Annotated in this window: 55 protein-coding genes (2 of these 55 only partly in view); 25 read left to right on the top strand and 30 right to left on the bottom strand. The window is 73.0% G+C overall.

Annotated features, from left to right (window positions below):
* The 4 genes from ACFY3U_RS17435 to ACFY3U_RS17420 form a co-directional block, all read right to left on the bottom strand.
* Positions 1–670: the 5' portion of a lytic transglycosylase domain-containing protein gene (locus ACFY3U_RS17435; protein ID WP_387202133.1), read on the bottom strand. 62 nt of this gene lie to the left of the window's left edge; only the first 670 of its 732 coding nucleotides appear in the window; the start codon lies at positions 668–670; its stop codon lies off the left edge, out of view.
* Between the two features lie 288 nt (positions 671–958).
* Entirely contained in the window at positions 959–2,374 is a 1,416-nt protein-coding gene (locus tag ACFY3U_RS17430; protein ID WP_387202130.1) for a PhoH family protein, read from the bottom strand.
* Between the two features lie 360 nt (positions 2,375–2,734).
* Positions 2,735–3,151 carry a hypothetical protein gene (locus ACFY3U_RS17425; protein ID WP_387202127.1) on the bottom strand — a complete coding sequence of 139 codons (417 nt, stop codon included), beginning with the start codon at positions 3,149–3,151 and terminating at the stop codon, positions 2,735–2,737.
* 31 nt (positions 3,152–3,182) lie between these two features.
* Positions 3,183–3,527, bottom strand: coding sequence for a hypothetical protein (locus ACFY3U_RS17420; RefSeq protein WP_387202124.1), 345 nt, complete (start codon positions 3,525–3,527; stop codon positions 3,183–3,185).
* A gap of 264 nt (positions 3,528–3,791) precedes the next feature.
* Here ACFY3U_RS17420 and ACFY3U_RS17415 point away from each other — a divergent pair, with 264 nt between their 5' ends.
* The 3 genes from ACFY3U_RS17415 to otsB all read left to right on the top strand — a co-directional run bounded on the left by ACFY3U_RS17415 (position 3,792) and on the right by otsB (position 5,663).
* Entirely contained in the window at positions 3,792–4,232 is a 441-nt protein-coding gene (locus ACFY3U_RS17415) for a helix-turn-helix domain-containing protein (RefSeq protein ID WP_387202121.1), read from the top strand.
* 161 nt (positions 4,233–4,393) lie between these two features.
* Positions 4,394–4,747, top strand: coding sequence for a hypothetical protein (locus ACFY3U_RS17410; RefSeq protein WP_387202117.1), 354 nt, complete (start codon positions 4,394–4,396; stop codon positions 4,745–4,747).
* Positions 4,748–4,838: 91 nt separating this feature from the next.
* Positions 4,839–5,663, top strand: a complete 825-nt coding sequence (gene otsB, locus ACFY3U_RS17405; RefSeq protein WP_387202114.1) for a trehalose-phosphatase — start codon at positions 4,839–4,841, stop codon at positions 5,661–5,663.
* A gap of 125 nt (positions 5,664–5,788) precedes the next feature.
* Here the strand turns inward: otsB and ACFY3U_RS17400 are convergent, their stop codons facing one another.
* The 4 genes from ACFY3U_RS17400 to ACFY3U_RS17385 form a co-directional block, all read right to left on the bottom strand.
* Positions 5,789–6,559, bottom strand: a complete 771-nt coding sequence (locus tag ACFY3U_RS17400) for an isoprenyl transferase (RefSeq protein WP_387202111.1) — start codon at positions 6,557–6,559, stop codon at positions 5,789–5,791.
* 31 nt (positions 6,560–6,590) lie between these two features.
* Positions 6,591–7,730 carry a geranylgeranyl reductase family protein gene (locus tag ACFY3U_RS17395; protein WP_387202108.1) on the bottom strand — a complete coding sequence of 380 codons (1,140 nt, stop codon included), beginning with the start codon at positions 7,728–7,730 and terminating at the stop codon, positions 6,591–6,593.
* 238 nt (positions 7,731–7,968) lie between these two features.
* A complete protein-coding gene (locus ACFY3U_RS17390) occupies positions 7,969–8,811 on the bottom strand; it encodes a hypothetical protein (protein ID WP_387202105.1) in 843 nt (280 codons plus the stop codon).
* A 37-nt stretch (positions 8,812–8,848) separates the two neighbouring features.
* Positions 8,849–10,693, bottom strand: a complete 1,845-nt coding sequence (locus tag ACFY3U_RS17385) for a phosphoenolpyruvate carboxykinase (GTP) (protein ID WP_387202102.1) — start codon at positions 10,691–10,693, stop codon at positions 8,849–8,851.
* A gap of 454 nt (positions 10,694–11,147) precedes the next feature.
* Here ACFY3U_RS17385 and ACFY3U_RS17380 point away from each other — a divergent pair, with 454 nt between their 5' ends.
* Together ACFY3U_RS17380 and ACFY3U_RS17375 are read left to right on the top strand one after the other, a co-directional pair.
* Entirely contained in the window at positions 11,148–11,684 is a 537-nt protein-coding gene (locus ACFY3U_RS17380; protein WP_387202282.1) for a GtrA family protein, read from the top strand.
* A 63-nt stretch (positions 11,685–11,747) separates the two neighbouring features.
* Complete coding sequence (locus ACFY3U_RS17375) at positions 11,748–12,458, top strand: GtrA family protein (protein WP_387202099.1); 711 nt, start codon at positions 11,748–11,750, stop codon at positions 12,456–12,458.
* 57 nt (positions 12,459–12,515) lie between these two features.
* Here ACFY3U_RS17375 and ACFY3U_RS17370 read toward each other — a convergent pair whose 3' ends face one another.
* Both ACFY3U_RS17370 and ACFY3U_RS17365 read right to left on the bottom strand, forming a co-directional pair.
* Positions 12,516–13,085: a PH domain-containing protein gene (locus ACFY3U_RS17370; protein WP_387202096.1), complete on the bottom strand. Its 570-nt coding sequence runs from the start codon at positions 13,083–13,085 to the stop codon at positions 12,516–12,518.
* A gap of 172 nt (positions 13,086–13,257) precedes the next feature.
* Positions 13,258–14,130, bottom strand: coding sequence for a biotin--[acetyl-CoA-carboxylase] ligase (locus tag ACFY3U_RS17365; protein WP_387202093.1), 873 nt, complete (start codon positions 14,128–14,130; stop codon positions 13,258–13,260).
* A 73-nt stretch (positions 14,131–14,203) separates the two neighbouring features.
* Between ACFY3U_RS17365 and ACFY3U_RS17360 the strand changes: the two genes are divergently transcribed.
* Positions 14,204–15,787 carry an acyl-CoA carboxylase subunit beta gene (locus ACFY3U_RS17360; RefSeq protein WP_387202090.1) on the top strand — a complete coding sequence of 528 codons (1,584 nt, stop codon included), beginning with the start codon at positions 14,204–14,206 and terminating at the stop codon, positions 15,785–15,787.
* Positions 15,788–15,838: 51 nt separating this feature from the next.
* Here the strand turns inward: ACFY3U_RS17360 and ACFY3U_RS17355 are convergent, their stop codons facing one another.
* The 5 genes from ACFY3U_RS17355 to ACFY3U_RS17335 all read right to left on the bottom strand — a co-directional run bounded on the left by ACFY3U_RS17355 (position 15,839) and on the right by ACFY3U_RS17335 (position 19,343).
* Positions 15,839–16,708, bottom strand: coding sequence for a hypothetical protein (locus ACFY3U_RS17355; protein WP_387202087.1), 870 nt, complete (start codon positions 16,706–16,708; stop codon positions 15,839–15,841).
* Positions 16,708–17,199: a SigE family RNA polymerase sigma factor gene (locus ACFY3U_RS17350; protein WP_387202084.1), complete on the bottom strand. Its 492-nt coding sequence runs from the start codon at positions 17,197–17,199 to the stop codon at positions 16,708–16,710. Before ACFY3U_RS17350 ends, ACFY3U_RS17355 begins: the two co-directional genes overlap by 1 nt.
* 65 nt (positions 17,200–17,264) lie before the next feature.
* Positions 17,265–18,245, bottom strand: coding sequence for a ketopantoate reductase family protein (locus tag ACFY3U_RS17345; protein WP_387202081.1), 981 nt, complete (start codon positions 18,243–18,245; stop codon positions 17,265–17,267).
* A 52-nt stretch (positions 18,246–18,297) separates the two neighbouring features.
* Positions 18,298–19,041 (bottom strand): M50 family metallopeptidase, encoded by a 744-nt coding sequence (locus tag ACFY3U_RS17340; protein ID WP_387202078.1) that lies wholly within the window; start codon positions 19,039–19,041, stop codon positions 18,298–18,300.
* An 80-nt stretch (positions 19,042–19,121) separates the two neighbouring features.
* Entirely contained in the window at positions 19,122–19,343 is a 222-nt protein-coding gene (locus ACFY3U_RS17335) for a helix-turn-helix transcriptional regulator (RefSeq protein ID WP_387202075.1), read from the bottom strand.
* A 224-nt stretch (positions 19,344–19,567) separates the two neighbouring features.
* Between ACFY3U_RS17335 and ACFY3U_RS17330 the strand changes: the two genes are divergently transcribed.
* The 3 genes from ACFY3U_RS17330 (at position 19,568) to ACFY3U_RS17320 (ending at position 21,195) form a co-directional block, all read left to right on the top strand.
* On the top strand, positions 19,568–19,780 hold the full coding sequence (locus ACFY3U_RS17330) for a hypothetical protein (RefSeq protein WP_387202072.1): 213 nt from the start codon (positions 19,568–19,570) through the stop codon (positions 19,778–19,780).
* Positions 19,777–20,316, top strand: coding sequence for a Uma2 family endonuclease (locus tag ACFY3U_RS17325; protein WP_387202069.1), 540 nt, complete (start codon positions 19,777–19,779; stop codon positions 20,314–20,316). Before ACFY3U_RS17330 ends, ACFY3U_RS17325 begins: the two co-directional genes overlap by 4 nt.
* A 126-nt stretch (positions 20,317–20,442) precedes the next feature.
* Positions 20,443–21,195: a GH25 family lysozyme gene (locus ACFY3U_RS17320; RefSeq protein WP_387202066.1), complete on the top strand. Its 753-nt coding sequence runs from the start codon at positions 20,443–20,445 to the stop codon at positions 21,193–21,195.
* Positions 21,196–21,279: 84 nt separating this feature from the next.
* Here ACFY3U_RS17320 and ACFY3U_RS17315 read toward each other — a convergent pair whose 3' ends face one another.
* Positions 21,280–21,516 carry a hypothetical protein gene (locus tag ACFY3U_RS17315; RefSeq protein WP_387202063.1) on the bottom strand — a complete coding sequence of 79 codons (237 nt, stop codon included), beginning with the start codon at positions 21,514–21,516 and terminating at the stop codon, positions 21,280–21,282.
* An 89-nt stretch (positions 21,517–21,605) separates the two neighbouring features.
* Positions 21,606–23,564 (bottom strand): serine/threonine-protein kinase, encoded by a 1,959-nt coding sequence (locus ACFY3U_RS17310; RefSeq protein WP_387202060.1) that lies wholly within the window; start codon positions 23,562–23,564, stop codon positions 21,606–21,608.
* A 92-nt stretch (positions 23,565–23,656) separates the two neighbouring features.
* Here ACFY3U_RS17310 and ACFY3U_RS17305 point away from each other — a divergent pair, with 92 nt between their 5' ends.
* From ACFY3U_RS17305 to ACFY3U_RS17285, 5 genes are all read left to right on the top strand, one after another.
* Positions 23,657–23,869: an acyl-CoA carboxylase subunit epsilon gene (locus tag ACFY3U_RS17305; RefSeq protein ID WP_387202057.1), complete on the top strand. Its 213-nt coding sequence runs from the start codon at positions 23,657–23,659 to the stop codon at positions 23,867–23,869.
* 87 nt (positions 23,870–23,956) lie between these two features.
* On the top strand, positions 23,957–24,424 hold the full coding sequence (locus ACFY3U_RS17300) for a hypothetical protein (protein ID WP_387202054.1): 468 nt from the start codon (positions 23,957–23,959) through the stop codon (positions 24,422–24,424).
* A 1,555-nt stretch (positions 24,425–25,979) separates the two neighbouring features.
* On the top strand, positions 25,980–27,059 hold the full coding sequence (gene mycP / locus ACFY3U_RS17295; RefSeq protein ID WP_387202279.1) for a type VII secretion-associated serine protease mycosin: 1,080 nt from the start codon (positions 25,980–25,982) through the stop codon (positions 27,057–27,059).
* 10 nt (positions 27,060–27,069) lie between these two features.
* The gene (locus ACFY3U_RS17290; RefSeq protein WP_387202051.1) at positions 27,070–27,726 is read left to right on the top strand and encodes a Maf family protein; all 657 of its coding nucleotides are present in this window, start codon (positions 27,070–27,072) and stop codon (positions 27,724–27,726) included.
* Positions 27,727–27,735: 9 nt separating this feature from the next.
* Positions 27,736–28,389, top strand: a complete 654-nt coding sequence (locus ACFY3U_RS17285; RefSeq protein WP_387202047.1) for an O-methyltransferase — start codon at positions 27,736–27,738, stop codon at positions 28,387–28,389.
* Between the two features lie 110 nt (positions 28,390–28,499).
* Here ACFY3U_RS17285 and ACFY3U_RS17280 read toward each other — a convergent pair whose 3' ends face one another.
* The 4 genes from ACFY3U_RS17280 to ACFY3U_RS17265 form a co-directional block, all read right to left on the bottom strand.
* On the bottom strand, positions 28,500–29,786 hold the full coding sequence (locus tag ACFY3U_RS17280; RefSeq protein WP_387202044.1) for an MFS transporter: 1,287 nt from the start codon (positions 29,784–29,786) through the stop codon (positions 28,500–28,502).
* Positions 29,787–29,851: 65 nt separating this feature from the next.
* On the bottom strand, positions 29,852–30,607 hold the full coding sequence (locus tag ACFY3U_RS17275; protein ID WP_387202041.1) for an ABC transporter permease: 756 nt from the start codon (positions 30,605–30,607) through the stop codon (positions 29,852–29,854).
* Between the two features lie 18 nt (positions 30,608–30,625).
* Positions 30,626–31,585 carry an ATP-binding cassette domain-containing protein gene (locus tag ACFY3U_RS17270; RefSeq protein WP_387202038.1) on the bottom strand — a complete coding sequence of 320 codons (960 nt, stop codon included), beginning with the start codon at positions 31,583–31,585 and terminating at the stop codon, positions 30,626–30,628.
* 75 nt (positions 31,586–31,660) lie between these two features.
* Positions 31,661–32,284: a PadR family transcriptional regulator gene (locus ACFY3U_RS17265; protein WP_387202035.1), complete on the bottom strand. Its 624-nt coding sequence runs from the start codon at positions 32,282–32,284 to the stop codon at positions 31,661–31,663.
* 146 nt (positions 32,285–32,430) lie between these two features.
* On the opposite strand from ACFY3U_RS17265, the gene ACFY3U_RS17260 reads away from it, so the two are divergent.
* Positions 32,431–34,182: an acetyl/propionyl/methylcrotonyl-CoA carboxylase subunit alpha gene (locus tag ACFY3U_RS17260; RefSeq protein ID WP_387202032.1), complete on the top strand. Its 1,752-nt coding sequence runs from the start codon at positions 32,431–32,433 to the stop codon at positions 34,180–34,182.
* Positions 34,183–34,727: 545 nt separating this feature from the next.
* Positions 34,728–36,167: a GuaB1 family IMP dehydrogenase-related protein gene (locus ACFY3U_RS17255; RefSeq protein WP_387202029.1), complete on the top strand. Its 1,440-nt coding sequence runs from the start codon at positions 34,728–34,730 to the stop codon at positions 36,165–36,167.
* 55 nt (positions 36,168–36,222) lie between these two features.
* On the opposite strand, the gene ACFY3U_RS17250 is transcribed toward ACFY3U_RS17255, so the two are convergent.
* The gene (locus tag ACFY3U_RS17250) at positions 36,223–37,842 is read right to left on the bottom strand and encodes an MFS transporter (protein ID WP_387202026.1); all 1,620 of its coding nucleotides are present in this window, start codon (positions 37,840–37,842) and stop codon (positions 36,223–36,225) included.
* Positions 37,843–37,898: 56 nt separating this feature from the next.
* Here ACFY3U_RS17250 and ACFY3U_RS17245 point away from each other — a divergent pair, with 56 nt between their 5' ends.
* The 4 genes from ACFY3U_RS17245 (at position 37,899) to ACFY3U_RS17230 (ending at position 42,896) form a co-directional block, all read left to right on the top strand.
* Positions 37,899–38,420 carry a MarR family winged helix-turn-helix transcriptional regulator gene (locus ACFY3U_RS17245; protein WP_387202023.1) on the top strand — a complete coding sequence of 174 codons (522 nt, stop codon included), beginning with the start codon at positions 37,899–37,901 and terminating at the stop codon, positions 38,418–38,420.
* A 62-nt stretch (positions 38,421–38,482) separates the two neighbouring features.
* On the top strand, positions 38,483–39,007 hold the full coding sequence (locus tag ACFY3U_RS17240) for a MarR family winged helix-turn-helix transcriptional regulator (RefSeq protein ID WP_387202020.1): 525 nt from the start codon (positions 38,483–38,485) through the stop codon (positions 39,005–39,007).
* On the top strand, positions 39,001–40,734 hold the full coding sequence (locus ACFY3U_RS17235; RefSeq protein ID WP_387202017.1) for an ABC transporter ATP-binding protein: 1,734 nt from the start codon (positions 39,001–39,003) through the stop codon (positions 40,732–40,734). The genes ACFY3U_RS17240 and ACFY3U_RS17235 overlap by 7 nt, the downstream gene beginning before the upstream one ends.
* Before the next feature lie 203 nt (positions 40,735–40,937).
* Positions 40,938–42,896, top strand: a complete 1,959-nt coding sequence (locus ACFY3U_RS17230) for an ABC transporter ATP-binding protein (RefSeq protein ID WP_387202276.1) — start codon at positions 40,938–40,940, stop codon at positions 42,894–42,896.
* Between the two features lie 82 nt (positions 42,897–42,978).
* On the opposite strand, the gene thrS is transcribed toward ACFY3U_RS17230, so the two are convergent.
* Positions 42,979–44,196 carry a threonine--tRNA ligase gene (gene thrS / locus ACFY3U_RS17225; protein WP_387202014.1) on the bottom strand — a complete coding sequence of 406 codons (1,218 nt, stop codon included), beginning with the start codon at positions 44,194–44,196 and terminating at the stop codon, positions 42,979–42,981.
* Positions 44,197–44,341: 145 nt separating this feature from the next.
* A complete protein-coding gene (locus tag ACFY3U_RS17220) occupies positions 44,342–45,460 on the bottom strand; it encodes a GlxA family transcriptional regulator (RefSeq protein ID WP_387202011.1) in 1,119 nt (372 codons plus the stop codon).
* An 89-nt stretch (positions 45,461–45,549) separates the two neighbouring features.
* On the opposite strand from ACFY3U_RS17220, the gene ACFY3U_RS17215 reads away from it, so the two are divergent.
* From ACFY3U_RS17215 to ACFY3U_RS17205, 3 genes are all read left to right on the top strand, one after another.
* The gene (locus tag ACFY3U_RS17215) at positions 45,550–46,188 is read left to right on the top strand and encodes an isochorismatase family protein (protein ID WP_387202008.1); all 639 of its coding nucleotides are present in this window, start codon (positions 45,550–45,552) and stop codon (positions 46,186–46,188) included.
* Positions 46,189–46,697: 509 nt separating this feature from the next.
* Positions 46,698–47,306 (top strand): DedA family protein, encoded by a 609-nt coding sequence (locus tag ACFY3U_RS17210; RefSeq protein WP_387202005.1) that lies wholly within the window; start codon positions 46,698–46,700, stop codon positions 47,304–47,306.
* Between the two features lie 96 nt (positions 47,307–47,402).
* On the top strand, positions 47,403–48,239 hold the full coding sequence (locus ACFY3U_RS17205) for an NAD(P)H-binding protein (RefSeq protein ID WP_387202002.1): 837 nt from the start codon (positions 47,403–47,405) through the stop codon (positions 48,237–48,239).
* 63 nt (positions 48,240–48,302) lie between these two features.
* On the opposite strand, the gene ACFY3U_RS17200 is transcribed toward ACFY3U_RS17205, so the two are convergent.
* Positions 48,303–49,706 (bottom strand): NAD(P)H-quinone dehydrogenase, encoded by a 1,404-nt coding sequence (locus ACFY3U_RS17200; RefSeq protein WP_387201999.1) that lies wholly within the window; start codon positions 49,704–49,706, stop codon positions 48,303–48,305.
* Between the two features lie 106 nt (positions 49,707–49,812).
* On the opposite strand from ACFY3U_RS17200, the gene ACFY3U_RS17195 reads away from it, so the two are divergent.
* Entirely contained in the window at positions 49,813–50,268 is a 456-nt protein-coding gene (locus ACFY3U_RS17195) for a gamma-glutamylcyclotransferase (protein WP_387201996.1), read from the top strand.
* Between the two features lie 72 nt (positions 50,269–50,340).
* Here ACFY3U_RS17195 and ACFY3U_RS17190 read toward each other — a convergent pair whose 3' ends face one another.
* The 4 genes from ACFY3U_RS17190 to ACFY3U_RS17175 all read right to left on the bottom strand — a co-directional run bounded on the left by ACFY3U_RS17190 (position 50,341) and on the right by ACFY3U_RS17175 (position 53,793).
* The gene (locus tag ACFY3U_RS17190; RefSeq protein ID WP_387201993.1) at positions 50,341–51,303 is read right to left on the bottom strand and encodes a GNAT family N-acetyltransferase; all 963 of its coding nucleotides are present in this window, start codon (positions 51,301–51,303) and stop codon (positions 50,341–50,343) included.
* Between the two features lie 42 nt (positions 51,304–51,345).
* Positions 51,346–52,095 carry a hypothetical protein gene (locus ACFY3U_RS17185; protein ID WP_387201990.1) on the bottom strand — a complete coding sequence of 250 codons (750 nt, stop codon included), beginning with the start codon at positions 52,093–52,095 and terminating at the stop codon, positions 51,346–51,348.
* Positions 52,096–52,132: 37 nt separating this feature from the next.
* On the bottom strand, positions 52,133–53,092 hold the full coding sequence (locus ACFY3U_RS17180) for a hypothetical protein (RefSeq protein WP_387201987.1): 960 nt from the start codon (positions 53,090–53,092) through the stop codon (positions 52,133–52,135).
* 71 nt (positions 53,093–53,163) lie between these two features.
* The gene (locus ACFY3U_RS17175; protein WP_387201984.1) at positions 53,164–53,793 is read right to left on the bottom strand and encodes an MBL fold metallo-hydrolase; all 630 of its coding nucleotides are present in this window, start codon (positions 53,791–53,793) and stop codon (positions 53,164–53,166) included.
* Positions 53,794–53,878: 85 nt separating this feature from the next.
* On the opposite strand from ACFY3U_RS17175, the gene ACFY3U_RS17170 reads away from it, so the two are divergent.
* Entirely contained in the window at positions 53,879–54,970 is a 1,092-nt protein-coding gene (locus ACFY3U_RS17170; protein WP_387202273.1) for a DUF4349 domain-containing protein, read from the top strand.
* Here the strand turns inward: ACFY3U_RS17170 and ACFY3U_RS17165 are convergent.
* Positions 54,927–55,907: the 3' portion of an amidohydrolase gene (locus ACFY3U_RS17165; RefSeq protein ID WP_387201981.1), read on the bottom strand. It continues 279 nt past the right edge of the window; only the last 981 of its 1,260 coding nucleotides appear in the window; the start codon falls outside the window, past its right edge; its stop codon occupies positions 54,927–54,929. The two genes, ACFY3U_RS17170 and ACFY3U_RS17165, sit on opposite strands and share 44 nt — an antisense overlap.

The raw sequence follows: 55,907 nt of genomic DNA, 5'->3' as shown, positions 1-55,907 counted from the left end.
CGATGTAGCCGAGGCCCCACTTGATCTGGGTCGCCGGGTTGGTCTTCCAGTCGTCCGCCACGCTGCTCATCTTGCTGCCGGGCAGCGCCTGCGGGATGCCGTACGCCCCGGACGAGGAGTTGTAGGCCTTGTGGTTCCAGCCACTCTCCTTGGTCCAGAGCTTGTCCAGGCACGGCATCTGGTCGATCTTGAAGCCCTCGGCGAGCAGCAGCGCGCAGCCGGTCTCCCGGTTGCCGCTGTACTCGTTGCAGGAGGCGGGGATCGGGCCGGCGAACGGCTTGCTCTCGGTGGTCTTCGCCGCCTCGGCCTCCTTGGCGGCCTTGGCCTCCTCGGCGGCCTTCAGCGCCGCCGCCTCGCGGTCCTTCTTACGGGAGGCGGCGGCGGCCTCGGCCTCCTTGGCCCGCTCGGCCGCCTCCCGGGCGGCCTCCGCGGCGCGCTGCTTGGCCTGGTACTCGGCGGCGCGCTGCCTGGCGGACTGGACCCGGTGCGCCGACTGCCGGTCGTGCTGGTAGTCGGCCTCGGCCTGGTCGACCTCGAGGCTGACCTTGGCGGTCAGGCCCTGTTGCTGAGTTTCGCGGTCTTCGCCCAGATAGAAGCCGCCGGCGACGCCCACGGAGAGCAGCGCGACAGCGGCCGTACGGGCACCGAACCGGCTCCACAGCCGACTCACGAAGTGGTCCCTTCGTCGGGGGCAAGGACGCGGCACACCGGCGACCGTCTGGCGGACGCGGTGGTGCCGCGAGCGCCCCGACCTGAGCCGGTCGCGGCCGACGCACCGGCGGCCCGGGAGCCGCCCGCCCGGTAAGGCGAGCGATCCCCGTTGATCCCGCCGGGGCGTGGGCGCTCGTGGGACACCATCGCGCACAGTGAGACAGATGGGAAACCAGCAACGATAATTGTGATCTGCGCCACTACGTGAAAGCGGACGAAGTGGGGCGAAACCACCGAGAAATTCGGCTCAGTGCGGGATGTCCTCCAGCAGGTCGGTCACCATCGCGGCGATCGGCGACCGCTCGGAGCGACTCAGCGTCACGTGCGCGAAGAGCGGGTGACCCTTGAGCGTCTCGATCACCGCCGCGACGCCGTCGTGCCGGCCGACCCGCAGGTTGTCCCGCTGGGCGACGTCGTGGGTGAGCACCACCCGCGACCCCTGGCCGATCCGGGACAGCACGGTGAGCAGCACCCCGCGCTCCAGCGACTGCGCCTCGTCGACGATCACGAACGCGTCGTGCAGGCTCCGCCCCCGGATGTGGGTCAGCGGCAGGACCTCCAGGATGCCGCGCGAGGTGACCTCCTCCAGCACGTTCTCGTGCACCACCGCGCCCAGGGTGTCGAAGACCGCCTGCGCCCAGGGCGACATCTTCTCCGACTCCGAGCCGGGCAGGTAGCCGAGCTCCTGACCGCCGACGGCGTACAGCGGGCGGAAGACGATCACCTTCTTGTGCCGGCGCCGCTCCATCACCGCCTCCAGCCCGGCGCAGAGCGCCAGCGCGGACTTGCCGGTGCCGGCCCGGCCGCCCAGCGACACGATGCCGACCGACTCGTCCAGCAGCAGGTCGAGCGCCACCCGCTGCTCGGCGGAGCGGCCGTGCAGGCCGAACGCCTCGCGGTCGCCGCGCACCAGCCGGACCGTCTTGTCCGGCTGGACCCGGCCCAGCGCCGAGCCGCTGGCCGAGTGCAGCACCAGGCCGGTGTGGCAGGGCAGCCCGGCGGCGGCGTCCAGATCCAGCGCTTCGCCGGCGTACAGCCGGCCGACCTCGTCCGCGCCGAGCTCCAGCTCGGCCATGCCCGTCCAGGTGGGGTCGCTGGCCTGGTCGTGGCGGTACTCGTCGGCGCGCAGCCCGACCGAGGCGGCCTTGACCCGCAGCGGCATGTCCTTGCTGACCAGGGTGACCTCGCGCCCCTCGGCGGCGAGGTTCAGCGCCACGGAGAGGATCCGCGCGTCGTTCGACCCGGAGCGAAAGCCCGGCGGCAGCACGCCGTCGTCGGAGTGGTTCAGCTCGACCCGCAGCGTGCCGCCCTGGTCGTTGGCGGGCACCGGATGGTCCAGCCGACCGTGCTTCACCCGCAGGTCGTCCAGCATCCGCAGGGACTGCCGGGCGAACCAGCCCAGCTCCGGGTGGTGTCGCTTGCCCTCCAGCTCGGAGATCACCACCAACGGCAGGACGACCTCGTGCTCGGCGAACCGGTGGAAGGCCGCCGGGTCGGACAGCAGCACCGAGGTGTCCAGGACGAACGCCTGGCCTGCTGGTCGGGGCTCCTCGGCGCCGGGCGGAGCGGCTGCCGTGGTACGGCGGCTCCGGGTGGCGCGGCGGGTCGTGGCGGTCGCGGCCGGCGGCTGGTCGGCACCGGCGGTCGTACGGCGAGTGGTCACAGGCCTGCTCCGACGGATGGGCACCCGCCACCCGTGTTCCGCCTCCTCCGGTGCCCGGGACACGGGGTCGGATGCGGAACCCCGTGTGCGAGGTCGCAGATCCGGGCGGGCCGGCTGGCCCGGGAGAACCCCTGGCCATGCCTAGACGCTAGCCGGGGCACGCCCCCTCGGCTAGTGGGCGAGGTGGATCCCCCCCGACCGGGACGTGAACGAACCGCGGACCGGCCGGGATGCATGCCCCCTGCGCGCATCCCGGCCGGCGGGACCACCGTCACCTGACGTGGTCCCGTCGGTGCGCGTCCGCCGCGGACGGCGCACCGGCTCAGGTGGCGGTGGCACCGCCGTCGGCGCCACCCGCCGTCAGCCCGACCGCCGGACCAGCGTGCCGGCCGGGTGGGCCGCGGCGCCGGCCGGCGCCGCCGCCACGAAGGACGACCCGGTGTACGTGGTGCCGGACCGCACGGCGGTGGCGGTCACCAGGCCGGCGCCGGTCGACCGGACGACGTCCCCGCCGGGGATCGCGGACCCGGCCGGGGCGTACGCCACCGGGGGACGCGTCGCGGGCGCACCGCCGACGGGGCGGGACAGGGCCGAGGCGATCGCCGCCTGGGCGTCGCGCCGGCGCCGGTTCCACGCTCCCCGGTCGCCGTCGAAGTAGCCCTGCCGGTAACCGAACCGGTAGCCGATCCGGTAGCTGAGCTGTCCGTGCAGCCGACCGGCCGCATAGCTGGTGGCGGCGAGCACCAGGACGAGGAAGACGAGCAGGAAGGGACTCATCCGGCGGCTCCGCCGCGGCGCGCCCGCCCGGTCACCGGTCGTCCGGCTCGGTCGTGGTCGGATCGACCACCAGCAGCCGCTCCAGGTCGTCCGTGCTGACCTCCTCGACCAGCTCGACGCTGATCCGGCAGCCGTCCAGCACCACCTCGGCCATCGAGGACCGGCGGATCTCGCCGCCGGCGTCGTAGACCCGCACGCTCAGCTCCGGGCAGCCCAGGTGGGTACGCCAGGCGTTCCACTCGGCCCGGTCACCGACGCTGAGCGACAGGTAACGGCAGCCCCGGGCGAGGTAGACGCGCCAGGGCGCGCTCAGGCCCGCGGCGACCCCCTCCGCGACCAGGCCGAACGCCTGGGCACGGGTCGCGAGTTCGGTCACCACACCCCCCTCGCGGCGGGGGTGTGGTGCATGTGAGCACTAATCGTCTCATGCACGTGACACACCGTAGATTGTCCCACGGACGTGACAGTATCAGCTTTTCGTCCGGTTACCGCCGTCGCTACGTCGTTCTATTCTACCCAGGTGACACCCGTCAGAAAGGCCGCCGGATCGTTGGTCCGGCACTCCGCGAGACTGTCTCGCACACGTGACAAGCGCCTGTCCGGGCAGCCCGCTGTCGCACCCGGGCCGTACCGTCACGAGGTGACCGAGACCGCCCCCGCACGGAAGATCGCGTTCGCCACGTTCGTCCGCCGCGCCCTGGAGGACGCGCGCGCGACCCGGGCGTGGACCGGCACCGAGGTTTCCCGACGCACCGGGGTCTCCCGGCAGACCGTCAACCGCTGGGTCCGCGGCGACTGGGCCAGCGACCCGGAGGCCGAGCGGGTGGTCGCGTTCTGCGAGGGGCTCGGGCTGAGCCCGGCGGCCGCCTTCACCGCGCTGGGCTGGGACCGGGCCGCCGCCCCACGGGCCGCCGCCGCCCCGCCGCCGATGGACCCGGACGTGGAGGCGCTGCTGCGCCGGTTGGTCGACCCCGCGGTGTCGGACGCGGAGAAGTTCCACATTCGGGAAACCATTCGTTACCTCGCATACCGCCCGACTCTCCCGGTCGGTGACCGAAAGCGAGAAGAGCGCGCCGGGTAGTTCCTCAGATGGCGAAAGAACGGCTGGTCAGGCCCGATCGTTTCGCTCCGGGGCCGGAACGGGCACGCTAGCGTCCGTATTCGTACTGCTTGGGCTCGTCGTCGGCGGGGGACGGGACAAGGCCGAACCCAGCCCTGCGGGACAGAAGGAGGGGTCTGTCAGTGACCCTGAAATGGTGGGCAGTCGTGGTCGCGGCGGTGTCGCTGACAGCGTGCGTGACCGCCAACCTGGTGACCGGCGCGACCGAGGGCGAGCGGATTCCGCTGATCGCCAACCTCTTCGCGCTCACCACCGCCGGCACCGCGGTCGTCCTGGCGGTGGTCGCCGCGCTGCACGAACGGCTCGACGACCGGGTCAGCGCGCTCGCCGACTTCCTGGTCGACCGGCTGAACGACATCGAGTCGCACACCGGCGACCGGAACACCGGCTTCGTCGAGGGATACCTGCTCGGCCAGCGGCCGGACCCGGCCGTGGTGCCGCTGGTCCGCCGGGGCCGGGGGGCCGCCGAGCGCTGACGCGACGCGTACGGAGCCGTACGCCGGGTGCTGTCAAGGCGTCATCTCGCGGCCACGAATGGTCCGCCCGCGCCGGGGTACGCTGTCGCGCGTGCCGCCGTTGAATCTGGGCAACCAGCAGCCGAAGACCCCGTTGGACGCCGAGCACGCCTGGCGTGCCACCGCCGCGCGAGCGGCCGACACCGTGCTCTTCTTCGACTTCGACGGCACCCTGGCGCCGGTCGACGACGACCCGACCGCGGTGCAGCCCGCGCCCAATGTGCTGACCGCGCTGGAGGCGCTCGCGCCGCTGGTGCAGCGGGTGGCCATCGTCTCCGCCCGGCCGGTCGACTTCCTCCGCGACCACCTCGGCGGTCTCGCCGGCATCGACCTCTACGGGCTGTACGGCCTGGAGCACAGCCACTCCGGCGCAGAGACCGTCACCGAGCCGGCCGCGCTGCCCTGGGTGCCGACCATGGCCGAGCTGGCCGACCTGGCCCGGGCCGAGCTGCCGGCCGGCGCGCTGGTCGAGTTCAAGCGGCTGAGCGTGGCGCTGCACTGGCGCACCGCCCCGCAGCTGGGCGCCGAGGTCGAGCGGTGGGGCCGAGCCCAGGCCGAGCGGCTCGGGCTCAAGGTCCAGGCCGGCCGGATGGTGCTGGAGCTCAAGCCGCCGGTCGACCGGGACAAGGGCCTGGTCATCGGCGAGGTGGTACGCGACGCCGGCGGCGCGTGGTACTTCGGCGACGACGTCTCCGACATCAAGGCGTTCGCGGCGCTGCGCGCCCGCGCCGCGGCCGACCCCGACTTCCTCGGCGTCTGCGTCGCGGTGGCCAACCCGGAGACCGGGCACGAGGTGGCCGACGCCGCCGACCTCACCCTCGACTCCCCCGCCGCGCTGGCCACCTTCCTCACCGCCGCCCTACCCCACCTCCGCTAACCCCAGCCCTTCTTCTGCGCGATCTTGCACTTTCTGCCCGGGCCAAAGTCGCATAAGGGGCATAACGCGGGCCGCAAGTGCAAGATCGCGCGTGAGAGCCACGGCGGGGTGCGGGGGCGGCGGGGTCAGGCGCCGTAGCGGCGTTGCCGGGTGGCGTACGAGCGCAGCGCGCGGAGAAAGTCGACGCGGCGGAAGTCGGGCCAGTTGAGCTCGCAGAAGTAGAACTCCGAGTGCGCGCTCTGCCAGAGCATGAAACCGGAGAGCCGCTGCTCGCCGCTGGTCCGAATGATCAGATCCGGGTCGGGCAGGCCGCGGGTGTAGAGGTGCTCGGAGATGTGCTCGACGTCCAGCGAGCCGGCCAGCTCCTCCAGGGTGCCGCCCTTGGCCGCCTGCTCCAGCAGCAGCGACCGCACCGCGTCGGCGATCTCCCGGCGCCCGCCGTACCCGACCGCGATGTTGACCTGGGCGCCGCCGGTGCGCGCCCGGGTGCGCTCCTCGGCCGCCTTGAGGGCCTGCGCGTGGTGCGCCGGCAGCACGTCCAGGGCGCCGACCATCCGCAGCCGCCAGGGGTTGCCCTCCTCGGCCAGCTCGGTGGTCAGGTCCTCGATGATCTGCAGCAGCGGGTCGAGCTCCTCCGCCGGCCGGGACAGGTTGTCGGTGGAGAGCAGCCAGAGGGTCACATGGCCGACCCCGGCCGCGTCGCACCAGCGCAACAGCTCCTTGATCCGCTCGGCGCCCATCCGGTGCCCGTCGTTCGGGTCGACGAAGCCCATCTCCCGTGCCCACCGGCGGTTACCGTCGCACATCACCCCGACGTGCTGGGGCACCGGGCGGCCCGCGAGCCTGGCGGTCAGCCGGCGCTCGTAGACGGAGTAGAGGAGTTTCCGCAGAGTCATCACCATGCAGGGTAGCGACCCGGGCGGCCGATCACCGCTTCGGTGGCCGATCCCACGCCGAGAGACCGATGCCGATCATCGCCAACGTCCGGGCGTCCAGCCGGCCGTCGCCGAGCCCCAGCTCGACCACCCGGGCGTGCACCCGCTCGTCCCGCTGGGCGGCCCGGACGGCCGCGTCGACCACCCGCCGGTGCCGGGCCAGCCGGGCCGCGGCCGAGCTGTGCCGCAGGTGGGTGCCGAGCCGGCGGCGCAGCGCCGCCGCGTACCGGTCGGCCGCCCGGTCGGGGGTGGCCGCGGCGGCAGCGCCGGCCAGCGCCCCGGACAGCAGCGCGTAGAAGATCCCCTCGCCGGTGAACGGGTTGATCAACGAGAGCGCGTCGCCGACCAGCAGCGTCCGGCCCCGGCCGGGTGGTGGCCGGTGGGTGGACAGCGGCAGGTGGTGGGCGCGCAGCCCGTCGACCGTGGCCGGGTCGGTGCCGGGCAGCAGCGCGCCGAGCCGGTCCAGCAGGTGCGCCCGGCTCAGCCGCGCACCGCGCAGCACCTCGCCGTACCCGACGTTCGCCCGGCCGTCGCCGATCGGGAACGACCAGGCGTACGCCGGCCAGCCGGCCGCCGAGGTGACGATGAGCTGTTCCGGCGGGCCGGGCGGCGCGGGAGCGTACCCCCGGATGGCCAGCGCCAGGTGGCGGTCGGGGTTGGGCGGCTGGCCCAGCGCCCGGCGGACCACGGAGCCGGCGCCGTCCGCGCCCACCACGACCCGACCGGACAGCTCGCCGTCGAGCACCACCCGGTCGCCGCGGTCCTCGACCCGGCGGACGGTGTGCCGGCGCAGCTGCGCGCCGGCCGCGACCGCGGCGGCCACCAGCCGGGCGTCGAACACCTTTCGGGGCACCGTGTACGCCGGCCGGGGCAGCGCCCGCGCCACCGTCCGCCCGCCCGGCGCGACCAGCCGCAGCGCCGGCACCGCCGGGTAACCGGCCACCGCGTCGGTCACGCCCAGCGTGGCCAGCACGTCCAGCCCGTGGGCCGCGATCCCGTCCCCACACGCCTTGTCCCGCGGAAAGTCCGCCCGATCCACCAGCAGCACGCGCGCCCCCGCCCGCCGCGCGGACAAGGCGGCCGCAGCCCCCGCCGGCCCGGCCCCGACCACGACCAGATCGAACTCATCCATCACGACCACCTTCCCCACCCGCCCCGCCCATCCTCCCCGTTCCCATCCCCGTTCCCCACCCCCGCCCGCGCCCCCGTCTCTTGTTGATCAAGAGGTTTCGGTCAGAATCCGGCCGATTTCACGCGCAAACTTCTTGATCAACAAGGCCGCCCCCGGGGGCGGGGGCCGGGGGCGGGGGGTGGGGGCGGGGGGTGGGGGGCCGGGGGTGGGGGGTGGGGGGTGGGGGGTGGGGGGTGGGTCAGCGTGGGTGGGTGGCGCGGTGGAGGGAGTAGAGGGTGAGGGTGGCCGCGGCGACCAAGGGGGTGGCGTCGCGGATCAGGCCGTCCAGGCCGAGCAGCCACCAGCAGAGGGGGAGGTCCACGGCGAGGACGGTCAGGGTGACGACCACCAGGGCGCGGCGGGGCCAGTGGCGGCCGCGCATCAGGAAGGCGGTACAGAACAGCACCGCGTAGCTGGCCACGATGCCGGCCAGTAACCACAGCAGCACCGCCGGGACGGCGGACAGCCGGCCGTCCAGCACCGCACCACCCGCGACCAGGGCCGGCACCAGCATCAGCGGGCTGTAGGTGAAGGCGGCGACCCGGGCGGTCAGCAGCCAGCCGGTGACCGGTGGATGCTTCGGGGCGACCTCGCGCCAGGAGATCGTCCCGCCCTCGACGACCAGGCCCTTGCGGTGCCGGATCAGGTGCCCGGCCACCGCGCCGGAGCGGTAGAGCAGCGCGACCACGCTCACGCAGAGGGCGGCGAGCAGGGCGAAGCCGAGCAGGCCGGGCAGCGGGGGCACGCCCTGCCGGGGCACCACCAGCCGGCCCACCGCGAACACGGTGGTGACGGCCAGGATCAACCCGAACGGCTTGGCCACCGTACGACCGCGGTTGACGTGCCCGATCAACAGCAGGAAGCCGAACGACCGCAGCATCGCCCAGCCGGTACGCACCGCCAGCCCGAAGCCCTGCTCCGGGGCGTACCAGTAATTGAGCACCTCGACCACGACGGTGGCCGCCGCCGTCACGGCGAGCAGGGTGGTCAGCGCCCGGACGGCGGACGGCCGCCGGACCTCGGTCTCGGCGGCCGTCCTCATGGGATCCGTTGGTGCCCGGTTCGGGCGCCCGTCACACCTACCGTTGCGGCTGCTCCGCGTCGAGCCGCGCGCGCAGCGCGTCCAGCTCGGCCCAGAGCACGCCGGGCAGCTTGTCGCCGAACTTCTCGAACCACTCGGTGACCAGCGGAAGCTCCTTGCGCCACTCCTCCGGGTCGACCTTCAGCGCGATCCGGACGTCCTCCGGCGTCATGTCCAGGCCGTCGACGTCCAGCGCGTCCTGCGCCGGCACCATGCCGATCGGGGTCTCCACCGCGTCGGCGGTGCCCTCGAGCCGCTCGATGACCCACTTGAGGACGCGGGAGTTCTCGCCGAAGCCCGGCCAGAGGAAGTTGCCCTCGGCGTCCTTACGGAACCAGTTGACGTAGTAGATCTTGGGCAGCTTGGCGGCGTCGCCGTCGGTGCCCTTGCCCATCTCGATCCAGTGGTTGAAGTAGTCACCGGCGTGGTAGCCGATGAACGGCAGCATCGCCATCGGGTCGCGGCGCACCACGCCCACCGCGCCGGAGGCGGCGGCGGTGGTCTCCGAGGAGAGCGTCGCGCCCATGTAGACGCCGTGCACCCAGTCCCGGGCCTCGGTGACCAGCGGGATGGTGTCCCGGCGGCGGCCGCCGAACAGGATCGCGTCGATCGGCACGCCGTTCGGGTCGTAGTACTCGTCGGCCAGGATCGGGCACTGGGTGATCGGGGTGCAGAACCGGCTGTTCGCGTGCGAGGAGGTGTTCTCGCTCTGCGGCGTCCAGTCGTTGCCCTTCCAGTCGATCAGGTGCGCCGGCGGCTCACCCATGCCCTCCCACCAGATGTCGCCGTCGTCGGTGAGGCCGACGTTGGTGAAGATCGAGTTGCCCCGGTCCAGCGTCCGCATGGCGTTCGCGTTGGTCTTCCAGTCGGTGCCGGGCGCGACGCCGAACAGGCCGTACTCCGGGTTGACCGCGTACAGCCGGCCATCGGAGCCGAACCGCATCCAGGCGATGTCGTCGCCGATCGTCTCGACCTTCCAGCCCGGGATGGTCGGCTCCACCATGGCCAGGTTGGTCTTGCCGCAGGCGGACGGGAAGGCGCCGGCGACGTGGTGGACCTTGCCCTCCGGCGAGGTGATCTTCAGGATCAGCATGTGCTCCGCGAGCCAGCCCTCGTCGCGGCCCATCACGCTGGCGATCCGCAGCGAGTAGCACTTCTTGCCCAGCAGCGAGTTGCCGCCGTAGCCGGAGCCGTACGACCAGATCTCCCGGGACTCCGGGAAGTGCGAGATGTACTTCGTGTCGTTGCACGGCCAGGCCACGTCCTGCTGGCCGGGGGCCAGCGGCGCGCCGATCGAGTGCAGCGCGTGCACGAAGTCTGCGTCGTTCCCCATCGCCTCGAGGACCTTCGCCCCCATCCGGGTCATGATCCGCATCGACGCGACCACGTAGGGGCTGTCGGTGATCTCCACACCGAACATCGGGCGCTCGGCCTCGACCGGGCCCATCACGAACGGAATGACGTACATGGTGCGCCCGCGCATGCTGCCGCGGTACAGCTCCGTCATCGTCCGCTTCATCTCGGCCGGCGCCATCCAGTTGTTGGTGGGGCCGGCGTCCGCCTCGTCGACGGAGCAGATGAAGGTGCGCTCCTCGACCCGGGCGACGTCCGTCGGGTCGGTGCGCGCGTAGAACGAGTTCGGCTTCTTCTCCGGGTTGAGGCGGATCAGGGTGCCGGCCTCGACCAGCTCGTCGGTGAGGCGCCGCCATTCCTCGTCGGACCCGTCCACCCAGACGACCCGCTCCGGGGTGGTCAGTTCCGCGACTTCCCGGACCCAGGCGAGCAGCTTGGGATGGCTGGTCGGGGCCTGATCGATACCCCGCACAGTAGCCGGAGCAACCATGACACATCTCCTTGTGGTCGACGCTGACCGATCTATGGGATGCACGAGTTGTGGCGGGCGCGAGCCGCGTCGCCTTCGTGGAAACCTGGGATTGGCCTCAGCGTAAACCGGGCTGCCCTTCCAGTCAGTGGGACTGGTTGTGAACAACTGCACAAGGTGCGGCCCGGGTGCGGCATCACGATCTGATACCCGCTTTCGCGCGCAGTTTCACGCAAATCCTGCGGGAAACTGTCGGCGCCCCGCGAGGAACGGACACCGGCCCCCGGCGGAACCGGACGACGGGACCGCCGCCGACGATTCCACCGGATCGTCCACCCGGCGTCGACGCAGCGTTACGCTCGGCCGGTCCGCCGTCGAGCCCGCCGCCCCGCCCCGCGCGGCCCGGCCTGCCACCTCGTCGTTGGTCCCCGTGAGGCGTGCCCGCAACCGGTACAGTCGGCGGGTGGCCGCGACGATGACCGGGGACCAACCGGGCTACCCGCAGACCCCTCCGGGTCTGGTCCGTTCGCTGCTGGACCGCTTCGGCCACCTCGTCCGCGAGATGAGCAAGTTCGCCACCGTGGGCGGCGTCGCCTTTCTGATCGACTTCGCGCTCTTCAACTACCTCACCTCCGCCAGCGGAATGGAGCAGGTGACCGCGAAGGTCATCGCCACGGTCCTCGCCGCGACCGTCGCCTTCCTCGGCAACCGGTTCTGGACCTGGCGGCACCGCAAGCGCTCCCACCCCGCCCGGGAGTACGGGCTGTTCTTCTTCTTCAACACCGTGGGCCTCGGCATCGCGGTCGCCTGCCTGGCGATCAGCCGCTACGGCCTCGGCTCCGTCTGGCCGGCGGTGTTCCAGACCCGACTGGCCGACAACATCGCCAGCTACGTCGTCGGCACCGTCCTCGGGACGCTGTTCCGGTTCTGGTCGTACCGACGGTTCGTCTTCGTGGATCCGGGAAATCCCGATGCTCCAGAGGCGGCGCACGACCGATCGTCCCGGGCGTGACCTGCCGCCCATCCTGCCCAGCCGGACAGAGCCGGCCCCGCCCACTGCCCTAAGGTGTTCCGCATGCGTCTTGTCCGTCTGCTGCCCGAGCGCTGGCAGAAGTTCATCCACGAGGCGCTCAAATTCGGCATCGTCGGAGGCATCAACACCGCCATCAATTACGCGGTGTTCAATGCGCTCGCACTCACGGTCTTTGTCGACGGTCAGCTGAAGGCGACGGTCATCGCCACCGTCGTCGCGACGATCACGTCGTATCTGATGAATCGGCACTGGACGTACCGGGATCGACCGAAATCTGCCCTACGCCGGGAATACGCGCTGTTCTTCCTGTTCAACGGCGCCGGCCTGCTGATCGAGCTCGGCGTCCTCGCCGCGGCGAAGTACGGCCTGGGGCTGACCAGCCTGCTCGCGCTGAACCTGGCCAAGACCGTGGGTGTGCTGCTGGGCACCCTGTTCCGCTTCTGGTCGTACCGGACCTTCGTCTTCCAGCCGGTCCCGCAGCACGCCGAGGAGACCTGGCACACCGTGGAACGGGACGAGTGGGACACGATGGCCGAGATGGACCCGGTGGCCGAGCTGGCCGAGTCGGTCAGCGAGCTGGAGGAGGCGCAGGAGCAGCCGCGTACCGGCCCCGCCGCCGAGCCGGTCTTTCCGCAGCCGCCGGGACGCACCGCTCCGGCCGACGCCGGCCTGGGCCGCTCGGTCGGCACGGGCCTCGACGCCGAGCTGGCCCCGGAGCTGCACGCCGGCGGACGCCGGTCACCGCGCGGCTGACCCGCACACACCGAAGCCCCGCCCCGGCAGGGGGACGGGGCTTCGTCGTACGACCGGTCAGTTGGGCTCGCGCAGCGGCTTGCCGTCGCGCATGTCGGCCAGGATCTCCCGCATCTCGCCGTCGCCCAGCGAGTGCTTGTCGTGGTGGGCCTCGACCAGCTCGTACAGCGTGGTCTGCACCCGGCTCACGCCGGGCACGTCGCGCAGCACCGACTGGCCGCGCTCACCGGCCGACTCGATGGTCAGCGTGCCGCACCCCAGCAGCCGCTCGACGAAGCGCTGGTTCATCGAGTGGTCGTTGATCCGGGCCAGCGGGAGGTCCCGGCGGTCCCGGGAGAGCACCCCCTCCTGCAGCAGCACCCGCTCGTTGGTGAACAGGTAGTGGGTGGTGCGCCAGACCAGGAACGGCCACAGCCCCAGCACCAGGGCCAGCACCAGGGCCAGCCCGGCGATCACGTACAGCGCGATGGTGCCGCCGTCGCCATCGGGCAGCAGGATCCAGCCCGCCACCACCGCGGCGAGGCCGAGCACCAGCACCAGGATCGGGCGCAACAGCGCCTTCCAGTGCGGATGCAGGTGCAGGACGACATGCTCGTCCTCGGTCAGCACGTCCTCAGGAAAACCCACGACACCCTCCACGACCTCAACCGGACGCGCCGACCGTAACCCCCCACCCCACTTCGCCCTATCACCTACCCGTCCCAATCCCGCCCTGATCTAGGGCTTGTCGTCGTGATTGGAGATCAACTAGCGACATCTGGCCCTAGATCGACGAGGCGGAGGGGCCGGGCGACGCGGGTCAGCGGAGGTGGAGGAGGTCGGCGGCGGCCAGGGCGTGCGGGCCGGTGGGGGTGTCCAGCAGGAGGCGACCGTCGGTGTCGATGCCGGTGGCGCGGCCGGTGAGCGCGGTGCCGTCGGGGAGCAGCGCGCGGACCTCCCGGCCGATCGTGGCGCAGGATTCCAGGTACGCCGCCCGCAGGCCGGACGCCTCGGCGTCGCCGCCGGCGGTGCGCCAGCGGTCGTACCAGTCGGCGAGCGAGCGCAGCAGCGCGCGCAGCAGCGGGTCCCGGTCGGTGGCGGTGGCCCCGGCCAGTTGCAGCGAGGTGGCCGGCAGCCCGGTCGGCTCCGGCAGCTCGTCGGCGCGCAGCGTGACGTTGAGGCCGATCCCGAGCACGATCGCGGGCGGCCGGGCGGGCGAGGCGTCCGGCACCGCCTCGGCCAGGATCCCGGCGCACTTGGCGTCCCCGACCAGTAGGTCGTTGGGCCACTTCAGGCCGGCCTCCAGCTCGGCCAGCCGACTCACCGCCTCGACCAGCGCGACGCCGGCGAGCAGCGGCAGCCAGCCGTACCCGGTGGCGGGCGCCGGCGGCCAGCCGCGGTCGGCGACGGCGTCACCGGGCCGGAGCAGGACGCTGGTCGCGATGCCCGCGCGGGCCGGCGACTGCCAGACCCGGCCGCGCCGGCCCCGGCCGGCGGTCTGCCGCTCGGCGACCACCACCAGCCCCTCCGGCTCGCCGGCGCGGGCCGCGGCGACCGCGTCCGCGTTGGTCGAGCCGGTCTCGACCCGCAGGTCCAGCCGGCGCCACGGGCCGTGCGGGCCGGTCAGCGCGCGGCCCAGCCGGGCCGCCGACAGCGGCGGGCGATCCAGGTCGGTGTACGGCGAGCCGGGCATCCCGTCAGCCTACGGGCGGTGGTGAGGCGCACTGCACAGCGGCGTCTTCCTGAACCATCGTTATATTCCCTGGGTGACTACCGAGACCGGGATCAACATCCACAGCACCGCGGGCAAGCTGGCGGACCTGGAGCGACGGGTCGACGAGGCGGTGCACGCCGGCTCGGCGCGCGCGGTCTCCAAGCAGCACGCCAGGGGCAAGAAGACCGCCCGCGAGCGGATCGAGCTGCTGCTCGACGAGGGCTCCTTCGTCGAGCTGGACGAGCTGGCCCGGCACCGGTCCACGGCCTTCGGTCTGGAGCGGACCCGCCCGTACGGCGACGGCGTGATCACCGGCTACGGCACGGTCGACGGCCGGCAGGTGTGCGTCTTCGCCCAGGACTTCACCGTCTTCGGCGGCTCGCTCGGCGAGGTCTTCGGCGAGAAGATCGTCAAGGTGATGGACCTGGCCATGAAGATCGGCTGCCCGGTGATCGGCATCAACGACTCCGGCGGCGCCCGGATCCAGGAGGGCGTCGCCTCGCTCGGCCTGTACGGCGAGATCTTCTTCCGCAACGTCCGGGCCAGCGGCGTCATCCCGCAGATCTCGCTGATCATGGGCCCGTGCGCGGGTGGCGCGGTCTACTCCCCGGCGGTCACCGACTTCACCGTGATGGTCGACCAGACCTCGCACATGTTCATCACCGGCCCGGACGTGATCAAGACGGTCACCGGCGAGGACGTGGCGATGGAGGAGCTGGGCGGCGCCCGCACCCACAACTCGCGCAGCGGCAACGCGCACTACCTCGCCACCGACGAGGACGACGCGGTCGAGTACGTCAAGGCGCTGCTGTCGTACCTGCCGTCGAACAACCTCGACGAGCCGGTGGTGTTCTCCGTGGACGCCGATCTGGAGATCACGGACGAGGACCGGGAGCTGGACACGCTGATCCCCGACTCGGCCAACCAGCCGTACGACATCCACCGAGTGATCGAGCACGTCCTCGACGACGGCGAGTTCCTGGAGGTGCAGCCGCTCTACGCGCAGAACCTGGTGATCGGCTACGGCCGGGTCGAGGGCCGGCCGGTGGGCGTGGTCGCCAACCAGCCGATGCACTTCGCCGGCACGCTGGACATCGCCGCGTCGGAGAAGGCGGCCCGCTTCGTGCGCACCTGCGACGCGTTCAACATCCCGGTGCTGACCTTCGTGGACGTGCCCGGCTTCCTGCCCGGCACCGGCCAGGAGTGGGACGGCATCATCCGCCGGGGCGCCAAGCTGATCTACGCGTACGCCGAGGCGACCGTCCCGAAGGTCACCGTGATCACCCGCAAGGCCTACGGCGGCGCGTACGACGTGATGGGCTCCAAGCACCTCGGCGCCGACCTGAACTTCGCCTGGCCGACCGCGCAGATCGCGGTGATGGGCGCCCAGGGCGCGGTGAACATCCTCTACCGCTCCGAGCTGGCCGACGCCGAGGACCCGGCCGCCGTCCGCGCCGAGAAGATCGCCGAGTACGAGGACACCCTGGCCAACCCGTACATCGCCGCCGAGCGGGGCTATGTGGACAGCGTGATCCCGCCGCACGAGACGCGCACCCAGATCGTCCGGGCGCTGCGGGTGCTGCGGACCAAGCGGGAGACCCTGCCGCCGAAGAAGCACGGCAACATCCCGCTCTGACCGCGCTTCGCCGCCGTCCGCGCTCCGGGGCGCGGACGGCGGCGCGCCACGTCAGCAGGGCGGGTTCGCGGCCCTGCACAGCTGCCGGGCGGCGACCGCGGCGAGGCCCTTCACCTGCGCCTCGGAGCCACCGGCGGCCGGGGTGAGCACACTGACCAGGTCACCGGAGCGCACCACCGCCGTGTCGACCGGCTTGGCCTGCTCGCTCCGGGTGCCCGCGTACGTGCCGACCGGCAGCGGCCCCGACACGGTGTGCCGCAGCAGCACCGCCTGGTCGCCGGCGAAGTCCCGCGCCGCCACCGCCCAGCGGTGGGTCGCGGTCACCTCGGTTTCGCGCCCGCGCACCAGCATCTGGTCGGTGCTGCGCCACTCGCCGCAGGAGGCGAGGTACCGGTCGAGGTCGTCGAAGACCCCACCGGCGGCCGCGGACATCCGGTAGACGTCCTGGATCAACAGCGGTTCCCGCTCGGGGCCGTCCGTCGGCCGTCGTTGCAGGACGGTCTGCGAGCGGGAGTACCGGGAGACCCGCCACTCCGCCGCCGGGACACCCTTCTCCCGCAGGCATGCCATCAGCATGTCGTCTACCCGGACCCCCTCACCGATACCGGCCGTGGTCAGCGGCGCCGCGGCCGGCGCCGGGAGCGCCGCAGTGGGCAGCAGCGCGTCCAGCGGGATCTCCGCGCGCAGCCCGGTGAGGGTGGCGGGCGCGGCCACCGGCGCCGGCTCCGGATCCGGGTCCCGGCTCGGCCGCGCGGCCACCGCCGCCGAGGCCGACGCCACCACCAGGACGGCCACCGCGGCCGACACCGCCGTCCGCCGGCTGCGCCGCCGGGCCCGGGCCCGCAGCTCGGCCGGCTCCGGCCAGCGCACCGCGCTCAACTCGCCGTGCAACCGGTCGACGAAGCTCAGGTCCTCGTCCATCAGGCCTCCTCCACGTCCACCACGGCGAGCAGCCCGGCCAGCGCGGTACGCCCCCGGGACAGCCGCGCCTTGACCGTGCCGACCGGCGCCTCGGTCTCCCGGGCGACCTCGGCGACGGGCATGCCGAGCAGGTAGTACAGCGTGAGCGCGACGCGCTGCTCCTCGGGCAGCCGGCGCAGCGCGGCGACCACGGCGACGGTGTCCGTGCCGGGCCCGGGCACGCTCTCCTGCGCCCCGTGCCGCCGGTAGGCACGGGCGCGGCTGCGCAGGCTGCGCCACCGGCTGACCGCGATCCGGCTGGCCACCACGCGCACCCACGCCTCCGGGTCGTCGTAACCGCTGACGGTCGACCAGCGCTGCCAGGCCCGGACGTACGCCTCCTGCACCGCGTCCTGCGCCTCGGGCAGGTTCCCGGTCAACGCGTACACGTAGCCGAGCAGCCGTTGCCGGCTGCCCCGGTAGAACTCGTCGTACTCATCGACGTCCGGCACCTGCCACCTTCCCCCGTGATCGGTCGCAGGAGACACGCGCCGGGCGTACCGCGCGGTTGCCGGTTTCAGCGCACCAATTCGGCCAGCCGCTCCGCCGGGAACGCGCCGGCGGGGATCCGCTCCCGCACCGCCCGGCGGACCGCCCGCTGCACCGCGACGTTGACCGGGGTCGGCACCCCGTAACGGCGGCCGAGCAGCACGATCTCGCCGTTGAGGTGGTCGACCTCGGTGGAGCAGGCGCCCCGGGCCAGGCTCTGCCAGGTGGAGCTGCCGCCGCGCGGCCGGCCCTCCACCGGGCTTATCTGCACCCGGTCACCGCGCTCGGCCGCCTCCTCGGCGGTGCTGGTGTGCGCGATCCCGGCCGCGGCCAGCGCCGCCTCGCCCTCGGCCCGCAACCGCGCCGCCAGGTCGTCCGGTGGCTGCGGGCCGAGCAACGCGCCCAACCCATTGCCCAGGTTGGCCAGCAGCTTGCCGTACTTCCAGCGCATCGCGTCGTCCCGGACGGCGGCCAGGAAGCCGGCGCCGCCGAGATCCGCGGCCACCACCCGGTCGACCTCGTCCGACCCCGCCGGGTAGCGACCCAGCTGCAGCATCCCAGGGTACGGATGCCCGTTGGCGACCACCACCCCGGGCTGCAAATGGGTGGCGGGCAGCCAGACGCAGACCGGGTGCACCCGGTCGAACAGTCGCAGCGCGGTCGGCTCGTTGGCGACCCCGTTCTGCGCGGTGAACAGCGGCAGCCGCTCGGCCGCCGTACCGCCCCCGGCGACCGGAGCGTCCGCCCAGGCGTCCAGCGCGGCGGCGGTGTCCTGCGACTTGACGGTGAGGACCAGCGCGGTATCGGCGGGCAGCGGGTCGGTCGGGCCGTCGACGGCGGCGCCGCGCCAGCGCCGCACCCCGTCCGGCGAGTGCAGGGTCAACCCGTCGCGCCGCAACGCCGCCAGGTGCGCGCCGCGGGCGACCAGCGTCACGTCGTGGCCGGCCTCTGCCAGCCGTACGCCGATGGTGCCGCCGACCGCGCCCGCCCCGATGATCACGTAGTGCATGACGTCATTCTCCCGGCAGGCGCCCCTCGGACGGTCTGGCCGGGGCCGGGTCTCAGAGCGTGATGCCGGCGTCGGTGAGGATCGGGCCGGCGAGCAGGGCCGCGCCGACGGCCAGCGCGAGCAGGTTGACCAGCCCGAAGAACAGCACCCAGAAGAACGCCGGGAACGGCGTCAGGCCGGCCAGCTGGTCGGCGTCGGACTCGGGCATCCGACCGCGGGAGCGCTGCCGTTGCAGCTCGATGACCGGCCGTACCCCGGCGAGCAGCAGGAACCACACCGAGGTCCAGGCGAACGCGGCCTGCACCTGCGGGGTGGCGTACCAGGAGACGGCGAGCACCACCCCGCCGGTGACCAGCAGGGAGAGCACGCCGAACACGTTGCGGATCATCACCAGCATGGCCAGCAGCAGCGCCACCGCCAGCCAGAGCAGCAGGGTGATCCGGTTCCCGCCGAGCAGCCAGGCGCCGGCCAGGCCGACCAGCGACGGTGCGACGTACCCGGCGAGCAGGGTGAGGATCATCCCCGGGCCGCTCGGTCGGCCGGCGGAGAGCGTCAGGCCGGAGGTGTCCGAGTGCAGCCGGATGCCGTGCAGCCGGCGGCCGGTCAGCAGCGCCACCAGCGCGTGCCCGCCCTCGTGCGCGATGGTCACCGCGTTCCGGGCGATCCGCCACGGCAGCCGGGTGGCCACCACCAGCAGCGCGGCGACCGCAGTGAGCAGCACCAGCAGCGGCGGCGGGTCGGGTTGCGCGCTGAACAGCCGGTCCCAGAGGCCGGCGAGCCCGTCGATCGACACCATGGGCGGGGAGCCTACCGGCCGGTGCTGTGGCACCGCGCAGGCCAGTTAGGCCCGCAGACCTCAGCAATCGAGCACGTGCGTCAGCTTTGCGGCGGCGGAGGTTCGTCGGCGCCGCGGGCCTTCCACGGTTGGTGTTCGGAGATCCATCGCTCGACGTCTTCCGCCCACCAGACCGAGCCGCCGGCCAGACGTTCGAACGGCTCAGGGAAGTCGGGCCGACTCGTGAGCTGGACGACCCGGACCCGGGATACGCCAAGGCGTTCCTGCAGCTCCGCCGAGCCGTACAACTTCTTCCGGGCCATGTCGGAAGCATGCTGATCGGCCCCCCTTACGAACCTGAAAGCCCTCCTGGACCGCCCATTAGTGCTGCCAGAGAAGACTTACAACCACCCCACGGGGGGTTTCATACTTGACAGAGGGGCGGCGGGCAAGGGAACGTTGCGGAGTCACAACAGGTAGCGGTCCGGGTACCTGATCGGGGATCGGTGCCCGGACCTGCCTATCTCTTGAGGAGAGGGGCCGATCTATGCCCATGGACGACGGGCCGGTCACGCCGGCGCTGGTGATCTGGACGGCGCAGCGGGTGGTGGCCCAGCACCACGAGCCGCCGAACGAGCACCGGGCCACCAGCCGCTGCGCGCAATGCGCCGACAACACTTGCGAGATGCTGGATTGGGCGCGCAGCGTACTCAAGGCTCGCCGCCTGGCAGGTGGCCGCGCAGAGGGTCCAGCGGCGTGAGCCGCCTGGACCGCCACGTCGGCCTCTGGACCGAGGATGACTACCTCGCGCTCGGCAAGACGCCCGGCCGGGTCGAACTGTTCGACGGAAGCCTGCTCGTCAGTCCCGTGCCGAACCTGCGCCATCAGCTCATCGCCCATCGATTGGCGGGCAGCTTGGAGGCTACGGCCACGGACCTGCTGGTACTCGCGGCGACGAACGTCCGCCTCGACGTCGACCGCATCGCCATCCCGGACGTGGTGGTCGCCGGCGCCGACGAGCCGGGGGTGCCGCTTCAGGCCAGTGGAATCGCGTTGATCTGCGAGGTCCTGCCGCCGGGAAACGCGGTCGTGGAACGAGTGCTCAAGATGCGGCTGTACGCGATCGCGCGCATCCCGTGGTACCTGCTGGTCGAGCAGGACGGCGACGGTCACGTGCTGCGGCTGTACCGGCTGGACGGCGCGCACTACGTCGAGAATCGGGTGGCCAAGGCCGGCGAGACGCTGAGCGTCGCCGAGCCGTTCCGTTGGCAGCTGGACCCAGCCGCGTTGCGCTGACCGCCGCCGGCCAGTCATCCGATTCTTCGGTCGACGTCGATGGAAGTTCTCTTCGTGACCTCTTGCGCCGCACGGCACCGATCTCCAAAGATTGGCGTCAATCGATCGGCGTCCTCGGAGGCATCCATGACCCGTACCAGATTCTCGCTGCGCCGGCTGCTAGCCGCCGCCCTCACCACCGCCGCCACCGCGGCGGTCGCCCTGGTCGCCACCGCCGGACCGGCGGCCGCGGCCACCACGCCCGGCATCGACGTGTCTCGCTACCAGGGCAGCATCAACTGGACCAGCGTGCGCAACGCGGGCGTCCAGTTCGCCTTCATCAAGGCCACCGAGGGTACGACCGTCAAGGACGCCAACTTCGGCGCGAACTACGTGGGCGCCTACAACGCCGGGGTGATCCGCGGCGCGTACCACTTCGCCCGGCCGAACATCTCCTCCGGCGCCACCCAGGCCAACTTCCTGGCGAGCAACGGCGGCGCCTGGTCGGCGGACAGCCGCACCCTGCCGGCCGCGCTGGACATCGAGGCGAACCCGTACAGCGGTGGCTACTGCTACGGCCTGAGCACCACCGGCATGCGCAACTGGATCCAGGACTTCCTGACCACCTACCGGTCCCGCACCAGCCGGTACGCGGTCATCTACACCACCACCAGCTGGTGGAACCAGTGCACCGGCAGCTGGACCGGCCCGTGGGCGAACCACCCGCTCTGGCTGGCCCGCTGGTCGAGCACCCCGGGCGCGCTGCCGGCCGGCGCGCCGGTGTGGAGCTTCTGGCAGTACACCAGCAGCGGCAGCGTCTCCGGCATCAGCGGAAACGTCGACCGCAACTACTGGAACGGCGACCGGACCCGGTTGGTCGCGCTGGCGAACAACACCTGATCCGTACCGGACACGACTCGGCGGCAGCGGGATCGGTCACCGCAGGTGATGACTGGTCCGGCTGCCGCCGACGTCCGTGTCCGCTCAGGCGACCTCGCGGCCGACCACCACCGGCGCCGCCACGGCGTCCTCGTCGGCGACCAGCGCGCCCCTACGGCTGATCCGCCGGACGGCAACCACGGTGCCGACGACCGCCGCCACCGCGAGGAGCGCCACCATCGCCGGCAGACCGGCGCCGATCATCAGCAGGACGACGTCGCCGAGCGCGACCAACATCCACAGTGCCAGCCGGGGCCGGGCGTCCCTCCGTCGGTAACCCATGTCGTGCCTCCCTCCGTCGTCGGAGATCAGGTACCCAGAACGACGGAGAGTCATGCGAATCAAGTTCGCGACGGCGCGATTACCGCAGGTCAGTTGACCCGATCGGGCTGAAATCCCTTGACGATCTGGTCGAACGCCGCCAGATTGGCGCTCCACTGCGACTCCGGGATCTCCCAGCGGAGGGCGAAGCCGCGATCGCTGGCGGTCGCCGTACCACGGTTGCGTACGTGGATCCGGGTGCCGTTCTGCGTCTCCCGCCACTCCCAGTCGGCACAGGTGCGGTACCAGTTGCAGCGCTTGATGCCGAGGAACTCGTAGTTCCGGACCAGGTTCTTCCGGTTCGGTTCCTGCTGGGTCCAGTCCGCGACAGCATCCTTCTGCGGCTTGACACCCCACTGGATCAACAACTTGCCGGCGCCACTGGCGGGTCGGAAGATGGCCGAACTGTCCCTGCCGGTGCCGGTGAACCTCCAGCCGGGCGGGAGCTGCACAGAGAACTCACCCCGCTGGTACCGCGTCCAGCCGGCGGGCAGCGGCGCGTTGGTGCCGGTCGCGTCGGGGGCGGGCGTGGTCGGGCTCGGCGGGGCGGCGCTGCTCGTCGCCGGGGCCGGCGGCGCGGCGGCCGACGGCGCCGAGGAGGCGGCCGAGGTCGACGGGTCGGTCGAGGACTGCGCCGGGCCGGCCGAGGTCGCGCCGGCCTGCGGCGCCCCACCCTGCGAGGCGTTGTCACCGCTGGTCAGCAGCGGCACGGCGATGGCCAGGCCGACCAGCAGCACCGCCACCAACGCGCCGATCAGCAGGTTGCGCCGCCGGTGGTCGCGCTCGTTCCCGTCGTACACCGAACCGGGCTGGGGCTCGGCGGGCGGCGCCGGTGGGCTGACCGGCGTCGACATGACGGACGTGGGGTTGACCGGCTTCGGCCGGTCGAGCTTGGCGGTCGGATCGGCGTCCGGGGTGGCTGCGGGCTCGGCGTCGCTGGCCGGCGGGTCGACCGTGGCGGTCGGCGCGCTGTCCTCGGACTCGTGGGCGACGGCCTCGTCGGCGGCCGTCGCGCCGGCCGCGGCGCCGGCGACGGCCGCCGAGCCGGTGGCGAAGCGCGGACCGGAGCTCGCCGCGTCCATGCTCTCCTCGGCCGGACGCGGCGCCGGCACCACCCGGGGGCGCGGCTCACGCGGACCGTTCGGCCCCGGCCGGCGTACGCCGTCGAGCAGTGAGATGGACTTGGCGCGGCGGCCGGCGGCCCGACGCAGCAGCCGCTCGGCGGTGTCGGCGTTGATGCGGTCCTTCGGGTCCTTCTGGAGCAGGCCCTGCAGCACCGGCTTGAGCGGGCCGGCGTTCTTCAGCGGCGGCAGCGGCTCGGTGGCCAGGGCGGCCAGGGTGGCGATCGCCGACGGGCGCGCGTACGGGGACTTGCCCTCGACCGCCGCGTAGAGGGTCGCGCCGAGCGACCACAGGTCGGCCTCCGGCCCGGCGGTGCCGTCCTTGGCCCGCTCCGGCGCGATGTACGCGGGCGAACCGAGCACCATGCCGGTGCGGGTGACGTTCGGGTCGCCCGGGATGGTGGCCAGGCCGAAGTCGGTCAGCACCACCCGACCGTCGTCACCGAGCAGCACATTGCCCGGCTTGATGTCGCGGTGCATCACGCCGGCCTTGTGCGCCGCCTTCAGCGCGCCGAGCACGCCGAGGCCGATCTCCACCGCCCGCGCCGGCGTGACCGGGCCGTCCTCGGCGAGAGTGTCCTGAAGGGACCTCGACGCGACGTACTCCATGACGATCCACGGGTCACCGTCGGTGCGCAGCACGTCGAAGATGCGGACCACGTTGACGTGGTTGAGCCGGGCGATGGCCCGGGCCTCCCGCAGCGACCGCTCCCGCATCTCGCGGCGCTCGTCGTCGGTGAGGCTGGGCGGCGGGACCAGCTCCTTGATCGCGACGTCGCGGTGCAGCACCTCGTCGCGCGCCTTCCAGACCCGGCCCATGCCACCCTGGCCGAGCGGCGAGAGAAGCCGGTATCGGTCAGCTACGAGTTGGGGCAGCGCGTTCGACATCGGTGAGCACCGTACCCGCCTCCACCGACACTCACACCGGCGGCACGCCATTGAGCGGTGAAGGTCAACTTCCCGACGCGTACGCTGGCGGCATGTCTGCCGATCAGCCTCTGTTCACGGTCGTCCGAGGCGTCCCCACCGCCGATGAGCTGGCCGCACTCGTCGGGGTGCTGGTGGCCCGCTCCCGCCCGGTTGCCGCGCCCGCGCCGGCGCCGGCCTCCGCCTGGGCGCGCAGCGGCCGGCCGGCCGGTACGGCGAACGCCGCCGGTCCCGGCGCGTGGCGCGTCTCCGGCCTGCCCCGCTGACCCGTCCGGTTCCGGGGCTGCCGAGATCGGCGTCCACCCACTAACCTCACTCAGGGAAACGGGCTCGTAACGGGTTAGGGAGGGTCGATGATCCCCGAGGAGGACCGCCCAGCGTCCTGGCTGGGCGACTACGGAGGCATCGAGGCCGACATCCGCCAGATGCGCGAGTTCGCCGACCGGCTGCGGGCCGAGGTCGAGCGACACTACGCGCCGCACCTGTCCTACATCACGGATGACATGAAGGCCGCCATCCCCAACCCCTGCGACGCCTTCATCGAGCTGGTGCAGTTCCTCCAGGCCCACCACCAGACCCAGCAGGCCACCGCCGACGCCGTCTACGCCGTGCGCGACCAGACCGGCCACATGGCCGGCGCCGCGAGCACCATCGCCACGAAGTACTCGCAGGCCGACGCCTTCTCCGCCGCGCGGGTCACCGACGTGGAGTACGCCCTGGCCCGGCCCGACGCCGTCGCGTCCACCGGCGCTCACTCCGTGGTGCTGGACAACCCGACCGACGACGTACCCCAGCGGGGTGGCCCGGCGGTGCGCTCGTGATCGAACGGGGCAGCGGCCGGACGTCCGGCCTCACCGACTGGCAACTGATGGACGTGGCCAGCATGTGGGCCTGCGTCAAGGACCACGACACCACCGGTCACTGGCGGCAGGTCTCCGGCTGGCACAAGGTCTGCGACCTCTCCCGGACCCACCTGAGCCGCCTCCAGGAATACCGTCGCGGCCTCGCCGCCGCGTGGCCGCCGGAGACCAACGCCGCCGCCCGGGCGTACGTCGGCGAGCTGGACTCGCTCATCGAGCAGGTGCAGGCCACCCACGACTCGGCCGCCGCCAACCTGGAGGCGCTCTCCGCCGCCGCCCGCGCCATCGACGGCAGCCGGCCGGAGATCAAGCGACTGTACGAGGAGTACAGCACCAAGCTGGAGCAGAAGCGCGGGTACGAGGCGACCCTCGCCGACCCGAAGGCAGCCGCCGGCAGCCGGGTGGTGGACCCGCCGGTCACGGACGCCGACCTGGAGCGGTTGAACGTGCAGGCGCGCGGGGTGATGTTCGGGCTCAGCGGCGAACTCCAACAAGCCCAGGTAATGCTTCGGACGCCTCCCCCTCCAAAGCCCGTATTCGAACATGACGTCGACGTCTACGGGAGCGGCACCACGCCACCTTCCATCCCGGCGATAGTTCCGGTTCCACTTGCCACCTCAGGCAGTAATAGCTCGATCACCCGACCCGTCAGCCCACCCCAAGCCGCATCGACGCCGGCACCCCCGGCCGCGGGGCCGGTCATAGGGGCGGCGTCGCCATCACATGCCGGGCGGGTCATGGGAGGCGGCGTGAGCCCGGGTGCGGGTCCGATCCTCGGTGGCGCCAGCGCCGGCCCGGCCCCAACGGCCATCACCACCGGCCCCCCTGGGCCACCGGCACCCTCGCCGTCCCCGGGCACGAACCTAGGCATGCCCCCCGGTTTGCCGCCTCTCTCGGGAAGTAGCAACGGTCGAGCAGCGAGTACGAGACCAGTGCCGGGTCAGACACCACTGAACGCGCGCCCTATAGCGAATGGCGAGCTACCCCGCAGTGTCACTCGCCCACTGCTGCCCGGCGGGCTTATCGGTGGAACACCAGGCATGGGAATCGGCCCACCCGGCCTCGGGGCTGGAACGCCTCGGAGGGTCAACCCAGTTGGCGGCGTCATCGGCGGCGGCGGGGCTGGCACCGCTCCAACTGGAGGCGCCGGGTCACGTCCCGGAGCAGGTAGGTCCGGAGTTACGCACGGCGTTTCCCCCGTGGGCGGAGCGCCTGGATCCGGCAGTTCTACCACCCACAGCAACTCGGCAGGGTTACCAGGCCACGGGTACGGCTCGATGCGGCCAACGCGACGAGACCGAGACGACGAAGACAAGCGCCACTGGGACCCCGACAGCCCGTGGGAGGTGGAAGAGGGGGTAGACCCGGTGGTGCGACCACCTGAAGATCATGGACCGGATGATCCAGGTCCAGCCATCGGATTTGACCGATGATTTTCACCAGTACGGGCAGATCGCTTCTGTTTCTTCTCGCTTCAAGTGTAATAGCTGCGGCAATCCCGTCACCTGCGCCTGAAGTGGGACCGTTAACCGGAGATCGTCTACGCGCCAATCAATGGCACCTCCAGTACCTCAGGATCTCCCAGGCCCACCGAATAAGCCAGGGCCAGGGGGTGACCATTGCCGTTGTGGATACAGGCGTCGAGCCGCATCCAGACCTCGTCCGCAACCTGTTGCCGGGAGAAGATGCTGTCCCCGGCGGAAGCGGCGACGGCCGCCAAGATGCCGATGGCCACGGCACCGGAATGTCCGGATTAATATCTGCGCACGGCCACAACGGCAATGGCGGCGCCCTGGGAATAGCACCAAAAGCAAAGATCTGTCCGATTAGATTCAAAATCAAAGAAAACTTTGGACGCGTCGACGACATGTCTGTGGCTATTAGGTCCGCGGTTCGGAGGGACGTCGACATAATCAGCATCTCCGCCGGCTACCCTGACACACCCTCGCTTCAGGAGGCATTAAGCGAGGCCAGCCAAGCGGACATTTTGGTCGTCGCGAGTGCAGGCAATGTTCCGGTGAGTTCAGGCATCGAATATCCGGCGGCATACCCGGGCGTGCTTTCGGTCGGCGGTGTCGATCGGAATGGGAACCACGCTGCCGTCTCGGTAACTGGGTCGAAGATCGACGTCGTCGCCCCCGCTGTCGACATCTACAGCACCAGCATCGACGGGAAGTACCGCAAGGGCACCGGCACCTCCGACGCCACCGCGATCGTCGCCGGCGCCGCCGCGCTGATCCGCTCGAAGTACCCGAACCTGTCCGCCGACCAGGTGGCCAACCGCATCAAGGCAACCGCAGTCGACAAGGGCCCACCCGGTAAGGACGACGAGTACGGCTACGGGGTCATCGACATCGTCGCCGCGCTGACCGCGGACCCGGACACGACGATGTCCGCCCCACCGGCAACCGGTGCGCCCGCCCCGAGCGCGGCCACCATCACGACGGCGGTCGCTGAGCCGGCGAACAGCCACGACGACGGCGCCACGACCCGTGGCCTGGCCACTCTCGGCGTGCTGGTCGCCGCCGGCGCCGGTTACCTGGTCTGGCGGCGGCGCCGACGTGCCGACGATCCGCCGCCGCGGATCAGCCGGTAACGTCGGCCGGGTGCCGAACTCGCTGCCGCTGCGCCTCGTCCTCGCCTCCCAGAGCCCCGCTCGCCGCAAGCTGCTGCGGGCCGCCGGCATCGAGCCGGACGTGCTGGTCAGCGGGGTCGACGAGTCGACGGTGACCGCCGAGCGGGCCGAGGATCTCTGCCTGGAGCTGGCCCGGCTCAAGGCGCAGGCGGTGCTGGGCCGGCTGCGCCCCACCCCGGACGAGCGGACGCTGGTGCTCGGCTGCGACTCGGTGCTCGCCTTCGACGGCGAGATCCTCGGCAAGCCGGTGGACGCGACCGACGCCGTCCAGCGCTGGCGGCGGATGCGCGGGCGCAGCGGGGTGCTGCACACCGGGCACAGCCTGATCGACGTCTCGCGGGAGGCGCGGGCGGAAGCGGTCGCCTCGACGACTGTGCACTTCGCCGACATCAGCGACGACGAGATCGAGGCGTACGTGGCGACCGGTGAGCCGCTGGCGGTGGCCGGCGCGTTCACCATCGACGGGATCGGCGGGGCGTTCCTCACCGGCATCGAGGGGGACGCGGGCACCGTGGTCGGGCTGTCGCTGCCGCTGCTGCGCCGGCTGCTGGCTGACCTCGGCCTCAGCATCACCGAACTGTGGACGAAGGTCGCGCCGGGCGGCCAGGAGGTCGAGGATCTGGGTTAGCGTCCGGTCATGAGCACGAAGCCACTGCCGTTGACCCCGGAGCTGCACGCCTACCTCGTCGCGCACGGCTCCCCGCCAGACGAGATCATCCGCGACCTGGCGGCGGAGACCCGCGCGCTCCTCCCCGACGACGCCGACATGCAGGTCGCCCCGGAACAGGCCGCCTTCCTGACCTTCCTGACCCGGCTGCTCGGCGTGCGGCGGGCGGTCGAGGTGGGCACCTTCACCGGTCTCTCCGCGCTGGCGATCGCCCGGGGCATGCCCGAGGACGGCCGGCTGACCTGCTTCGACATCTCCGAGGAGTTCACCGCCGTCGCCAGGTCGTACTGGGCGCGCGCCGGGGTGGCCGACCGGATCTCGCTGCGGATCGGCCCGGCCGCCGAGACGCTGCGTGAATTACCGCACGAGCCGCACCTGGACTTCGCGTTCATCGACGCGGACAAGACCGGGTACCCGGTCTACTGGGCGGAGCTGGTGCCCCGGATGCGCTCCGGCGGCGTCATCGCGGTGGACAACACGCTTCGCGGCGGCCGGGTGATCGCCCCGCAGAACGCCGCCGACCGGGCGGTCGCCGCGTTCAACGACGAGGTGCTGGCGGACGTGCGGGTCGACGCGGTGATGCTGTCCATCGCCGACGGCGTCACCCTGGCCCGGGTGCGCTGACCGGCTCACCGGTACCGCCCGCCGCCCTCACCCGCCGCTCGCCCGAGCCGCCGCCGGGCGCGGGGCTCGGGCGAAGGCCGCGGCAGGGGCGGCCGGCCGCTGGGCGGGACTCAGGCGATGACCGTGGCGGGGGCGGCGGTCGGGCGCAGGGCGCGGCCCAGGCGCACGGTGAGCAGCACGGCCGCGGCGATGAAGCCGGGCAGCGCCAGGAAGGCCAGGTGAGGTCCGACCCCGTCGGCCACCGCGCCCAGCGCCACCGGCGCGATCCCGAAACCCACCGCCATCGAGTACGACGACCAGCCGGCCGCCTTGTCCGCGGCCGGCCCGGCGACGGCCAGCGCGATGGAGATCGCCAGCGGGTAGTGCAGCGCGTTGCCCAGCCCCAGCACCACCAGCCCGGCGACCGCCAGCCAAGCCACCGTGGCCAGCCAGAAGAGGGTGAACCCGGCCAGCGACACGGTCAGCGCGGCGAGCAGTAGCGGCACGGGCGCCCAGCGCAGGGCGACCCGCCCACCGACGAGCCGGCCGAGGAACATCCCGCAGACGATCGCGGCCACGGCCGCGGACGCCCCGGCGGCGCTCAGGCCGGCGTGCGAGCGGAGCACGTCCGCGGTCCACAGCGACAGGCAGACCTCGATCGAGCCGGTGAACGACATCAGCGCCCAGGCGATCCAGTACGCCCGCGGCAACCGGCCCGCACCACGCCCGGCCGTCGAGGCGCCAACCGAAACACCAGGACGCGAACCGGCGGCGACGGCCGACGGGGCGGCTTCCGCCACGGCGGAGGCGGTCACCCCGACCGGGGCGTCGGCAGCCGCGGTAGCGGGGGCGGCCTTCGCCGGGCGTACCCGAAAGGTGCGGGCGGCGAGCGCGACCAGCGCGATCAGCCCGACCTCGACGGCCATCACCGGCCGCCAGCCGAGCCCGGCGTCGACGCTGGCGCCGATCACCAGCGGGGCGAGGATGCCCATCCCGGCGCAGGCGGCGTTCGCCTCGGTCAGCGCGGCGGGGGCGGCCGGGCCGTGCCGGGCGGTGAGCACCACGGAGACGCCGCTGATCACCATCATGCCGGCGGTGGCGATCACCACGACCGCGGCGAGGGTCGCCGGCAGCGGGCGGAGCAGGCCGAACGCGGCGACCCCGGCGGCCACGCCGGCCAGGCCGATCCAGGTGGCGACGCCCCGGCCGTGCCGGCGGGCGAGCGGGGCGAAGAGTGCCCCGCCGAGCAGCGCGCCGGCCGCGACGGCGGTGCTGTGCAGGCCGGCGACGGCGGCGCTGGTGCCCTGCTCGTCGCGCAGCAGCGGGACGACCGGGCCGAAGCCGTAGAGGAAGAAGCCCCAGAGGCCCAACTGGGCGTAGGTCAGCCAGGTGGTCTTGTCACGGGTGAGGCGGGGCACCGGCCTTACGCTACAAGCGCTCGGCCGGCGCCCCGGCGGTGGTGAGAGGCAACTCTCTCCACCGGTCAGCGCACGCTGCGGGCGAACTGCCGGGCCGCCCAGAAGACGCCGGCGGCGGCGAGCACGGCGATGATCGTCAGCCCCTGCCAGACCTTGTCGTTGCCCAGGTCGCCGGCGAACAGCGCCCGGGTGCCGTCGACCGCCCAGGAGAACGGGTTCCAGTCGGCGACGCCCTGCAGCCAGCCGGGCGCGAAGGTGAGCGGCAGCAGGATGCCGGAGAGCAGCAGCACCGGCTGGGCGACCGTGTTCATCAGCGGGGCCAGCGCGTCCTCGCTCTTGACCTTGAGCGCGACGCCGTAGGAGACGGCCGATGTCATCAGCGCGATCAGGGCCAGCATCAGGTACGCCAGCAGCAGGTCGCCGATGAACACCCGCAGGTCGAACAGGAGCGCCAGCAGGGTGATGATCACCGCCTGGACGATCAGCGAGACGACGTCCCGCAGCGAGCGGCCGAGCAGCAGGGCGAGCCGGCTGATCGGGGTGACCCGGGAGCGTTCGATCACCCCGGCGCGCAGCTCGGCGATCAGGCCGAAGCCCTGGAACAGGCCGCCGAAGATGGCCAGCAGCACCAGCAGGCCGGGTACGAAGATCTTGTAGGCGGCGGCCTGGGTGGGGGCGTTGAGGGCCGGCTTGAGCAGCGGGGCGAACAGCAGCAGGTACATCACCGGCTGGAAGACGCCGACGAAGACCCAGACGGGGTTGCGCAGCAGCAGCTGGATCTGGCGCTGGAAGATCAGCCAGGTGTCACGGAGGAGCTTCATGATCAGGTCTCCGGTGTCTCAGGACTCGCGCAGCGAGCGGCCGGTCTTGGTGAGGAAGACGTCGTCGAGGCTGGGCCGGTGCAGCTCGATCGAGCGCAGCTGGAGCCCGGCGTGGTCGAGCCGGCGCAGCACCTGCGGGATCGCGGTGGCGCCCTCGTCGACGTAGAGCCGCAGGCCGCCCTCGTCGGCGGTCTCCAGCTTGTTGACGTACGCCTCACCGTCGAGCGCCTGGGCCGCCTGCGGGGTGCCGGCCAGGTCGAGGCCGACCAGGACCACGTCGCCCGAGATCTCCCGCTTCAACTCGCCCGGGGTGCCCTCGGCGACCACCTCGCCGTTGTCCATGATCGCGATCCGGTCGCAGAGGGCGTCGGCCTCGTCGAGGTAGTGGGTGGTGATGAAGACGGTCATCCCCTCGGTGCGCAGCCGGCGGATCTCGTCCCACATGTGGGCGCGGCTCTGCGGGTCGAGGCCGGTGGTCGGCTCGTCCAGGAAGACGACCTTCGGGTCGTGGATGATGCCGAGCGCGATCTCCACCCGGCGCCGCTGACCGCCGGAGTACGTCCTGCACTTGCGGTCGGCGTACTCGATGAGCTGGAACGCCTCCAGCGCGCGGACCGCGCGGCGCTGCGCGTCGGCCTTGCCGATGCCGTACATCCGGGCGTGCAGCACCAGCTCCTCGCGGGCGGTGGACTCGTCCCAGGTGCTGCCGCCCTGCGGGACGTAGCCGATCCGGCGGCGCACCTCGGCCGGGTCCTTGCGCAGGTCGGCGCCGGCGATGGTGGCCTCGCCGCCGTCCGGCTCGATGAGGGTGGCGAGCATCCGCAGGGTGGTGGTCTTGCCGGCGCCGTTGGGGCCGAGGAAGCCGAAGATCTCCCCCGCGGTGACGTCGAGATCCACGCCGCGCACGGCGTCGACCGTCTTGGACTGGCGACCCTGACGGGAGCGGAACGACTTCCGCAACCCCCTGGTCTGAATCATGGTCTGCTCCTGGTCATGGCGGGCCGTTGTGCCGCGAGTAGGCTAACGCGATATAGCTTCTATGGTCAACGTTGATTATTGCGTGTCGTGGCGCTCGGGCAGCCGGCTCTCCCACCCGGCCCATCCCTCCGCGCGCTCCACCCCATCAGGCAGGTACGACACCCCCGACTCGATCCGCTCGGCGATCCGCTCGCACCACTGCCGTTCCGCCTCTGCCCGGGCCATCCAGAGCTCGAACATCCAGGCCACGTGCACCGGCTTGGTCCCGCGCACCCAGTCCGACTCCAGCGCCGCACGCATCCACTCCACCCCCGCGCCGAGCTGGGTGGACCGGTTGCGCAGCGCGGCCGCCGCCTCCTCCCGGGGCAGCGCCGGCAGGAAGCAGAAGGCCGCGGTGAACGGGTCCGGCACCTCGTGCAGCCGCCACCAGTGCCCGCGCAGCAACGACTCGAACTCGTCCTCGCCCTTCGCGGTCACCTCGTACGTGGTGCGGGCCGGCCGGGCGCCCACCTGCTCGGTGGCGACCGTCCGTAGCAGGCCCTCCTCGGTGAGCTTGCGCAGGGCGTGGTAGATCGACCCCGGTTGCACGTTCGCCCACCGGTCGGCGTTCCAGCTGAGCAGCTCGCGGCGCACGTCGTAGCCGTGCACCGGCTGCATCCAGCGCACCAGGCCGAGGATCATCATCCGGGTGGCAGACATGCCACAAGCGTAATAGCCAAGTTTGACTACAGGGCTTCGGCCGACCGAGGTGGCGGGACAGTGCGGCATCCCACACTGAGCGATCGTTAGGGCGATCAGGGTGGCCGATACACTCCGGTCCAACGACCCTGGGAGGAGCCACCGAGGTGCGCAAGGTACTCATCGCCAACCGCGGCGAGATCGCCGTCCGCGTCATCCGCGCCTGCCGCGACGCCGGCCTGGCCAGCGTCGCCGTCTACGCCGACTCCGACCGGGACGCGCTGCACGTCACCCTCGCCGACGAAGCGTACGCCCTGGGCGGGGAGACCGCGGCCGACAGTTACCTGCGGATCGACAAGCTGATCGACGTGGCCGCGCGGGCCGGCGCCGACGCGGTGCACCCCGGCTACGGCTTCCTCTCCGAGAACGCAGACTTCGCCCAGGCGGTGCTGGACGCCGGGCTTACCTGGATCGGCCCGACCCCGCAGGCGATCCGCGACCTCGGCGACAAGGTGACCGCCCGGCACATCGCCCAGCGCGCCGGCGCGCCGCTGGTCCCCGGCACCCCCGACCCGGTCGCCGGCCCGGACGAGGTGCTCGCCTTCGCCGCCGAGCACGGCCTGCCGGTGGCCATCAAGGCGGCCTTCGGCGGCGGCGGGCGCGGCCTGAAGGTCGCCCGCACGATGGAGGAGATCCCGCACCTGTTCGAGTCGGCCACCCGCGAGGCGGTCGCCGCGTTCGGCCGGGGCGAGTGCTTCGTCGAGCGGTACCTGGACAAGCCCCGGCACGTCGAGGCGCAGGTGCTGGCTGACCAGCACGGCAACGTGATCGTGGTGGGCACCCGGGACTGCTCGCTGCAGCGCCGGCACCAGAAGCTGGTCGAGGAGGCCCCCGCGCCGTTCCTCACCGACGCGCAGCGCGCGCAGATCCACGACAGCGCGAAGGCGATCTGCCGGGAGGCCGGCTACCACGGCGCCGGCACGGTGGAGTACCTGGTCGGCGCGGACGGCACCATCTCCTTCCTGGAGGTCAACACCCGGCTCCAGGTCGAGCACCCGGTCACCGAGGAGACCGCCGGCATCGACCTGGTCCGCGAGCAGTTCCGGATCGCCGACGGCGAGAAGCTGCGGTTCACCGAGGACCCGACCCCGCGCGGGCACGCCATCGAATTCCGGATGAACGGCGAGGACCCGGGCCGCAACTTCCTGCCCGCCCCGGGCACGGTTACCGCGCTGCGGCTGCCCACCGGCCCCGGCGTACGGGTCGACACCGGCATCTCGGCCGGCGACGTGATCGGTGGCAACTTCGACTCGCTGCTGGCCAAGGTGATCATCGTCGGCGAGACGCGGACCGAGGCGCTGGAGCGGGCCCGCCGGGCGCTGGACGAGATGGTCGTCGACGGCATGGCCACCGCGCTGCCGTTCCACCGGCTGGTGGTGCGGGACGAGGCGTTCACCGCCGAGCCGTTCACCGTGCACACCCGGTGGATCGAGACCGATTTCGACAACACCGTGCCGGCGTTCACCGCCGCCGCCGGCGGCGCCGAGGCGCCGGCCGAGCGCGAGACCGTCGTGGTCGAGGTGGGCGGCAAGCGGCTCGAGGTGGTGTTGCCCGCCGGCCTCGGCGCGGGTACGACCACCGCGGCACCCGCCGCGAGGAAGCCGGCCCGCCGCGGCGGCGGGGCCAAGGCCAGCGCCGCGGTCAGCGGCGACGCGCTCGCCTCCCCGATGCAGGGCACCATCGTCAAGATCGCCGTGGCCGAGGGTGACACCGTCGCCGAGGGCGACCTGGTGGTGGTGCTGGAGGCGATGAAGATGGAGCAGCCCCTGCACGCCCACAAGGCCGGCACGGTCAGCGGCCTCGCGGCCGAGGTCGGCGCCGCCATCACCGCCGGCGCCACCATCTGCACCATCGCCTGACCCGCCGCCCGCCGCCCGCCGGGCCGGTGACCGTCGTCGGTGGGGCGTGAGCGGAGAAGGTGGCGGCGAGCGCGCCGCCCAGGACTCGGGTCTCGGGCGGCGCGGGCGGCCGGGGCGGGCGGCCGGGGCGGGCGGCAGGGGCGGACTCTGTGCAATCGGAGCGCAATGTGACTCTGCGTGCGGAAGCCGCAGGGCGCCGCGGCGCCCGCGTCGCGCCTTTGCTCTGCTGCCACCGACGCAACGGCGGTCTGAGCTGGGTCTCCTGAAATGAGCGATCCCGCAGCCCGAGTAAGAGGCATCACAGAGTGCCACTGTCGCGTCGGTGGCAGCAGAGCAAAGGCAGTCGGCGACCGGGGGTGCGGCCGGCGAGGACATCACGCTGGTTCACCCGCCTTCCAGACCACCGCCGTGCGGACGGCAGCCCGGCGGCCGGCCCACCCGCCCGCGTTGGTGCGGGGCCGGCGGGGCGGCGTCGACCTACGGAACGGGGGTGGTTTCGGCCACCAGCGGCGGCGGGACGGCCGACGAGCGGGAATGATGGCCGCGTGCGGTTCCTTCATGGCGCGGTCCCCGCGCACGACCTGACCTACAACGACGTCTTCATGGCGCCCAACCGCTCCGAGGTGGGCTCCCGGCTCGACGTCGACCTGTCCGCCGGCGACGGCACCGGCACCACCATTCCGCTGGTGGTGGCGAACATGACCGCGGTGGCCGGCCGACGGATGGCCGAGACGGTCGCCCGCCGGGGCGCGATCGCGGTCATCCCGCAGGACATCCCGATCGAGGTGGTGGCGAACGTCGTCGCCTGGGTCAAGCAGCGGCACCTGGTGCACGACACGGCGATCACGCTCGGCCCGACCGACACCGTCGGCGACGCCATCCACCTGCTGCCGAAGCGGTCGCACGGCGCGGTGATCGTGATCGACGAGCAGGAGCGACCGCTGGGCGTGGTGACCGAGGCGGACACCGTCGGGGTGGACCGGTTCGCCCAGCTGCGGCACGTGATGTCGACCGAGCTGCACACCGTGCCGGCGGACGCCGACCCGCGTACCGGCTTCGACCGGCTCTCCGCCGGTCGCCGCCGGCTGGCCCCGGTGGTGGACGCCGAGGGCCGGCTGGTCGGGGTGCTGACCCGGCAGGGCGCGCTGCGCGCCACGCTCTACCGGCCGGCGGTCGACGACCGGGGCCGGCTGCGGATCGCGGCCGCCGTCGGGATCAACGGTGACGTGACCGGCAAGGCCGAGGCGCTGCTCGCCGCCGGGGTGGACACCCTGGTGGTGGACACCGCGCACGGCCACCAGGAGCGGATGATCTCGGCGCTGCGGGCGGTCCGCAAGCTCGACCCGGCGGTGCCGGTCGCGGCGGGCAACGTGGTCACCGCCGAGGGGGTGCGCGACCTGGTCGAGGCGGGCGCCGACATCGTCAAGGTCGGCGTCGGGCCGGGCGCGATGTGCACCACCCGGATGATGACCGGCGTCGGCCGGCCGCAGTTCTCCGCGGTGCTCGACTGCGCCGCGGCGGCCCGCGCGCTGGGCCGGCACGTCTGGGCCGACGGCGGTGTCCGGCACCCCCGGGACGTCGCGCTGGCGCTGGCGGCCGGCGCGTCCAACGTGATGGTCGGCTCCTGGTTCGCCGGAACCTACGAGTCTCCGGGCGATCTCTACACCGACGCGGACGGTCGGCGGTACAAGGAGAGCTTCGGGATGGCGTCCGCCCGGGCGGTCAGCGCGCGTACCGCGGAGGACAGCGCGTTCGACCGGGCCCGGAAGGCGATCTTCGAGGAGGGCATCTCCACCGCCCGGATGTACCTGGACAAGACCCGGCCCGGTGTCGAGGACCTGATCGACGAGATCATCTCCGGGGTGCGCAGCGCGTTCACCTACGCCGGCGCCCGCAACCTGGCCGAGTTCCACGAGAACGCCCTGGTCGGGGTGCAGAGCACGGCCGGCTACACCGAGGGGATGCCGCTGCCCACCAGCTGGTGAGCCAGCAACGGCCCGGGCCGCTCGCCGACCGGCGGGTGGCCCGGGCCGTCGCGGTTCAGGCGGCCACCTTCTCCTCGGCGGCGGGCGGGGCGCCGGTGGTGTCCGCGCCGACCCGGGGCAGCCGGGCACAGGCGACCAGGCCGATCAGCAGGAAGCCGGCGGCCGCGAACGCGGCGTACCGGGTGGCGTCGGAGAAGGCGGTCTTCGCCTCGTCGGCGATCGGGGCGGTACGCGGGTCGGCGGCCAGCCCGGTGATCGCCGCGCCGGCGCTCTCCTTGACCGCGGCGACCACCTGGTCGCGCTGGGCCGGGGCCAGCTCGGCCCGGTCGGCCAGCCGGTCGCCGAGGATGCCGCCCAGGCTGGCGAAGAGCACCGTGCCGAGCACCGCGATGCCCAGCGCCGAGCCGATCTGCCGGGCGGTGCTCTGCAGGCCGGAGCCCTGGCCACTGCGGCGCACCGGCACCTCGGCGAGGGAGACGCCGGTCAGCTGCGCGGTGGCCAGGCCGACGCCGACGCCGTACAGGAAGAGGAAGCCGACCGGGGCCCACCAGCGGGTGTCCGGCGCGACGACGAGCCCGAGCCCGGCGACGCCGAGCAGCTCGGCGGCGACGCCGAGCTGGACCACCCGGGCCGGGCCCCACCGCCGGGTCAGCGGCGCGCCCAGGCCGCTGGCCAGGAAGCTGCCCACGGCGAGCGGCAACAGCGCCAGGCCGGTGCGGAAGGCGCTGTAGCCGAGCACGTTCTGGAACCACAGCGGCAGCGCGAAGAGCAGGCCGAACTCGCCGAGGCTGACGATCGCGGCGGCGGTGATGCCGTTGCGGAACGAACCGATGCCGAACAGCGACAGGTCGAGCAGCGCCGCCCGACCGGCCCGGTTGCGCCGCACCTGGTACGCCAGGAACACCCCGAGCGCGGCCAGCCCGAGCAGCCCGGCCACCGGCACCGGGGAGATCGACGCGGTCCAGTCCAGCCCGAACAGGTTGAACGGCTTCTCCCGCTGCCACCAGCCGTAGGTGCGCCCCTCGATCAGGGCGAACACCACGCCGGTCATCCCGACCACCGACAGCAGCGCGCCCAGCAGGTCGGCGCCGCGCTCCGCCCGGTCGTCCCGGGACTCGGCGACCAGGGCCAGCGTGCCGACCACCACGGCGATGCCGACCGGCACGTTGATGCCGAAGGCCCACCGCCAGGAGTACGTGGTGGTCAGCCAGCCGCCGAGCAGCGGCCCGAGGGCCGCCGCGCCGCCGATGGTGGAGCCCCAGACGGCGAAGGCGATCCCCCGCTCCCGGCCGGTGAAGTTGGCGTTGAGCAGCGACAGCGAGGTCGGCAGCATCATCGCCCCGCCGACGCCCTGCAGCACCCGGGAGGCGATCAGCGTCTCGCCGGATCCGGCCAGCGCGGCGAGCACGCTCGCCGCCACGAAGACGGTCACCCCGACGACGAACATCCGCCGGCGTCCGGTGCGGTCGGCGTACCGGCCGGCCACCAGCAGCAGGGCCGCGAAGACCAGGGTGTACGCCTCCTGCACCCACTGCGCGTCGGTGGAGGTGATCTCCAGGTCGCGGATGATCTGCGGGACGGCGACGTTCACGATCGTCGCGTCCACGATGATCATCGCGACGCCCAGGCTGATGGCGAGCAGTCCCCACCAGCGCCCGCGGCCCTCGCTGCGCATCTCGTCCTCCCCCACTAGCTAGAATTTCTAGCTACACGAGATGCTAGCTTTAACCGATGGACGGGGTGACGTCAACCGGAGGCGGCGCGCGACCCGCCGGGGCGGGAAACGGCAGCGAGACGGCCCGGGCGCTGCGCGAGCTGCTCCGGGTCGCCGGGGACACCCGGGGCGCGCTGGCCCGCCGGCTGGGCATCGGCGCGACCGACGCGGCCGCCATCGACCACCTGGTCTCCGCGCCGACCCCGCTCGGGCCGGTCGAGCTGGGCAACCTGCTCGGCATCCGGTCCGCGTCGGCCACCACGCTGGTCGATCGGCTGGTCGGCGCCGGTCACGTGGAACGCGCGCCGCACCCCAGCGACCGCCGCCGGCTGTCCCTGCGGGTCACCGCGCACGGGGTCGACGAGGTGCTGACCGCGCTCCGCCCCATGCTCGACGGGGTGGAGCGGGCGGTCGGCCGGCTCACCCCGGAGCAGGCGGCGGCCACCACCGCGTTCCTGCGCGAGGTGGCGGCGGTGATGCGGGAGTACGTCGACACCGCGCCGGACGAGCCGCGCTCGCCCCAGCGCCCGCCGAGCTGATCCGCGTTCGCCCTCGGAGAAACAGTTTGGGCCCTGATGGTTCGGGGGCTAACCTCATCGTCGTGCAGACGGATCCGCTGGTTCGCTTCCCCGACATGCTCGGCCGGGTGCCGATGGGTCGGCTCGTCCAGGTCGCCGGCCAGCGGATCGGTCAGTACTGGGACCGTTACCTCGCCGAGCACCACGGGCTGACCGCCGCCGGCATGCGGGTGCTGTTCGTGCTGCACCGGCTGGGCGAGGCCACCCACCGTGAGGTGGCCGAGCGCTGCATGGTGCGACCCGCGACGCTCACCGGCATCGTGGACACGCTGGAGCGCGACGGCTTCGTGCAGCGCCGCCGGGACGACGCCGACCGGCGTACGGTGCGGCTCGCGCTGACCGACGAGGGGAGCCGGCACGCCGCCGCGCTGACCGACCTGATCCAGGGAGACCCGCCGCTGACCACGGTCGACACCGACCCGGCGAAGCGAGCGGTGATCCGTGAGTTCCTGATCGAACTGATCCTGACCACGTCCGACGGGGAGGGCGGCGGGTTGAACCCACACCAGGAATCCGACGAGCCGACACCGGGGGGCCGTTCGTGCTGATCCGCCTGCTGCGCAGCCACCTGCGCCCGTACCGCCGACCGCTGCTGGCGGTGGTGCTGCTCCAGTTCGTCGGCACGATGGCCTCGCTCTACCTGCCGAGCCTCAACGCCGACATCATCGACCTGGGCGTCGCCCGGGGCGACACCGACTACATCATGCGTACGGGCGGCTGGATGCTGCTGGTCAGCCTGGTGCAGATCGTCTGTTCCGTAGCCGCGGTGTTCCTCGGCGCGCGGACCGCGATGGCCTTCGGCCGGGACGTCCGGGCGGCCATCTTCGCGCAGGTCAACAGCTTCTCCGCCCGCGAGGTCGCCCGGTTCGGCGCGCCCTCGCTGATCACCCGCAACACCAACGACGTGCAGCAGGTGCAGATGCTCGTGCTGATGAGCTGCACCATGCTGGTCGCCGCGCCGATCATGAGCGTCGGCGGGGTGGTGATGGCGCTGCGCGAGGACGTCGGGCTGTCCTGGCTGATGCTGGTCAGCGTGCCGGTACTGGCCGTCGCGCTGGGCCTGATCATCCGCCGGATGGTGCCCGGCTTCCGGGAGATGCAGACCCGGATCGACACGGTCAACCGGGTACTGCGCGAGCAGATCACCGGCATCCGGGTGGTCCGGGCGTTCGTCCGCGAGCCGCACGAGACGGACCGGTTCGGCGTCGCCAACGCCGACCTCACCGCGGTCACCCTGCGGGTCGGCCGGCTGATGGCGCTGATCTTCCCGGTGGTGATGCTGGTGCTCAACGTCTCCAGCGTCGCGGTGCTGTGGTTCGGCGCCCAGCGGGTCGACGCCGGGCAGATCCAGATCGGCGCGCTGACCGCGTTCCTGCAGTACCTGATGCAGATCCTGATGGCCGTCATGATGGCCACCTTCATGCTGATGGTAGTGCCCCGGGCGGCGGTCTGCGCGGAGCGGATCGAGGAGGTGCTGGGCACCGACTCCTCGGTGGTGCCAGCGGCCGAGCCGGTCCGCGAGGTCACCGGGCACGGCGAGCTGGAGCTGCGCGGCGTCGCCTTCCAGTACCCGGGCGCGAGCGCGCCGGTGCTGCACGACATCTCGTTCCGGGCCCGCCCCGGCCGGACCACCGCGATCATCGGCTCCACCGGCGCCGGCAAGACCACCCTGCTCACCCTGATCCCCCGGCTGGTCGACCCGACGGCTGGCACCGTGCTGGTCGACGGGGTGGACGTGCGGCGGCTGGAGCCCGACGAGCTGTGGCGGCGGATCGGGCTGGTGCCGCAGCGGCCGTACCTGTTCACCGGCACGGTCGCCAGCAACCTGCGGTACGGCAACCCGGACGCGACCGACGAGGAGCTGTGGCGGGCGCTGGAGGTCGCCCAGGCGCGGGACTTCGTGGCCCAGCAGGCCGAGGGGTTGGACGCGCCGATCGCCCAGGGCGGCACCAATGTCTCGGGCGGCCAGCGGCAGCGGCTCGCGATCGCCCGGGCGCTGGTCCGCCAACCGGAGATCTACCTGTTCGACGACTCGTTCTCCGCGCTCGACCTGGGCACGGACGCGCGGCTGCGGGCGGCGCTGCGGCCGGTCACCGCGGACGCGGCGGTGGTGATCGTGGCCCAGCGGGTCTCCACGATCATCGACGCCGACCAGATCATCGTGCTCGAGGACGGGGGGATCGTCGGGATGGGACGACACGGGGAACTGCTGGACAGCTGCCCGACGTACGCGGAGATCGTGGCGTCCCAGCAGACGGCGGAGGTGCCGGCATGACCGGGCGTAACGGAGCGGCCGGCGGCGACGAGCGCCGCGAGGCACCGGCCGGTACGGTGCCGGAGCAGTCGGCCGGGGTCGTACCCGAGCGGCAGCCGGCCGGGGTCGTACCGGAGCGGCCGGTGGGCGGCGTACCCGGGCAGAAGCCGGCCGGCGAGGCGGTGACGCCGGCGCGGCTGCCGGCGGCCGGCCGGCCGCGCTGGATGGGCGCGGGAATGCCGGCGGAGAAGTCGATGAACTTCGGGCCGTCGGCGAAGCGGCTGCTGCGCCGGCTGCGACCGCACCGGTGGCCGCTGGCCGGCATCGTCACCCTGGCGGTGACCAGCGTCGGCGCCAGCGTGGTGGGTCCGAAGATCCTCGGCCACGCCACCGACATCATCTTCGCCGGGGTGGTGGGCCGGCAGCTGCCCGCCGGCAGCACCCTCGACCAGGCGGTCGCCGGGGCCCGGGCGGCCGGCAACGGCAACCTGGCCGACATGCTGGCCCGGATGGACGTGGTGCCCGGCGTGGGCATCGACTTCGACGCGCTGGCCCGCACCCTCGCCCTGGCGCTCGGTCTCTATCTCGGTGCCAGCCTGCTGATGTGGTGGCAGGGCTGGCTGCTCAACGGGGTGGTGCAGGCCACCGTGCTGCGGCTGCGCGCCGAGGTGGAGGAGAAGCTCAACCGGCTGCCGCTGCCGTACTTCGACCGGCAGCCGCGCGGCGAGCTGCTCAGCCGGGTCACCAACGACATCGACAACATCTCGCAGACCCTGTCGCAGACACTGAGCCAGTTGCTCACCGCGCTGCTGACCGTGGTCGGGGTGCTCGGGATGATGTTCTGGATCTCGCCGCTGCTGGCGCTGGTCGCCCTGGTCGCGGTGCCGCTTTCGGTGATCGTCACCCAGCAGATCGCCAAGCGGTCGCAGGCCCGGTTCATCGCCCAGTGGAAGCACACCGGCGAGCTGAACGGCCAGATCGAGGAGGCGTACACCGGGCACGAGCTGGTCAAGGTGTTCGGCCGGCAGCGCGAGGTGCAGGCGGCGTTCGCGACGAAGAACGAGGAGCTGTTCCGGGCCAGCTTCGGCGCCCAGTTCATCTCCGGGATCATCATGCCGGCGATGATGTTCGTCGGGAACCTCAGCTACGTGGCGATCGCCGTGGTGGGCGGGCTGCGGGTGGCGTCCGGGACGATGAGCCTCGGCGACGTGCAGGCGTTCATCCAGTACTCCCGGCAGTTCACCCAGCCGCTGACCCAGGTCGCCTCGATGGCGAACCTGCTGCAGTCCGGGGTGGCCTCCGCCGAGCGGGTCTTCGCGGTGCTCGATGCCGACGAGCAGACCCCGGATCCGGTCGCGCCGGCCCGGGTCACCGAACCGCACGGCCGGGTCGAGTTCGAACACGTCTCCTTCCGGTACGAGCCGGACCGGCCGCTGATCGACGACCTGTCCCTGGTCGCCGAGCCCGGCCAGACCGTGGCGATCGTCGGCCCCACCGGAGCCGGCAAGACCACCCTGGTCAACCTGATCATGCGGTTCTACGAGCTGGACGCCGGCCGAATCGCCCTCGACGGGGTGGACGTCACCACCATGCGCCGGGACGACCTGCGCGGCCGGATCGGCATGGTGCTGCAGGACACCTGGCTGTTCGGCGGCACCATCCGGGACAACATCGCCTACGGCCGGCCGGACGCGACCGAGGAGGAGATCCTCGCCGCCGCCCGGGCCACCTTCGTGGACCGGTTCGTGCGCAGCCTGCCCGACGGGTACGACACGGTGATCGACGAGGAGGGCAGCAACGTCAGCGCCGGCGAGAAGCAGCTGATCACCATCGCCCGGGCGTTCCTGGCCGAGCCGTCCCTGCTGATCCTGGACGAGGCGACCAGCTCGGTGGACACCCGCACCGAGGTGCTGCTGCAGCGGGCGATGGCGGCGCTGCGCTCGGACCGGACCAGCTTCGTCATCGCGCACCGGCTGTCCACCATCCGCGACGCCGACCTGATCCTGATGATGGAGGACGGTCGCATCGTCGAGCAGGGCACCCACGACGAACTGCTCGCCGCGAACGGCGCGTACGCCCGCCTCTACCGCTCCCAGTTCACCGGAGCGTCGCTCACCGAGGAGATTCCCTCCCCCACCGCCACCGCCGCGCCGCCCCCCGCCCACCAGCCCGCGTCGATCTAGGGATAGTTGCTGCTCTCAGAGATCAACTCACAGCCATAACCCCTAGATCGACGAGGGCTGGGGGCGGGGGGCGGGGGCGGGGTTAGGGGGCCGGGAGGAGGGCGGGGGAGCGGGCGGCCACCACCTCAGCGATCAGGGCCAGCGCGTCGGCGGTCGGCAGCGGGTCGAGGTTGCGGGCGTCGCGCAGGCGGAGCGAGAGCGTGCCGTCGGCCACCTCCCGGGGGCCGAGCACCCCGACGTACGGCACCTTCCGCCGGGCCGCCTCGCGGATCCGGGCGCCCAGCGAACCGGCGTGCGCCACCTGGGCCCGCAGGCCGGCGGCGACCGCCCGTCGGGCCAGCGCGGCGGCGGCCTCGGCCTGCCCGGTGTCCACCGGCAGCAGCACCAGCTGGACCGGGGCGTACCAGGCCGGGAAGGCGCCCTGATGCACCTCGATCAGGTACGCGAAGAGGCGTTCCATGCTGCCCACCAGGCTGCGGTGCACCAGCACCGGCCGCCGCCGGGCGCCACCCGCGTCGGTGTACGACAGGTCGAACCGCTCGGGCTTGTCGAAGTCGAGCTGGACGGTGGAGAGGGTGGACTCCCTACCGGCGGCGTCGCGCACCTGAATGTCGATCTTCGGGCCGTAAAACGCGGCCTCACCGGGCGCCTCGACCACGTCCGCCCCGTCGAGCGCGGCGCGCAGCAGCGCCTCGGCCCGCGCCCACTGCTCGTCGTCCCCGACGTACTTCTCCCCCGGCCCGCGCAGCGACAGCCGGAACCCGGCCGGCCGTACGCCGAGCGCGGCGTGCGCCTCGGCGATCAGCCCGAGGATCTCCCGCACCTCCGCCTCGACCTGCTCCGACGCGCAGAAGTTGTGCGCGTCGTTGAGCGAGATGGCGCGCACCCGGGACAGCCCGCCCAGCACGCCGGAGCGCTCCGCGCGGTACATCCCACCCAGCTCGGCGACGCGCAGCGGCAGGTCCCGGTAGGAGCGGCCGCGGGCGCGGTAGACCAGGGCGTGGTGCGGGCAGAGCGCCGGGCGCAGCACGAGCTCGTCGTCGGCGCTCAGCCGCAGCGGCGGGAACATGTCGTCGGCGAAGTAGCCGAGGTGCCCGGACAGCTCGAACAGCTCCCGCTTCCCCAGCGGCGGCGAGTAGACGTGCCGGTAGCCGGCCCGGCGTTCCAGCTCCCGGACGTACTCCTCGACGGCGTGCCGGGCGGCCGCGCCGGCCGGCAGCCAGATCGGCAGCCCGGCGCCCGCCAGCGGATCGGTGGCGAACAGGTCAAGGTCCCGGCCGAGCCTGCGGTGGTCGATCATGTCGCTCTCCTTGATCGGGTACGACCCGGAGGCGACCTGGCCCGGAACGCCGCGAGGCCCCGGGGGCGGATCGCCCCGGGGCCTCGTCGACGTGGAACGTCAGAGCGGCGCGCCGGGGTTTCCCGGCGTCGTGGTCAGTCCCGCCCTACGCATGCCGCGACGGTACGACCGCAGCGACACCAGGGGCGACCGCATTTCCGGCCGGCGGCAGCGCGACGCTTCTCCGCTCCGCCGGCTCGGAACGGCTTGCCCAAGGGCGGGTGGTGCCACCGGCTGCGGTGCGGACGTCGAACCGCCGGCGGTAATCCGACGGGGAGGTGTCGAAGGCCGCGGCGAAGCTCTGCCGCAGCGTGACAACGCTGCCGAAGCCGCAGACGGCAGCGACCTGGCCGATCGACAGGTCCGTCGACTCCAACAGGCGGCGAGCCTCGTCGAGACGCTGACGCCGGACCCAGAGCGCCGGGGTGATCCCCGTGGAGGCTTGGAACGCTCGGATGAAGGTGCGTCGGCTCATGTGCGCGACGTCAGCCAGTCGCTCGACCGACAGAGGTTCTGCCAGGTGCCGCAGCGCCCACTCAAGCACTCCGGCGATCGGGTCCTTGACCGAATGCGGTGGTAGTGGCCGTTCGATGTACTGCGCCTGCCCGCCCTCGCGGTGCGGGGCCACGACGAGACTGCGCGCCACTTGGTTGGCCGCCGCGGCGCCGAGCCTGCTGCGGACGAAGTGTAAGCATGCGTCGATCGCCGAGGCCGTGCCGGCGGAGGTCAGCACGTCGCCGTGGTCGATGTAGAGCACGGAGGCGTCCACGTCGATGTCGCGGTGGCGTGCGGCGAGCATGTCGACGGCCTGCCAGTGGGTCACCGCCGCACGCCGGGACAGTAGTCCCGCATCGGCGACGGCGACGGCCCCGAGGCACAGCCCGGCGATGGTCGCGCCGCGGCCGTGGGCTTCCGTCAGGGTTCGCCTGAGTGCCGGACCGGCGGCGCGGCCGTCCTCGAACCAGGAAGGAACGACCACGATGTCGGCCTCCTCGGCCACCGAGGGAGCGAGCACCTCGCCGATGGGGTAGCCCTCAGCGGTGCGGATCACTCCGGCCCGGTCCGAGAAAAGCACAGTCTTCCAGTCGCCCAGACCTTGCCGCGCAACCTCGTCGAAGACGAGTTGCGGCACGGAGAGGTGGAACATCGTGACACCGTCGAAGGCGTATACAGCGATACGCAGGGCACCCGCGGACGTTGGCACGATTTCATCGTAACTCTGCATCTGTGCCAGTGGTCTGGGACGTTCGAGGCACGCAGACTTGAGGTGTCGCCGACGGAAGCGGCGGCAGCGACAACAAGGAGAGATCGTTCATGAGCACCCCGCGCCGCGCCCTCATCGTCATCGACGTGCAGCAGGAATACTTCGGCGGCCCGCTGGAGATCCAGTACCCGCCGCACGCCGACTCGCTGCCGCAGATCACGCGTGCGATCGATGCGGCTGCCGCCGCAGGCGTCCCCGTCGTTGCGGTCCAGCACACGATGGGTGAGGACGCACCCGTGTTCAACCCCACCCAGTCCGGCTTCGACCTGCACCCGGAGGTCGCGAGCCGCCGCACCGACGAGTGGAAATCCGTCGTCAAGCAGTACGGCACCGTGTTCGCCGGCACCGACCTGCTGCCCTGGCTGCGGGAGCACGGAATCGACACCATCACCCTCGTCGGCTACATGACCAACAACTGCGTGCTCGCCTCCGCCGCCGAGGCCGAGACCCACGGATTGGCCGCCGAGGTGCTCTCCGATGCCACCGGCGCGATCAACATCGCCAATGAAGCCGGCTTCGCCGATGCTAAGACCGTCCATACCACGATGATGGCGCTGTTCAACTCGAACTTCGCCGCCGTCGCCGAGACCGCGACGTGGTCAGACGCCGTTGCCGCTGGGCGGGCGCTGCCCAAGTCCGACCTCGGTGCCTCCGCCATGACGGGTGCGCAGCGCGCCGGGCAGGCGTGACCTGTCCCAACGGGCACCGTTGTCGCCCGGAACCGGACGCGCCCCGGGCCTGAACCGGTCGGCAAGCTCAGCTCCATCGCCGCAGTCGATGGACGACGGGATCGACAGGCACAACAGGGGCGGGTCGCCGGCACGGGACCTGCCGACGACCCGCAGCGGGCGGCGTCGAGAACGGGGGACCCGACGTCGCCGCGCGCCGACCACGGTACGCGCACCCCCGCCGATCCGCCGACCCGTCCGGCCGCCCGCCGGCGGCCCGCCTGGGCGTCACCGATGCGCCGGTTGCCTCGTTGTTCACCGGTGCTCCGCGTCTCGCGGATCACTTCCGGCCGGGCCCGTCCACGGTGACCGGGGACACGACGTCAGGCTCAACTGGTCAAGCTCCCCTGGTGGCGGCCGCGCGGAGGCGAGGCACGGCCACCGTCCCCAGGCGCTCGTGTTGACAGCACGGTCGCCGGCGCGCAGGCTCGAGTAAAAGAATGAGCGTTCGTTTTAAGTGAGGTGGCCGCGTGTCGGAACTACTCACCGGCGTCGCCACGCCGACGTGGGCCTACCTCGCCCTGCTCGGCCTGCTCGTCGCGGACGCCTTCGTGCCGGTCATCCCGACCCAGGCCGTGATGATCACCGGCGGCGCGCTCACCGTGTACGGCGGGCTCAACCTGCCGCTGACCGTCGCCGTCGGCGCGCTCGGGGTGTTCGCCGGTGACCTCGCCTGCTTCCTGCTCGGCCGGGGCGCCCCGGACCGGCACGCGCCCCGGCACGCCGTACCCAATCGGGCCCGGCGGATGGCCGACCGGGTGACCCGGGGCCTGCGCGAGCCGGGGCCGCTGGTGATACTGCTCTGCCGCTTCGTGCCCGGCGGCCGGATGGCGGCCTGCTTCGCCGCCGGCCGCAGCCGCTACCCGTACCGGCTGTTCGTCGTCTACGAGTCGGCGGCCGCGATCGGCTGGGCCGGCTACGGCGCCCTGGTCGGGCACGTCGGCGGCACGGCGCTGACCGAGTCCGCCTGGCGGCTCGCGGTGATCGCCGGGGTGGCCGCGACCGCGTTCGGCGCGGCCGGCTGGGCACTCACCCTCTTCGGCGCCCGCAACCCCCGACCCGGGGTCACGATCGACTGAGCGCGGCCCCTCAGGGCGGTTGACCTCAACCCCGCTTCAGCTCCTAGCGTCGGGGTGACGGGGCGGCCGGCGCTCCGACGGCGAAGGGGCGCGACGATGATCCTGGTGACGGGGGCGACCGGCACGGTCGGCCGGGAAGTGGTGTCGATCCTGGCGAAGCGGGGTGAGCCGGTACGCGCGGTGAGTCGCGACCCGGCCACCGCCGGGCTACCGGCCGGCGTGCAGGTGGTGGCGGCCAACCTGGCCGACCCGGCGTCGTTGGCGCCCCACCTCGACGGCGTGGACGCGGTCTTCCTGATCTGGCCGTTCACCGACCCGGCGACGGCCGCCCGGCACGCGCCCGAGGTAACCCGGACGATCGCCGCCCACGGCGCTCGGATCGTCTACCTCTCCGCCCCCGGCGCGGGGGACCTGCCCGGGTCGTACTGGGCGGTGGTCGAGCGGGCCGTGGAGGCGTCCGGGGCGGACTGGACGTTCCTGCGCCCGGTCGGCTTCGCCGCCAACACACTGATGTGGGCCGAGCAGATCCGGGCCGGCGACGTGGTGCGGTGGCCGTACCGGGACGCGGCCCGGTCACTGGTCCACGAGCGGGACCTGGCCGAGGTGGCCGTCGCGGCGCTCACCTCCGACCGGTACCGGGGCGCCCGGCTGCTGCTCTCCGGGCCGGCGACGATCACCCAGCAGGAGCAGGTACGCGCCATCGGTGCGGCGATCGGGCGGGACCTGCGCTGGGCGGAGATGCCCCGGGAGGAGGCGCGCGCCATGCTCGCCGCCGCGTTCGGCGACCCGTCTTTCGCCGACGCGGCGCTGGACGGCTGGGCGGCCTTCGTCGCGCACCCCGAGCAGGTCACCGACACCGTGGAGCGGGTCACCGGGCACCCCGCCCGCAGCTACCGGGAGTGGGTCGCCGACCACGTCGCCACCTTCCGCTGAGCCGTCAGCCGCCGCGGACCGCCGTGCCGGTCGCTCGTGGCGAGCGACCGGCGCCGGCCGAGGTCACTCCAGCTCGTGCAGCATCAGCTGGCGGGCTGCCTCGGTGATCGAGCCGGACAGGCTCGGGTAGATCGTGATGGTCTGGGCCAGCTCGTTGACGGTGAGGTTGTTCTCCACCGCCATGGTGATCGGCAGGATCAGCTCGCTGGCCTTCGGCGCCACCACCACACCACCGATCACCTGGCCGCTGGCCGGCCGGCAGAACAGCTTGACGAAGCCGTCGGCCAGGTCGTCCATCTTCGCCCGGGCGTTGCCGGACAGCGGCAGCATCACCTCACGGGCCGGCACCTTGCCCGCGTCCACCTCGTCCTGGGACACCCCGACGGTGGCCAGCTCCGGGTCGGTGAAGACGTTCGCCGCGACGGTCCGCAGCCGCAGCGGCCGGACCGCCTCGCCGAGCGCGTGCCACATCGCGATCCGGCCCTGCATGGCCGCGACGCTGGCCAGCGGCAGCACCCCGGTGCAGTCGCCGGCCGCGTAGACGCCGGGCACGTTGGTGCGGGACACCCGGTCGACCGTGACGTAACCGCCCCGGGCCAGCTCGACGCCGTACTCGGCCAGGCCCAGGCCGGCGGTGTTCGGGATCGAGCCGACCGCGATCAGCGCGTGCGAGCCGGTCACCGTACGACCGTCGGAGAGCTGCACCTCGACGCCGTCGTCGGTGCGCCGGACGGCGTCCGCGCGGGAGTTGTTCAGGATGCTCATGCCCCGGTTGCGGAACACCCGCTCGATCGCCATGGCCGCGTCGGCGTCCTCGTGCGGCATCACCCGGTCGCGGCTGGAGACCAGCGTCACCCGCACCCCCATCGCCAGGTACGCGCTGGCGAACTCGGCGCCGGTCACGCCGGAGCCCACCACGATCAGGTGCTCGGGCAGCTCGGGCAGGTCGTACACCTGGCGCCAGGTGAGGATCCGCTCGCCGTCCGGGACGGCGGTGGGCAACTGGCGCGGGGTGGCGCCGGTGGCCACCAGCACGGTGGACGCGGCGATCGAGTACTCCTCGTCACCGTCGGCAGGGGTGACCACCACCCGGTGGGTGTGACCGAGCGTGTCCTCGCCGAGCCGGGCGGTGCCGGCGACGAAGCTGACGCCGGCCTTCACCAGCTTGGCGTGGATGTCGGCGGACTGGGCCAGCGCCAGCCGCTTCACCCGCTCGTGCACCGCGCTGGCGTCGACGGTCACCGCCTCCAGGCCGTCGGAGTGCACCCCGAACTCCTCGGTGTCCCGGTAGCCGGTGACCACCTCCGAGCTGGCGATGAAGGTCTTCGACGGCACGCAGTCGGACAGCACGCAGGCGCCGCCCGCCCCCTCGGCCTCCACCACGGTCACGTCGGCGTCCAGCTGGGCGGCGACCAGCGCCGCCTCGTAGCCGGCCGGCCCCCCGCCGATGATCACGATGTGGCTCACAGGGCGATCCTTCCGTCAGTGCTCATGGTGACTTTCTTCTCCCCCGCCGGTCCGACACGCACCGTCGTATTCTCCCCCACCCGCCCGGACGACTATCGTCATCGCCGTGCGTCACTACGCGGCCTACGGCTCAAACCTCGACCCCGCCCGGATGCGCGCCTACTGCCCGCACTCGCCGATGGTGGGCGTCGGCTGGCTGGAGGGGTGGCGGCTGACCTTCGCGGGCGACGACGTGATCGGCTGGGAGGGCTCGGTCAGCACCGTGGTGGAGTCCCCCGGCGACCGGGTCTTCGTGGCGCTCTACGACATCCACCCGTACGACGCCGCCCAGCTCGACGAGATCGAGGGCGTGACCGCCGGCACGTACCGCAAGCTCACCGTGCGGGTCTCGACGCTGGACGGGGACGTGACCGCCTGGGTGTACGTCTTCGACGGGTACGAGGGCGGCCTGCCGACCTCGTGGTACCTGTCGGAGATCGCGAACGCGGCGGAGAAGGCGGGCGCGCCGGACGACTACGTCACCGAGCTGCGGTCCCGCCCCACCGGCACCGCGTCGGCGTAGCGCGTATCGCACCCGTTCAGTCTGCTCCGGGCGCGGTCGGGAGCCACCGGCGGCCCCCGTACGGGTCGCGCATCACACAGCGGCGGCCGGGACGACCCGCTCGTACATGTCGGTCCAGCGCACCTCGCGCAGCCCCACCGAGCGGTAGAGGGTGACCGGGGCGGTCGGGTTGGCCAGGTCGACGCCGAGCCCGGCGCCGGCGCGGCCTTTGGCCGCGTACGTGGCGAAGGCCCGGCGCAGCAGCGCCGCGCCCACCCCGCGCCGGCGGTGCTCCGGCAGCACGGACAGCGTCCGCACCCACCCCAGGCCGTGCTCCAGCGCCTGGTCCGAGGAGACCAGGGCACCCGCCGGTACGCCGTCGACCTCGGCCACGAACCACTCGTCCCAGACCTGGCAGGAGGCGGGGACGTGCGCCCGCCAGTGGTCGAAGTCCACCGGCTCGTAGTCCGGGGTGTCCCGGAACGCGGTGTCGTAGATCCGGTGGAAGTCCCGCAGGTCGGCCTCGTCGCCGGCGCGCAGCGGGCGGACGGTCACCCCGGGCGGGGGCGGCGGCTCGGCGGGCAGGTCGGCCAGCTGACGGGTCATCCGGACGTACCGCTTGAGCCGGGTGAAACCGGCCTCGGTCAGCTCGCCGGCCCAGCGGGTCTCCGGGGCGAAGACGCCGGTGCGCACGGTCAGCTCGGGCAGCCCGCGCTCGGCCGCCCGCTCGGCCGTCCGGGCGAGCTGCCGGGCCAGCAGCGGGGCCCGCAGCCGCGCCGCCCGCTCCGGGTCGACGTAGACCTCGATCCACTCCCGCCCCACCCCGGTCGGGTTGGCCACCAGCGACCAGGCGACGACCCGACCGTCCGGGTCGGTGACCAGCCAGGAGTCCCGCGCCGGATCGAAGAACGGGGCGGTGAGGCAGTCCCGGACGTCCTCGGCGGCGAAGTCCGGGTAGCCGACGGCGAACGTGTCGGCCGCGTGCACCACGGTCAGGATGGCGGGCACGTCGTCGAGGGTGGGGCGGCGGGCGGTCCAGCCGGCGGGGAGCGTCACGGTCGACGATTGTGGCAGCGGCCCGGCCGCCGCGCCGCCCGATTACCGCGCGCCCGGTGCGGCCACCCCGGCCCGGACGGCGGTGAGCAGCTCCAACAGCTCGGCGCCCTCGCCGGGCCGCAACGCCCGGAACGCCGTGGCCACCAGCCGGTCGGTGACCGCCTCCGCCCACAGCCGCCGCCGCACCAGCGGCCCGACCGGCGGGTACGGCGGCGACCAGCCGCACGCCGTCGCGCCGGCCGCGCCCTCCGGGCCGGCCAGCACCGCCTCCAGCGGCGTCATCCCGCCGGCCCGCACGGCCAGCAGGTACGCCCCGGTGAAGTGCTCCCGCAGCAGCAGCAGCGCGACCGACGCCCGGGCGCCCGCGGCGTGCTCCGGCACCGGCATGGCCCGCCAGGCGGCGAAGAGCGGCATGCCGGTCGGGTCGGCGGCGGCCACCACCCGTTCCAGCAGCGCGGCCAGCCGGGGCATCCCGGGCAGGTCGTCCAGGTGCTGGGCGCCCCACCGGCAGCACTCGGCGAGGTTGGCCGCAGCCACCTCCAGCGGGGGAACCACCCGGGCGGCGGCGTCCCACCCGTCGGCCACCGCGTCCGGGGCGATGAAGCCCAGCGCGGCGGCGACCGTCTCGGCGCGGACGTCGCCGAGGGCGCCGGCCCGGCCGGTGATGTAGAACGCCCAGCCGGAGATGCCCAGCAGCCGGGCCCGGCGCAGCGTGCCGGGGCAGCGGCCGAAAGCCTCGCCCAGCTCCAGCACGGCGGGCTTGCTGGCGGCCGCCAACTGTTCCGGCGTCACCCGGGTCGCCCGTTCGCCGCATTCATCGGGCTCATTCTCACCGGTCGTCGGCCTCCGCGGCATCCCCCACTTCGGCATCGACCGCCTCGATCGCGGCCTCCACCTCGCCGGCCCGCCGGCGGGCGGCGGTCAGCGTCCGCTCGGCTCCCCGCCGGGCCAGCTTCGCGCGGCTCAGCTCCTGCTCGATCGCCGCACGCCGGCGCTCCAGCTCGGCCAGCTCGGCCTCGATCGCGTCCAGGGCGCCGGAAGCGTCCCGCTCCGCCCGCACCGCGCCGGCCAGCTCGGAATCCGCCCGCTCGTGGTCGGTACGCGCCGCCGCCAGCTCCCGTTCCAGCACCCGCCGCCGCTTGGCGCGGTCGGCCCGGGCGGCCCGGGCGGCGGCGCGCTCGTCCCGTTCCCGGCGCTCCTCGGCCCGCCGGGCCGCCGCGTCGCCCGCCCGGCCCCGGGGCGGCTCCGGGGCGGTCGGCTCCTCGTCGGCGCCACCGGTCACCAGCCGCAGCTGCGGGCGGGGCACCTCGCCGAAGCCCGCGTAGTGGGCGGCCCGCAGCAACCGGCCGGAGCGGACCTGCTCGGCCACCTCGGGGTCGGCCAGCGCCGCGTTGAGCGTCGCCTCCACCTCGCCCAGCGGCAGCTTCCCGGCCGACGGGGCGTCCGGGGTGGCGGCGGCGATCCGGCGTACCTCGGCCACCAGCGCAGCCACCACGGCCCGCCGCTGGGCGGAGAGCTCGCGCAGCTTCGCGCCCTTGAGGTCGCGCTGGGCGGCCCGCAGCGCCTCGGCCAGCGGGCCCAGGTCGGCGACCAGCTCGGGGCGGTCCAGCGCGAGCAGGTTGACCAGCCAGGCCGCCACGGTGGGCCGCTTGAGCCGGGCGATCTGCCGGGCCGCGGCGACGTCACCGGCCTGGCGGGCCTCGGCGACGGCGGCGTCCCGGGCGGCGACGAACCGGTCCGGCGGCGCGCGGTAGAGCCGCTGCGCCACGTCGGCGGGAACGGTGGGCACGGTTGACACGGTGCTTCCTACCTTCGCGACTGCGGGGCTCGCAGAACCGGCTCACTCCTCGCGCTCATGGGTCAGGCGTCGATCCGGGTGCCCGGCTCGAGGCGCTGGTAGTCGGTGCCGGACAGCGCGGTGTACTGCCGGTCGAGGACGCCGTACCCGTTGGCGTTGAGCAACGCGTCGTGCAGGGCGTACGCCCGGCGCGGCGCGACCGCCCGGATGAAGTCGACCACCTCGGAGAACTTCGACCAGGGCGCGTGGATGGGCGCGAAGAGCGTGTCCACCTCGACGCCCGCGGGCACGTGCAGCGCGTCGCCGGGGTGGTAGACCGCGCCGGCCAGCAGGTACCCCAGGTTGTCGACCACCGGGATGTCGGGGTGGATGACCGCGTGCCGGCCGCCGTGGGCGGTGACCGGCACGCCGGCGGCGGTGAACGCGTCACCGGGGCGTACCGGGGTGAGCGCCTCGGCCGCGTCGCCCAGGGTGGTGGCGAGCGAGGCCGGCCCGTGGATCGGGAACGGCCGGCGGCCGAGCGCGCGGGTCACCGCCTCGACGTCCAGGTGGTCGGGGTGTTCGTGGGTGATCAGCACCGCGTCCGCCCCATCGAGCGCCGCCGGGTCGCTGAACACCCCGGGGTCGACCACCAACACCCCGCCGTCGTGCTCCACCCGCAGGCAGGAGTGGGCGTACTTGGTGACTCGCATCGTGACTCCTCCACCACCGAATCGTGACGTCCTGGAGGCAGTCTGCCGGAACCGGCGCGGTGTCGCGCCGCGTCCGAGGCATCACATCGCGAAGGACGGAGCGGGGATGAACGTACGAGGTGGGCGCCGTCGCACGGCAGTGTGCGCGGCGACGGTGGGGCTGGCGGCGGTGCTGCTGGCCGGCTGCGGGTCGGGCGCGGACTCGGGCGACAGCAGCGGGTCACGGGCGGACGCGCCGGCCGGCGGGGCGGCCGAGCCGGGCAAGGCGGAACCGGGGAAGGCCGGGGCGGGCGCGCCGGACCTGCGGGTCGACCAGCGGGCGATCGTCTACACCGGAACGATGGAGGTGGAGGTAGACGACGTGGACCGGGCGGCCCGCCGGGCCACGGCCGCGGTGACGGCGGCCGGCGGCTTCGTCGGCGGCGACAACCGGCACAGCGAGGACGCGGTGGCGGAGGCCCGGCTGGAGCTGCGGGTGCCGGCCGCGAGGTTCACCGCGCTCGTCGACGAACTGGCCGGCTACGGCCGGCAGCGCAGTCGCGAGGTGCACACCGAGGACGTCACCGACGAGACCGTCGACCTGGACGCCCGGATCGCCACCCAGCGGGCCCGGGTGGACAGTGCCCGGAAGCTGCTCGCCCGGGCCACCTCGATCAGCGAGCTGACGACGCTGGAGGACGAGGTCGGCAAGCGGGAGGCCGACCTCGCCTCGCTGGAGGCGAAGAAGCGCCGGCTGGCCGACCTGACCGCGCTGTCCACCATCACGGTGACGTTCACCGGGGCGGACGCGTCGACCGCCGGCGAGGCGACCGACACCGGTTTCCTGGTGGGGCTGCGCGGTGGTTGGCGGGTCTTCGTCGCCTCGATGGGCGTGCTGCTCACCGTGCTCGGCGCGCTGCTGCCGTGGCTGCTGGTGCTGGGCGTACCGCTGACCGCGCTGGTGGTGGCGCTGCGCCGCCGCCGGCGAAACCGGCCCCCGGCGGCCCCGCTCGGCGCCCTGCGCCCGCCGGCCTCCGTCGGGCCGTGGCCGACGCCGGCCGGGCAGCACCCACCGACGCGACCGGCCCCGCCGGTGCCGACCCAGGGCGGCCCGCAGGCGACACCGGCACCGGGTGGGGCGCCGACGGCGACCGCTACCGAGCCGCCGCCAGCGCCCGCAGCGCCGTCTGCACCATGAGGCGTACCCCGGCGGGGATGGCCCGCTCGTCCACGTCGAACGAACCCCGGTGCAGGTCCACGTTGGGCCCGGACCGGCCGACGCCGAGGCGGGCCAGCGCGCCGGGGACGTACTCCAGGTACCAGGAGAAGTCCTCGCCGCCCATGCTCTGCGGGGTCTCGGCGATGCCCTCCGGGCCGAGCGCGGCCGCGGTGGCGGCGGTCAGCACCTGGATCGCCCGGGCGTCGTTGCTGACCGGCGGGCGGCCGCGCAGGTACTCCAGGTCGACCGTGGCGCCGGTGGGCGCGAGGACGTCCCGGACGACCTGAGCCACGATCTTGGGCGCCTGCTCCCAGGTGTCGCGGTCCATCACCCGCAGGGTGCCCGAGGCGGACGCCTCGGAGGGGATGACGTTGTACCGGGTGCCGGCCGAGGCGTGGCCGAACACCAGCAGCAGCCCGCTGTTGGCCGGCACCCGGCGGCTGACCAGGGCCGGCACCTCGGTGACCAGCCGGCCCAGCGCGTCGACCAGGTCGACGGTCAGGTGCGGGCGGGCGGTGTGGCCGCCCGGGCCGGTGAGCCGGACGGTGACGTTGTCGGCCGCGGCGGTGATCGGGCCGACCCGCAGCCCGACCTTGCCGACCGGCAGGGCCGGGTCGCAGTGCAGCGCGAAGATCTGCACCACGTCCTCCAGGCCGCCGGCCTCGATCACCTCCAGCGAGCCGCAGGGCAGGATCTCCTCCGCCGGCTGGAAGATCAGCCGGACCCGCCCGTCGAGCTGGCCGAGGTCCTTGAGCTGGGCCAGCAGCATGCCCACCCCGAGCAGCACCGTGGTGTGCACGTCGTGACCGCAGGCGTGGCAGGCGCCGTCCACCGTGGACCGGTAGGCGACGTCCTTCGGGTCGCTCAGCGGCAGCGCGTCGATGTCGGCGCGGAGCGCGATCACCGGCCCGTCCGG

The organism is Micromonospora sp. NPDC000089 (assembly GCF_042899365.1).
In the GTDB taxonomy this organism is placed as follows: Bacteria; Actinomycetota; Actinomycetes; order Mycobacteriales; family Micromonosporaceae; genus Micromonospora.
Note: the sequence above shows the minus strand (reverse complement) of the source record. Positions and strands in the feature narration are given on the sequence as shown.

Bases quoted from the DNA above. Each gene is read 5' to 3' on its own strand.
- ACFY3U_RS17425 (WP_387202127.1), bottom strand. From the start codon at position 3,151: ATGAGTCCCTTCCTGCTCGTCTTCCTCGTCCTGGTGCTCGCCGCCACC.
- ACFY3U_RS17400 (WP_387202111.1), bottom strand. From the start codon at position 6,559: ATGACTCTGCGGAAACTCCTCTACTCCGTCTACGAGCGCCGGCTGACC.
- ACFY3U_RS17395 (WP_387202108.1), bottom strand. From the start codon at position 7,730: ATGGATGAGTTCGATCTGGTCGTGGTCGGGGCCGGGCCGGCGGGGGCT.
- ACFY3U_RS17390 (WP_387202105.1), bottom strand. From the start codon at position 8,811: ATGAGGACGGCCGCCGAGACCGAGGTCCGGCGGCCGTCCGCCGTCCGG.
- ACFY3U_RS17385 (WP_387202102.1), bottom strand. From the start codon at position 10,693: ATGGTTGCTCCGGCTACTGTGCGGGGTATCGATCAGGCCCCGACCAGC.
- ACFY3U_RS17380 (WP_387202282.1), top strand. From the start codon at position 11,148: ATGACCGGGGACCAACCGGGCTACCCGCAGACCCCTCCGGGTCTGGTC.
- ACFY3U_RS17375 (WP_387202099.1), top strand. From the start codon at position 11,748: ATGCGTCTTGTCCGTCTGCTGCCCGAGCGCTGGCAGAAGTTCATCCAC.
- ACFY3U_RS17365 (WP_387202093.1), bottom strand. From the start codon at position 14,130: ATGCCCGGCTCGCCGTACACCGACCTGGATCGCCCGCCGCTGTCGGCG.
- ACFY3U_RS17355 (WP_387202087.1), bottom strand. From the start codon at position 16,708: ATGGACGAGGACCTGAGCTTCGTCGACCGGTTGCACGGCGAGTTGAGC.
- ACFY3U_RS17345 (WP_387202081.1), bottom strand. From the start codon at position 18,245: ATGCACTACGTGATCATCGGGGCGGGCGCGGTCGGCGGCACCATCGGC.
- ACFY3U_RS17340 (WP_387202078.1), bottom strand. From the start codon at position 19,041: ATGGTGTCGATCGACGGGCTCGCCGGCCTCTGGGACCGGCTGTTCAGC.
- ACFY3U_RS17335 (WP_387202075.1), bottom strand. From the start codon at position 19,343: ATGGCCCGGAAGAAGTTGTACGGCTCGGCGGAGCTGCAGGAACGCCTT.
- ACFY3U_RS17330 (WP_387202072.1), top strand. From the start codon at position 19,568: ATGCCCATGGACGACGGGCCGGTCACGCCGGCGCTGGTGATCTGGACG.
- ACFY3U_RS17320 (WP_387202066.1), top strand. From the start codon at position 20,443: ATGACCCGTACCAGATTCTCGCTGCGCCGGCTGCTAGCCGCCGCCCTC.
- ACFY3U_RS17315 (WP_387202063.1), bottom strand. From the start codon at position 21,516: ATGGGTTACCGACGGAGGGACGCCCGGCCCCGGCTGGCACTGTGGATG.
- ACFY3U_RS17310 (WP_387202060.1), bottom strand. From the start codon at position 23,564: ATGTCGAACGCGCTGCCCCAACTCGTAGCTGACCGATACCGGCTTCTC.
- ACFY3U_RS17305 (WP_387202057.1), top strand. From the start codon at position 23,657: ATGTCTGCCGATCAGCCTCTGTTCACGGTCGTCCGAGGCGTCCCCACC.
- ACFY3U_RS17300 (WP_387202054.1), top strand. From the start codon at position 23,957: ATGATCCCCGAGGAGGACCGCCCAGCGTCCTGGCTGGGCGACTACGGA.
- ACFY3U_RS17285 (WP_387202047.1), top strand. From the start codon at position 27,736: ATGAGCACGAAGCCACTGCCGTTGACCCCGGAGCTGCACGCCTACCTC.
- ACFY3U_RS17275 (WP_387202041.1), bottom strand. From the start codon at position 30,607: ATGAAGCTCCTCCGTGACACCTGGCTGATCTTCCAGCGCCAGATCCAG.
- ACFY3U_RS17270 (WP_387202038.1), bottom strand. From the start codon at position 31,585: ATGATTCAGACCAGGGGGTTGCGGAAGTCGTTCCGCTCCCGTCAGGGT.
- ACFY3U_RS17265 (WP_387202035.1), bottom strand. From the start codon at position 32,284: ATGTCTGCCACCCGGATGATGATCCTCGGCCTGGTGCGCTGGATGCAG.
- ACFY3U_RS17250 (WP_387202026.1), bottom strand. From the start codon at position 37,842: ATGCGCAGCGAGGGCCGCGGGCGCTGGTGGGGACTGCTCGCCATCAGC.
- ACFY3U_RS17245 (WP_387202023.1), top strand. From the start codon at position 37,899: ATGGACGGGGTGACGTCAACCGGAGGCGGCGCGCGACCCGCCGGGGCG.
- ACFY3U_RS17230 (WP_387202276.1), top strand. From the start codon at position 40,938: ATGGGCGCGGGAATGCCGGCGGAGAAGTCGATGAACTTCGGGCCGTCG.
- thrS (WP_387202014.1), bottom strand. From the start codon at position 44,196: ATGATCGACCACCGCAGGCTCGGCCGGGACCTTGACCTGTTCGCCACC.
- ACFY3U_RS17220 (WP_387202011.1), bottom strand. From the start codon at position 45,460: ATGCAGAGTTACGATGAAATCGTGCCAACGTCCGCGGGTGCCCTGCGT.
- ACFY3U_RS17215 (WP_387202008.1), top strand. From the start codon at position 45,550: ATGAGCACCCCGCGCCGCGCCCTCATCGTCATCGACGTGCAGCAGGAA.
- ACFY3U_RS17205 (WP_387202002.1), top strand. From the start codon at position 47,403: ATGATCCTGGTGACGGGGGCGACCGGCACGGTCGGCCGGGAAGTGGTG.
- ACFY3U_RS17175 (WP_387201984.1), bottom strand. From the start codon at position 53,793: ATGCGAGTCACCAAGTACGCCCACTCCTGCCTGCGGGTGGAGCACGAC.